The sequence below is a fragment of the Nocardioides sp. NPDC004968 genome, assembly GCF_040608935.1.
Lineage (GTDB): Bacteria > Actinomycetota > Actinomycetes > Propionibacteriales > Nocardioidaceae > Nocardioides.
The window spans coordinates 1-56,718 of the sequence record NZ_JBEXJF010000026.1; the positions used below are offsets into that span (position 1 = coordinate 1).

Sequence of the window (56,718 nt, forward strand, 5' to 3'; positions counted from 1 at the left end):
AGTTCTCGGTGTGGGGGGGGCCAGGCGGCGCCCCACACCCCCCCCCCCCGACCTGAGTGACGTCTCGGCAGGCGGGGCTGACGTCTCGGCGGGGGCGGGGCTAGACGGTCGTCGTGCTCGGCGGGGTCACGAGCGTCCGCAGGACCTTGCGGCGGTGGTGGATGGCCTCGGCGCTGAAGATGACCAGGGCGATCCAGACGATCGCGAAGCCGGCCCAGCGGCCGGGAGGCATCGCCTCGTGGGCGATGAAGACGCCGACGGCGAACTGCAGGATCGGCGCGAGGTACTGGAGCAGCCCGATCGTGACCATCGGCACCCGGATGGCGGCCGCACCGAAGCAGGCCAGCGGCACGACGGTGATGACGCCGAGGCTGATCAGGAGGAGTACGTGGAGGGCACCGTGACCGAAGAGCGTGCCGTTCCCGGTTGCCTGGAGAGCGACGATCAGGGCCAGCGCGAACGGCGCTGTCACGGCAGTCTCGACGGCCAGCGACTCGAACGGCCCGACCCCCGCGCTCTTCTTGAGCAGCCCGTAGGTGCCGAAGGAGAAGGCCAGGATCAGCGCGACCCACGGCAGCCGGCCGTAGTCGACAGTGAGCACGATGGTGGCCAGGAAGGCGATCCCGAGCGCCACCCACTGCAGCTTCCGCATCCGCTCACGCAGGATGATCACGCCCATCAACATCGTGACCAGCGGGTTGGTGAAGTAACCCAGGCTCGTCTCCACGATCCGCCCGTTGTTGACGCCCCAGATGTACGTCACCCAGTTGATCGAGATCACCGCCGCAGCCGCAGTCAGCAGCACGAGCTTGCGCCGGTCGCGGAGGATCGCGGCCACCTGCTGGCGGCGGCCCACGATCAGCACCAGCGCTCCGGCCACGACCAGCGACCACACGATCCGGTGTCCCAGGATCTCCCAGGCCCCGGCGGGCTCCATCAGCGGGAAGTAGAGCGGGAACGCTCCCCACATGATGTAGGCAGCGGCGCCGAACATCACTCCACGCCGTTGCTCATTCACGTCGCAACGGTACTGCCAGGGCGTGGATACCCTTTACCGAATATCGCGCCTCGGCTCAGACGGAGCGGACGGCGACGATGTCGGCGAAGGCCTCGAGGGCCTTGCGGACGGGCCCCTCGGGCAGTGGCGCGAGGGCGGCCTTGGCCTCCTCGGCGCGGGACTGGACGTAGGCGCGGGCCTCGGTCAGCGCCGGGTGGGCGCGGAGGAGGCCGACACACTCGGCCAGAGCCGCGTCGTCGGTGAGGTCGCTGTCGAGCAACTCCAGCAGCCTTGCGTCGCCGGCGTCGGTGGAGCGGCGGGCCAGCAGCACCGGGAGCGTCGGGACGCCCTCACGGAGATCGGTCCCCGGCGTCTTGCCGGACTCGTCGGAGGCGATGTCGAGGATGTCGTCGGAGAGCTGGAAGGCGACGCCGACGATGTCGCCGTAGGCGAGCAGGGCCTCCTGGATCTCCTTGTCGGCGCCGGCGAAGAGAGCACCGTAGAGAGCCGAGGTGGCGATCAGGACGCCGGTCTTCCCGGCCAGCACCTCGAGGTGGTGGTCGACCGGGTCGACACCCTCGGGCGGCGCGACGCCTTCGAGGATCTGACCCTCGACGAGCTTGGCGAAGGTGGCCGCCTGGATGCGTACGGCCTCCGGACCCAGCTGGGCGGTCAGCTCCGAGGAGCGGGCGAAGAGGAAGTCGCCGGTCAGGATGGCGACGTGGTTGTCGAAGCGGGCGTTGGCGGTGTCCTCGCCGCGGCGCACGAGCGCCTCGTCCATGACGTCGTCGTGGTAGAGCGAGGCCTGGTGGGTGAGCTCGACGACGCAGGCGGCAGTGATGACCTCGTCGGCGAGCTTGTCCGGGCCGTACTCGGCGGCCAGCAGCACCAGCAACGGCCGGAACCGCTTGCCGCCGGCCTCCAGCAGATGGGAGGCCGCTTCCGTGACGAACGGGGAGCTGCTGCGGGCGTAGCCCGCCAGCTTCTCCTCCACGATCGCCAGCCGAGCGCGCAGCCGCTGCTCGAGCTCGGGATCGGTGATCGGGAGGGCGAGTTCAGGGGCTCGGTCGGTGGGTGCGCTAGTGCTCACCCGATGAATCCTCCCGCATCCACCAACAGGCTGAGCACAGGGCCCGGAATTACACCCAACAAGACGGTGGCGACAGCGCTCAGTGCGATCACGACGGTGGTGGCGTACGACGGGGTCACGACCGCGGCCGCGTCCTCGCGTGGGTCGGTGAAGAACATCAGCATCATCACCCGTACGTAGAAGAAGATCGCGATGATGCTCGAGCCGATCGCGACCGCGACGACGGGCCACTGACCGGCGCCCAGCGCGGCGGCGAAGACGCCCCACTTGCCGATGAACCCTGCGGTCAGCGGCAGCCCGGCCATGGAGAGCAGGAAGACGGCGAAGGTCGCCGCGACCCACGGGTTGGACCGGCCCAGGCCGGCCCAGCGCTCCAGCGAGTTGACCTCACCGTTGGGGCCCCGCACCAGAGAGACGATCGCGAAGGCGCCGAGGGTCGCGAACCCGTACGCGGTCAGGTAGAAGAGCACCGCCTGGGTCGAGCCGAAGGCGTCGGTCTGTACGCCGAGGAGCCCGGTCAGCAGGAAGCCGGTGTGGGCCACGGCGGAGTAGCCGAGCATCCGCTTCACATCGGTCTGGACCACCGCGAAGGAGGCGCCCAGCAACATCGTCAGCACCGCGATGACGCCGATCGCCGGGCGCCAGATGTCGCCCTCAGCACCGAAGGCGACATAGAAGAGCCGGAGCATCGCGGCGAAGGCGGCGATCTTGGTGGCAGCGCTCATCCACGCGGTGACCGGCGTCGGGGCGCCCTGGTAGACGTCGGGGGTCCAGGAGTGGAAGGGCACAGCACCGGTCTTGAAGAGCAGGCCGACGGCCATCAGGCCGATGCCGAGGAGCAGGAGCGGGCTGGAGCCGTCCTCGGCCGCCACCTCACCGATCTCGGCCAGCGACATCGACCCGGCGAAGCCGTAGACCAGCGCGAGGCCGTAGAGGAAGATGCCGGAGGAGAACGCGCCGAGCAGGAAGTACTTCAGCGCCGCTTCCTGGGAGAGCAGCCGGCGACGGCGCGCCAGTCCGGTCAGCAGGTAGAGCGGCAGCGACAGCACCTCGAGCGCGACAAAGAGCATCAGCAGGTCGCCGGAGATGCAGAAGAGCATCATCCCGCCGACCGCGAACATCATCAGCGGGTAGACCTCGGTGTGCTCCAGCCCCCGCTGGGAGGCGGTGCGCTCGGCCGGTGTGCCCGGCAGGGCCGCGGCCTGACCGGCGAAGGCGCTCACGCCGTTGTCGAGACGCCGCTCGGCGAAGAGCGCGACACCGCCGAGCGAGACCAGCAGCACCAGGCCCTGGGAGAAGACCCCCGGGCCGTCGACGATCAGGGCACCCTCACCCGTCGAGGCGCCGAGGCTGGACCCGGCGCCGACGGCGACGGTCCCGGCGAGCGCGGCGACCAGGCCCGCCAACGCCAGCGACACCTGGGTGTTGAAACGCGCGGCACGCGGCGCGAAGGCCTCCACCACGACACCGGCGCACGCGACGCCCAGCACCAGCAGGACGGGCCAGAGGGTGGCGTACGAAATTCCGGGGGACTCGAACATCGCGTCACTCACCTGCCTGGATGACATCAACTAGAGGAGCCACGACCGGTTGGGCCGCCGAGATCAGCGGTCCGGGGACGAAGCCGAAGAAGAGAAGGGCGACCAGCAGCGGAGCGAGTACGCCGACCTCTCGCCGGTTGAGATCGGGGACCGGTTTGGAGAGCTGAGCGGGTCCGGTGAAGATCCGCTGGTAGGCCCACAGCACATAGATGGCGGCGAGCACGATCGCGGTGACCGCGATGACACCGACCAGCCAGTTGTAGTCGAAGGCGCTGATCAGGACCAGGATCTCGGAGACGAACTGGCTCAGACCCGGCAGACCGGCGGTCGCCAGTCCGGCGATGAGGAACGTGCCGGCGAGCACCGGCGTCGCCTTCTCCATCCCCCGCATCGACGAGATCGAGGCGGTGCCCTTGCGGGCGATCAGGAACCCGGCGATCAGGAACATCGCCGCAGTCGCGACACCGTGGTTGACCATGTAGAGGATCGCCCCGACCAGGCCCTCGCGGGTGGCCGCGAAGATGCCGAGGGTGATCAGCCCGAAGTGCGACAGGGAGGTCAGACCGATCAGGCGGAGCAGGTCGTCCTGCCCGATAGCCAGCACAGCGCCGTAGACGATCGAGATCAGCGCCAGCACCACGACGACGGGCGTCGCCCAGGCGGACGCCTCCGGCACCAGGCCCAGGCAGAGCCGGATCATGCCGAAGGTGCCGATCTTGTCGAGGACGCAGACCAGGAGCACCGAGGTCGGCGTGGTGGCCTGCTCTGTGGTGTCGGCCAGCCAGGTGTGCACCGGGAACAGCGGCGCCTTGACCGCGAACGCGATGAACATCGCCACGAAGATCCAGCGCTCCGCGTTGGTGCCGATGTCGAGCTGCGCGAGGTCGCTGATCAGGTACGACGGCGCACCGGCCTCCGAGGAGACCACGAAGAAGCCGATTAGCGCACCGAGCAGCACCAGTCCGCCGCCGAGCTGGAACATCAGGAACTTGAGCGCGGCTCGGGCCCGGTTGGGGCCGCCGTGCTGGCCGATCATGAAGTACGCCGGGATCAGCGTCGCCTCGAAGGCGATGTAGAAGAGGAAGAGATCGCCGGCGGTGAAGGTGAGCAGCGCGAAGGCCTCCAGGGCCAGCGCCCAGGCGTACCACCGCTTGTCGTGGTCCTTGACCGCCGCGACCATCACGAGCGGGACCAGGACGACGGTCAGCATCACCATCAGCTTCCCGAAGCCGTCCATCTCGAGCGCCCAGTGGACGCCGAGCGGCTCGATCCAGACGAGATCGGTGTCGGGGGCCGTGAACATCGTGACGATGCCGGCGATCAGGGTGGCGATCGCGAAGCCGAAGGCCCACGCCTTGGGCCGCGCCGGCATCACCGCGGTGATCAGCGCGCCCGCGAACGGGACGAGGACGAGGATTGTCAGCATCAGTTGACCACCAGGATCACGAGGGTCACCAGCACAGTGCCGCCGAGGACGGAGAGAGCGTAGGAACGTACGTAGCCGGTCTGCGTCTTGCGGAGCTCACCGGCGATCGCCGCGAGGGCGATCGGGCCACCGCTCATCAGGCCGTCGACGCCGTACTTGTCGGTCGCGAGGGCGCCGCGGGTGATCGCCATCCCGGGCGGCACCACGACGTCCTCGACGTGCGGGACGTGCAGGTAGGGAGTCGGCTCGGTCGTGATCGGACGGCGCCCGAAGACGAACCCGGCAGCCGCGACCCCGATCGCGACGACCAGCACCGCGAGGACTGAGGTCGCCCAGACCGGGAGCGGGCCGTGGTGCTCGGCGTGGCCGATCGCGACCACCGGCTCGAGCCAGTGCTCGATCCAGCCGCCGAGCGCGAAGACGCCACCGAGGACCGACAGTGCGGCGAGGACGACGAGCGGACCGGTCATGATCCGCGGCGACTCGTGCGGATGTACGCCCTCGGGCCACCGCTTGCGGCCGAAGAAGGCGAGCATCATCAGGCGGGTCATGTAGAACGCGGTCACACCGGCGGCCAAGAGGGCGATGATGCCGACCAGCCAGCTCTCGGCGAACGCGACCTCGAGGATCTTGTCCTTGGACCAGAAGCCGGCGAACCCGGGGAAGCCGATGATGGCCAGGTAGCCCATCGAGAAGGTGAGGAACGTGACCGGGAGCGCCCGGCTCAGCGCGCCGTAGTGCTTGAGGTTCACGTCGTCGTTCATGCCGTGCATCAGGGAGCCGGCGCCGAGGAACATGTTGGCCTTGAAGAAGCCGTGGGTGAGCAGGTGGAAGATCGCGAACGCGTAGCCCGGTCCACCCAGCCCGGCGGCCAGCATCATGTAGCCGATCTGGCTCATCGTCGAACCGGCCAGGACCTTCTTGATGTCGTCCTTCACGCAGCTCACCGCGGCGCCCCAGATGATCGTCACCAGGGCGACGACCACGACGGCGGTCGAGGCGGCCTCGGCGGCGTCGAAGATCGCGCTCGACCTGACGATCAGATAGACGCCGGCGGTCACCATCGTGGCCGCGTGGATCAGCGCCGAGACCGGGGTCGGGCCCTCCATCGCGTCGAGCAGCCAGCCCTGCAGCGGGACCTGGGCGGACTTACCGCAGGCACCGACGAGCAGCAGGATGCCGAGCCAGTTGAGGGTGGTCGTGGTGGTGTCGCTGATGTCGATCGCCGAGAACGACGTCGACCCGAAGGTGACGAAGCAGAGCGCGATCGCCAGCGAGAGGCCCATGTCGCCGACCCGGTTCATCACGAACGCCTTCTTGGCGGCCGCCGCTGCCGACGGCTTGTGCTGCCAGAAGCCGATCAGCAGGTAGGACGCCAGACCGACGCCCTCCCAGCCGAGGAAGAGGCCGACGTAGTTCTCCGCCAGCACCAGCATCAGCATCGCGGCCAGGAAGAGGTTGAGGTAGCCGAAGAACCGGGTGCGCCGCTCGTCGTCGGCCATGTAGCCGACCGAGTAGACGTGGATCAGTGTGCCGACGCCGGTGATGAGCAGCAGGAACAGGCTGGAGAGCTGGTCGTAGAGCAGGTCGAAGCCCACCGACAGGTCGCCGGTGTCGAACCAGGTGTAGAGGTGCTGGACGACCTGCCTGCTCTCCTCGTCGCGACCGAGGGCCGCGATGAAGAGGACGAGCGACAGCACGAAGGACGCACCCGCGAGCCCGACCGCGAGCCAGTGCCCGATCCGATCGAAGAGGGCCGGAGCAAACGGCCGGCCGATCAGGATCAGAGCAGCGCCGGCCAGGGGCAGCGCGATGACCAGCCAGATCAGCGAGAAGACGCCGCTGGCCTCGACAGGATTCACCACTTGAGCATCCTTGGCTCGTCGACCGAAGCCGTGTTTCTGGTGCGGAAGATGGTCATGATGATCGCCAGTCCGACGACCACCTCAGCGGCCGCGACGACCATCACGAAGAACGCGGTCACCTGCCCGTCGAGGTTGCCGTGCATCCGGCTGAACGCCACCAGGGCCAGGTTGGCCGCGTTGAGCATCAGCTCGACGCACATGAAGACGACGATGGCGTTTCGCCTGGTCAGCACGCCGATCGTGCCGATCGTGAAGAGGATGGCGGACAGGATGACGTACGCCGTGGTGTTGTCTGTCATGCCGCCGCCTCCGTAGCGCAAGCGCCATCATACGAACGCGGCGGCATGTTGATCCCATGACTCGCTCGCTGACGCTCGCTCATGCGTCCTCTCCTTCGTCCGCACGACCGCCGGCGAGGATGGCCGGGACCGACTTCGTGCTCTGCGACCCGTCCGGCAGCAGCGCCGGGGTGTCGTTGCTGTTGTGCCGCGCGAAGGTGCCCGGTGGGGGCAGCGGGCCGAGGTGCTTGCCGCTCTTCGCGTAGTCGGCGACCCGCTTCTGGGCCAGGTCTGTCTGGGTCTGCTTCGGGTCGATCCGCTCGCGGTGGGCCAGCACCATCGCGCCGATCGCGGCGGTGATCAGCAACGCGCTGGTCGCCTCGAAGGCGATCACGTAGCGGGAGAAGAGAAGGTCCGCGAGGCGTTGTACATTGCCGCCCTCGTTGGCGCTGGCCAGCCCGCGCATCGTGGCGATGCTGGCCTGGCCGACGCCCGCGATCAGCGTCGCGCCCAGCCCGACCCCGAGCATGACGGCGAGCACCTTCTGCCCCGCGATCGTCTCCTTGAGCCTGTCGGAGGTGTCGACGCCGACCAGCATGATCACGAACAGGAACAGCATCAGGATCGCGCCGGTGTAGACGACGATCTGCACCGCGAACAGGAACGGCGCCTCCAGCATCGCGTAGATCATCGCCAGCCCGATCATCACGACCGCCAGCGACAGCGCGGCGTGGACCGGCTTGCGCGCGAACAGGAGGCCCATCGCCGCGATCACCATGATCGAGGCGAGGATCACGAAGCTCATCGCGTGGGCTCCTTGGGCTCCGGGGCGTAGTAGGAGGTGTCGTCGTTGCCGAGGAACATCGGGTGCGGAGGCGCCTCCATCCCGTCCTCGAGCGGTGCGAGCAGGTCCTGCTTCTCGTAGATCAGGCTCTCGCGCGAGGTGTCGGCGAGCTCGTACTCGTTGGTCATCGTCAGGGCCCGCGTCGGGCAGGCCTCGATGCACAGCCCGCACAGGATGCAGCGCAGGTAGTTGATCTGGTAGACGCGGCCGTAGCGCTCACCGGGCGAGTAGCGCTCCTCCTCGGTGTTCTCCGCACCCTCGACGTAGATCGCGTCGGCGGGGCAGGCCCAGGCGCACAGTTCGCACCCGATGCACTTCTCCAGGCCGTCGGCGTGCCGGTTGAGCTGGTGCCGGCCGTGGAATCGCTCCTCGGTCGGCTCCTTCTGCTGCGGATACTGCTCGGTGACCGGCTTCTTGAACTGTGTCCCGAACGTCACCGCGAACCCGCTGACCGGGTCCCAGAAACGCTCCTTGAACGAGCGGTCGTCGTTGCTCACTTGGCCTCCTCAGGAGAGGGAAGAATGCGTACGCCGTTGGTGGCTGTCGGCACAGCCGGCGGTCCGAACACCAGCGGCTGGGCGGCCCCGCGCACGGCGCCGCCGAGCGGCAGGGCGGGTGTGGGGAAGCCGCCGGTCGCCTTGGTGACCTGGGCCTCCTTCTCCGGAAGCCGGTTGAGGAAGCCGAGCACGACGACCACAGTGACGGCCAGACCGAAGCCGAAGAGGATCCAGTCGGGGCTGAAGCCGCCCTGGATCGCGGCCATCTTGATCACGGCGACGACGACGATCCAGGCGAGGCTCGCCGGCAGCAGGACCTTCCAGCCGAGCGACATGAACTGGTCGTAACGCAGCCGCGGCAGCGTGCCGCGCAGCCAGATGAAGACCCAGATGAAGAAGAACATCTTCAGGAAGAACCACAGCACCGGCCAGTAGCCCTCGTTGGCGCCGGCCCAGAGGGTGCCGAGACCGAGCGGGGCCCGCCAGCCGCCGAGGAACAGCGTCGTGGCGAGCGCGCTGACGGTGGCCATGTTGATGTATTCGGCCAGGAAGAAGAGCGCGAACTTCAGGCTGGAGTATTCGGTGTGGAAACCACCGACCAGCTCACCCTCGGCCTCGGGGAGGTCGAACGGCGCGCGGTTGGTCTCGCCGACCATCGAGATGCAGTAGATCAGGAAGGACGGCAGCAGCAGGGCTCCGAACCACCAGTCCGTCTGGGCAGCCACGATCTGGCTCGTCGACAGGCTGCCGGCCATCAGGAAGACGGTGACGAGCGCCAGGCCCATCGAGACCTCGTAGGAGATCATCTGGGCGCTGCTTCGCAGGCCACCGAGCAGGGAGTACGTCGAGCCCGATGCCCAGCCGCCCAGCACGATCCCGTAGATGCCGATGCTGGCGATCGCCATCACGAACAGCACCGCGACCGGCATGTCGGTCAGCTGCAGCGGAGTCTGCACTCCGAAGAAGTTGACCTCGGGCCCGAACGGGATCACCGAGAACGTCACGAACGCCGGCACCGTGGCCAGGATCGGGGCGGTGATGAAGACGATCTTGTCGGCCTTCTCCGGTGTCAGGTCCTCCTTCAGCGCCAGCTTCACGCCGTCGGCGAGCGACTGGAGCAGACCGAACGGTCCGTGCCGGTTGGGCCCGATGCGGTGCTGCATCCGGGCCACGACCTTGCGCTCCCACCAGATATTGAACAGCGTCAGGACGACGCAGACGACGAAGACCAGCAGAACCTTGATCGCGATGATCCACCAGGGGTCCTGGCCGAACTGCTCCAACCCGTTCACTTGGCCCCCTCCACAATCACCGTCGAGCCCGGCGAGGCGAGATCCGCCCAGACGCCTCGACCGAAGCTGTTCGTCGGCACCCACACGGTGTTGTCGGCCAGCTCGGCCGCCAACGCCGGAAGCGTCCAACTCCCCCGGTCCCCGGTGATCGTCACGACGTCACCGACCTCTTCGTGGAGCGCTGCCGGGATGCGTACGAACGCCGGTCGTGCGGTCGCGGCCAGCGCTTTGTCGCCGCTCTGCAGCGTCCCGTTGTCGAGCATGAGATGCCAGGTCGCCAGACGAAGCCCCGCCGAATCGGCAGTTGTGGCGGCCGAGTCGGTAGTTGTGGGCGACGATTCGACACTTTCGTCCGCAACTTCTGCGGACTCGGCGCCCATTTGTGCGAACTCGGCGGTGATGTGGCCGAGGACCTCGGCGTCGGAGTAAGCGGCGGGCTTGTCGAAGACCTTCGGGAACGGGCGGCGGCGACCTTCCCAGGTGACGAAGGTGCCGGCCTTCTCCGAGGCGGTGGCGACAGGAAGTACGACGTCGGCGCGCTCGGTCACGGCGGTGACCCGCTGCTCGAGGCTGACCACGAAGCCGGCCTGGTCGAGGGCGGCCAGGAAGGCGGCGGGGTCGGCGGTGTCGTCGGGGTCGACGCCGGCGACCACGAGGGCGTCGAGGCCGGCGCGGACGATGGCTTCGGCGTCGAGACCGCCCTCACCGGGCAGCAGGTCTGCCTCGACCGCACCCCGGTCGCCGGCACGACGCGGCACCCAGGCGAGCCTGGCGCCGGTGCGATCGGCGAGCTCGGCAGCGGCGGAGTAGGCGCCGGGGCTGGTCGCCAGCCGCTCGCCGACCAAGATCACCGAAGCCTCGGTGACCCCGCTGACCTGCGAAAACGCGTCCTTCTCGGCACCGGGAGCAGTCAGGACGACCTCGGCTCCGAGCTTGCGCGAGCCCTCCGAGCCGTACGGACTAAGGGTGGTGATCCGCAGACCGTTCTTGTTGGCCTTGCGCAGCCGGAGGAAGAGCGTTCCGGCCTCGTCCTCGGGCTCGAGGCCGGCCAGCACGACGTGGTCGGCGGCGTCGAGGTCGGCGTAGGTGAGGCTGGTCCCCGCGACGCGTGAGCGCAGGAAGCCGGTCTCCTCCTCCGACAGCGGCCGCGCGCGGAAGTCGATGTGGGGAGTGCGCAGGGTGTCGCGGGCGAAGGCGGCGTACGCCTTCGCGTCCTCCAAGGTCAGTCGCCCACCGGGCAGCACGCCCACCGAACCGGCACCGGCCAAGCCCTGGGCGGCGACGGCGACGGCCTCCAGCCAGGACGCCGGCCGGAGCTCGCCGTCCTCACGGACCATCGGCGAGGTGAGCCGGTCGCGGACGGCGTAGCGGAAGCCGAAGCGGTCCTTGTCGGAGATCCACTCCTCGTTGACCTCGGGGTCGTTGCCGGCGAGACGGCGCATGACCTTGCCGCGGCGGTGGTCGATCCGGATCGCGGCGCCGCAGGCGTCGTGCTCGGCGACGCTCGGGGTCGAGACCAGGTCGAAGGGCCGAGCCCGGAACCGGTAGTCGTCCGAGGTCAGCGCGCCAACCGGGCAGATCTGGATGACGTTGCCGGAGAAGTAGGACGAGAACGGCTTGTCCTCGGCGATGCCGATCTGCTGCTGGGCACCCCGCTGGATCAGCGCGATCCCCGGGTCGCCCGGGATCTCGGCGGCGAAGCGGGTGCAGCGCTGGCAGACGATGCACCGCTCACGGTCGAGCAGCACGTTGGGCGAGAGGTTGATCGGCTTCGGGAAGGTCCGCTTGGTCCCCTCGAAGCGGGTCTCACCCTGGCCGTGGGACATCGCCTGGTTCTGCAGCGGGCACTCGCCGCCCTTGTCGCACACCGGGCAGTCCAACGGGTGGTTGACCAGGAGAAACTCCATGATCCCGTGCTGGGCCTTCACGGCCGTGGAGTTCTGCGTCTCCACCACCATGCCCTCGGCGACCGGGATCGTGCAGGAGGCCTGCGGCTTCGGGAATCCGCGGCCGTTGCCCGCGTCGGGGATGTCGACCAGGCACTGCCGGCAGGCGCCGACGGGCGCGAGGAGCGGGTGGTCGCAGAAGCGCGGGATCTCGATCCCGGCCTCCTCGGCCGCCCGGATCACCAGCGTGCCCTCGGGCACGGTCACGTCATGTCCGTCGATCTTGACGGTCACATCGGTCACTGCACTGCCTCCGCTCGGTGGCCGGTCCACCCGTGTAACACGTCGTTCGTAGGACTATCCGGTCGTTCTGATAGGGCGAGTAGTCCTACGAACAGCGTGTTACAGCTCGCGCAGCTCATCGCGGCCCCTCCGCCCATGCAGTCGAGTCGGCCGCGTTGAAGGGGCAGCCGCCCTGCTCCAAGTGGGCCAGGTACTCGTCCCGGAAATACTTGATCGAGCTCGTGATCGGGCTCGTCGCACCATCACCGAGCGCGCAGAACGAGCGGCCCAGGATGTTGTCGCACTGGTCGAGCAGCAGGTCGAGGTCCTCGGGCTTCCCGTCACCCTTCTCCAGCCGCTCCAGCACCTGCACCAGCCACCACGTGCCCTCACGGCACGGCGTGCACTTGCCACACGACTCGTGCTTGTAGAACTCCGTCCACCGCAGCACCGCGCGCACCACGCAGACGGAGTCGTCGAAGATCTGCAGCGCGCGGGTGCCGAGCATCGAGCCGGCCGCCTGCACGCCTTCGAAGTCCAGCGTCACGTCCAGGTGCTCCTGGGTGAACAGCGGGGTCGAGGAGCCGCCCGGGGTCCAGAACTTCAGCTCATGCCCTTCGCGTACGCCGCCGGCCAACTCGATCAGCTTGCGGAGCGTGATGCCGAGCGGCGCCTCGTACTGACCCGGCTTCTTGACGTGACCGGAGAGCGAGAAGATGCCGACGCCGGCCGACTTCTCGGTGCCCATGCCGGCGAACCAGTCGGCGCCGTTCTTCACGATGGCCGGCACCGAGGCGATCGACTCGGCGTTGTTGATCACGGTCGGGCTCGCGTAGAGACCGGCGACGGCGGGGAACGGCGGCCGCAGCCGCGGCTGACCGCGGCGCCCCTCGAGCGAGTCGAGCAGGGCGGTCTCCTCACCACAGATGTAGGCCCCGGCACCGGCGTGCACGACCAGCTCGAGGTCGTAGCCGGAGCCGTGGATGTCCTTGCCGAGGTGGCCGGCGGCGTAGGCCTCACGGACGGCGGCCTGCAGCCGCCGGATCACGTGCAGCACCTCGCCGCGTACGTAGATGAAGGCACGCTCCGCGCGGATGGCGTAGGAGGAGATGATCACGCCCTCGACGAGGGTGTGCGGACTCGCCATCATGAGCGGAATGTCCTTGCAGGTGCCCGGCTCGGACTCGTCGGCGTTGACCACCAGGTAACGCGGCTTGGGCTTCTCGGGGTCGGGCGGCGGCAGGAAGCCCCACTTCACCCCGGTCGGGAACCCGGCGCCACCGCGACCGCGCAGCCCGGAGTCCTTGACCATCGTCTGTACGTCCTCGGACGCCATCCCGAGCGCGACGTCGAGTGCGTCGTAGCCGCCCTGCTCGGCGTAGGCGGGCAGGGTCCAGGCCTGCTCGTCGGCCCAGTTGGCGGTCAGCACCGGGGTCAGAGTGTCAGTCATCGGACGCCTCCTCGGCGATCGTCTCCGACTCGGCGCGACGGGTGTCGGCCACCTCGACGGCCTCGGGCAGCTCCTCCGGCAGATCGGCAGAGCCATGGGTATCCCCGGGCGCGGCCCAGCCGCGCTCGCGGGCGATCTCCAGCCCGACAAGTGACGCCGGTCCGGCCGCAGGACCCTCGTCGACGAGCCCGTCCTCGAAGCCGGCGAGGACCCGCTCCGCCTCGCGCCAGCTCGTGATCCGCGCGCCGCGGGAGGCCACGACCTCGCGGCCCTCACGGAGGTCGTCGACCAGCTGCGAGGCCGACTCCGGGGTCTGGTTGTCGAAGAACTCCCAGTTGACCATCACCACCGGCGCGTAGTCGCAGGCCGCGTTGCACTCGATGTGCTCGAGCGTGATCGCGCCATCGGCGGTGGTCTCGTCATTGCCCACCTCGAGCTTCTCGCGCAGGCAGGCGAAGATCTCGTCACCGCCCATGACCGCGCACAGCGTGTTGGTGCAGACGCCGACGTGGTGGGTGCCGACGGGATGACGCTTGTACATCGTGTAGAACGTCGCCACCCCGCTCACCTCGGCCGGGGTCAGGCCCAGGACCTCGGCGCAGGCGTGGATCCCTTCGGGCGTGACCCGCCCCTCGACCGACTGCACCAGGTGGAGCATCGGCAACAGCCCGGAGCGGGCCTGGGGGTAGCGAGCGGCGATCTCGCGCAGCTCGTCGTAGGTCTCAGCAGCAAGCGTCATCGGTCGACGCCTCCCATCACCGGGTCGATGGACGCGATCGCCACGATCACGTCGGCAACCATGCCGCCCTCGGACATCACGCTCGTGGCTTGAAGGTTGGTGAACGACGGGTCCCGGAAGTGGACCCGGTAGGGCTTGGTGCCGCCGTCGCTGACCACGTGGGCGCCGAGCTCTCCGCGCGGCGACTCGATCGCGACGTACGCCTGGCCTGCCGGCACCCGGAAGCCTTCGGTCACCAGCTTGAAGTGGTGGATCAGGGCCTCCATCGACTCGCCCATGATGTGGCGGATGTGGTCGAGGGAGTTGCCCTGGCCGTCGGGACCGACGGAGAGCTGCGAGGGCCAGGCGATCTTCTTGTCGGCCACCATGACGGGGGCGCCGTCGAGATCCGCAAGCCTCTTCAGAGCCTGCTCCATGATCCGCAGCGACTCCCACATCTCGGCCAGCCGGATCCGGAACCGGCCGTAGGAGTCGCAGGTGTCCCAGGTGATGACCTCGAACTCGTAGTCCTCATAGCCGCAGTAGGGCTGGGTCTTGCGCAGGTCCCACGGGTAGCCGGTCGCACGCAGGATCGGGCCGGTCAGACCGAGCGCGAGGCAGCCCTCCAGGTCGAGGTAGCCGACCTGCTCCAGGCGGCCCTTGAAGATCGGGTTGGCGTTGCACAGCGCCGCGTACTCCTCCAGGCGCTTCTTCATCAGCTCGATGAACTCGGTCACCCGCGCGACGGTGCCCTCCGGCACGTCCTGGGCGATGCCGCCCGGCCGGATGTAGGCGTGGTTCATCCGCAGGCCGGTGATGAACTCGAACAGGTCCAGGCACAGCTCACGCTCGCGGAACCCGATCGTCATCACGGTCAGCGCGCCGAGCTCCATGCCACCGGTCGCGATCGCCACCAGGTGGGAGGAGATCCGGTTGAGCTCCATCAGCAGGACCCGGATGACGTCGGCCTTCTCCGGCACCTCGGCGCCGATGCCGAGCAGCTTCTCCACCCCGAGGACGTACGCCGTCTCGTTGAAGATCGGGGACAGGTAGTCCATCCGGGTGACGAACGTGGTCCCCTGCGTCCAGGACCGATATTCCATGTTCTTCTCGATGCCCGTGTGCAGGTAGCCGATCCCGGCACGCGCCTCGGTGACCGTCTCGCCCTCGAGCTCGAGGATCAGCCGGAGCACCCCGTGCGTCGAGGGATGCTGCGGGCCCATGTTGACGACGATCCGCTCGTCCTTGACGTCCTTGAGGGCGTCGGTCAGCTCGTCCCAGTCCTGGCCGGTGACGGTGAACGTACGTCCCTCGTCTTCTGTGGTCGTCATGAGTAGCTCCTCCGGGTGTCCGGCGGCGGGATCGTCGCGCCCTTGTATTCCACCGGGATCCCGCCCAGCGGGTAGTCCTTGCGCTGCGGGTGGCCCGGCCAGTCGTCGGGCATCAGGATCCGGGTCAGTCCGGGGTGGCCGTCGAAGACGATCCCGAACATGTCGTAGGTCTCGCGCTCGTGCCAGTCGAGCGTCGGGTAGATGCCCACCGCGCTCGGCACGTGCGGGTCCTCGTCGGGAGCCGAGGTCTCCACCCGCACCCGGCGGTTGTACGTCATCGAGAGCAGGTGGTAGACCGCGTGCAGCTCGCTGCCCCTATTTTCTTGGCCTTGGTCAGCGGGGTAGTGCACGCCGGAGACGCCGGAGCAGAGCTCGAAGCGCAGCTCGTCGCGGAGCACCTGCAGGGCCTCGAGCAGCCGCTCGCGGCGCACGTGGAAGGTCAGCTCGCCGCGGTGGATGACCGCCTCTGCCTCGGTGAAGGCGAGGGCGTCGGCGATCTCCTTGAACCAGCCGCCGTAGGGCTGCACCCCGACGTCGCTGGTGCGGCTCGGCATCGCGTGCTGGCGGGTGAGACCGCCGTAGCCGCTGGTGTCGCCGGTGTCCTCGACGCCGAACATGCCACTGTTCTGGCCACTGTTCTGGTCGTTCACCTCAGGAGTCCCGTCTGGTCGATCAGCGGCAGCTGGCGCAGCGCCGCGGTCTCGTTGGCGACCTCCTCGCGCTCGGCGTTGACGCCCAGCGAGCCGCCCTGGATCTTGTCGTGGAGCTTGAGGATCGCGTCGATCAGCATCTCGGGACGCGGCGGGCAGCCGGGGAGATACATGTCGACGGGCACGATGTGGTCGACACCCTGGACGATCGCGTAGTTGTTGAACATCCCGCCGCTGCTGGCGCAGACGCCCATCGCGAGCACCCACTTCGGCTCGGGCATCTGGTCGTAGATCTGGCGCAGCACCGGCGCCATCTTCTGGCTCACCCGGCCCGCCACGATCATCAGGTCGGCCTGCCGCGGCGAGGCCCGGAAGACCTCCATGCCGTATCTGGCCAGGTCGTACTTCGGCCCGCCCGACGTCATCATCTCGATGGCACAGCAGGCCAGTCCGAACGTCGCGGGCCACAGGCTCGCCTTGCGGAAGTAGCCGGCTAGGCCTTCGACCGTGGTCAGAAGTACGCCGGAGGGGAGCTTTTCTTCGAGACCCATGTCAGTCCCAGTCCAATCCGCCGCGGCGCCACACATAGGCGTACGCCACGAACACCGTCAGCAGGAACAGGCCCATCTCCGCGAGGCCGAACCATCCCATCGCGTCGAACCTGACGGCCCACGGGTAGAGAAAGATGATCTCGATGTCGAAGATGATGAAGAGCATCGCGGTGATGTAGTACTTCACCGGGAAGCGACCGCCCAACGCCTGTGGCGTGGCCTCGATCCCACACTCGTAGGGATCCGCCTTGGCCTGGTTGGCGCGGCTCGGTCCGACGACCGAGCTCATGATCACCGAACCGACCGCGAAGAGCGTCGCCAGTCCCGCCAACGCGAGCACCGGCACGTAGAGCTCCATCTCGCCTCCTACCCTGAGCGGCCCACCCCTTCTTGAGACTTTGTGAATAGAATCACAATGTGGGCCAACTCACATCCTGCCACTCCTGCGACGGAATGCAAGTGGGTTGCCGAAATGGCGCGCGGCACTTTCCCGCCATGGCAGGAAAGTGCGCCAACATCCGGTGGCAAACGCCCGCACAATCACGCCATGGCGGGGTTGTGGCGGCTCAGACTTGGGCGCTGACAGCCGGCACCGGCGTGTCGAGAAAGGCTCGGGGGATCACGATGATCCGCTTCTCGACATCGGTCAGCGACGCCGGCCTGCCATCGGGACCGACCTGCACCATCTCGTACGTCACGGTGTGCTTGGTTATCCGGCGCAGTTTCAGCCATCCCGGGGGCCAGGCAACGCTTCCCCACGGTCCCTGGACCTCGAGCCACTCGCCCACCGAGCCGGTGACGGTGGCACCGACCGGATACATCCCCGACATCCGCCCCTCGCCGGTGAGCAACCAGGAGAGTGGGCCGAGCGCCATCATCACCGTGATGAAGATCGCCATCGTGTTGGAGCCGCTGGCGAACTGGATTGGGATGTTGATCCCGACCGCGGCCGGGAACAGCCATGCTGCGATGCCGAACTGCGCCCGCAACCATGCCCGGACTAGCCGCCACCGCAAGACCCGATCGACGACGACCGGCACCCCGGCCATCGGGGTCTCCGCAGGCTCCCGACTCGACCCCTTCGCCAACTCACGGCTGATCTCCGACCCGATGAGTTGGGCCGGGAAGTCGACCGACCGCGCCTGCTCATCCGGACCCCCCGGAAGATACATCGGTACGGCCAACGCGCTCCGGCCTCTCTGCCGACACCGCACGAACACCGGTCCCACCTCGACCTGCGTCAGCCGGGACCACGGGTAGAAGGTGAGTCGGCGGAACGTACGCACGCCCAGCCCCGCCTCCGTCGCCCATGCCGTCAGCGTGGCGCCGACAGGGTAATCGCGCTTCACCCGACGCGGCATCGTCGACAACGGCAGCGTCAGCATCAACGCCAGGAAGGCGGTCCCGATGGTGAGCGTGATCCCCAGCTCGATGGCCTGGCCGACAGGTCCCAGAGCCGGATCATGCATGCCGAACCAGAACGAACCGGTCACCAGAATCGGCAGGACCAACCCCAGGATCCAGTACGCCCTGCTCCGCAGCCGCAGCCTCACCATGGCCCACTTGAGGCGCCGCTGATCGTCGAGCGTGACGGTCCAGACCGTCACCGAGCCCGGCACCACGTCTGCGTCCACGAACGGCCCTCCTCAGCATCCCGCAGTCCAAAGTCGCCGCAGCGTACTGGATACCCAGGAGGGAATATCCACGTTTGCCGATGACTCGATGGGACCGCCGGAGCCCAAGCGCGCAGAAACCTGCCGAGTCGGCCCGTCCTCACCCGAAATCTCGCCGAGTCGGCTCGTTGTAACGAGCCGACTCGGCCGATGGTCAGTCGGGATCAGGGCGAATCCAGCCCTTGGCGAGACCCGCACGCACGAGGGCGTCGGTGGCGGCGCCGAGGGTGGTCGAGGCGGCGACGACGCCGGCCTCCCGGGCACGTACGCGGGACTCGGTGGCGCCGGGCATGCTCCAGGTGCCGCCGCGGTTGAGCCAGTTGAGGAGCATCGGCTCGAGGCGGTCCATCGCCTTGCAGAAGCGTGCCTCCGGGGTCTGGGCGGCCTCGAACTCGTCCCACAGGGCACGGATCTCACCCGCCTGATCCGACGGCAGCATCGTGAAGAGCCGCTCGGCGGCAGCGATCTCGCGCTCGACCTGGTCGACGACCGCGGCGGCGTCGAAGACCGGGCTGTCGCCGGCGTAGATCTCGACCATGTCGTGGATGATCACGAGCTTGATCGCGTGCCCGACATCGATCGGCTCGTCGGCGTACTCCGCGAGCAGCAGCACCATCAGCGCCAGGTGCCAGGAGTGCTCGGCGTCGTTCTCACGCCGGTCGGCCGCGGCCAGCGGCGAGGCGCGCAGGATCGTCTTGAGCTTGTCGGCCTCGGCGATGAACTCCAGCTGAGCCCGCAGCCGGCCGCCTATCTCGTCCGGGAGCGGGTTCAGGTCGATGATAAGTTCGGCAGTCGAGTCGTCCATGGGACGACCTTCGCATGCCGCTCAGCGTCAGCGGGCGGGGAGGGCGGGAACGGCGCGCTTGGAACGGCTCACGTAGGCCGAGCCCTCCGGGCCGACGACGGCGTAGGAGTCGCCCATGCGGGAGTTGTACTCCAGGTGAGCACGACCCCAGAACATGCCGATCCGGATGCCGCCGTACATCCCCGGGGCGGTGAACCAGGCCTCGTCGGGGCCGCCCTCCTCGGAGATGAGCCGTACGTCGAACGTACGCAGCTGGTTCTCGCCGCGGAACTCGGCGGTCAGCTCCGCGAGCGTCGTGTTCACGTGGAGGTTGACGTTCTCTAGGTTGTCCCCGAGCGGGGTGCCGGGGCGGAAGTAGGGGTCGAGCATGTCGAGCAGGTGGTCGTGACCGCGTCGCTTGGCGAGCTGGTAGGGCGTCTCACCGTGAGCGGTGGGCAAGGACCTGACCCCACCCAGCGAAAGGAGCTCCTGGACGGTCTCGCGCGGGGCACCGAGGTAGGCGGCGTGGTGGAGCGGCGTGAACATCGACTCACCGCCGATCTTCCAGGTGTTGACGCCGACGGTGTAGTCGTTGCGCACCTGCGAGAGCGCGCGGCGCCAGTCGCCCTGTGCGGCCGCGTCGGTGAGTGAGTCCCTGGCCTTGACCGCTGCGGGCCCGTAGGCCTCGCGAGGCATCAAGATGCCGTCCCATGGCAACGTCGTGGTCATAGTTGAACTTTCGCAGAGATCAAGCGGTTGCGTGATGAAGTGCGACGATTCCACCCGAGAGGTTCGTCCAGGTCGGAGCCTGCCAACCCGCCGCGGAGAGCATGGCGGCAAGGCCTGCCTGGTCGGGCCATGCGCGGATGGACTCGGCGAGGTAGACGTAGGCGTCCGGGGAGGACGATACCGCCCGAGCGACCGGCGGCAACGCCTTCATCAGGTATTCCACGTAGATCGTCCGGAACGGCTTCCAGGTCGGGTGCGAGAACTCGCAGACCACGATCCGGCCGCCGGGGCGGGTGACCCGGCGCAGCTCGCGCAGGCCGGCCGCCGGGTCGACGATGTTGCGCAGGCCGAACGAGATCGTCACTGCGTCGAAGGTCGCGTCGCGGTAGGGCAGCTTGGTGCCGTCGCCGGCCGTGAACGGCAGGTGGGGCTTCGCTTCCTTGCCGACCTGGAGCATCCCGATCGAGAAGTCGGTCGGGACCACCTCGGCACCCGCGTCCAGGAACGGCTGGGACGAGGTGCCGGTGCCGGCGGCGAGGTCGAGCACGAGCTCGCCCGGCTTCGGGTCGACAGCCTTGATGACCTCGCGTCGCCAGCGTCGGTCCTGGCCGAGCGAGAGTACGTCGTTGGTCACGTCGTAGCGCTTGGCCACGGCGTCGAACATCCGACGGACCTCGCCGGGCTGCTTGTCCAGATCTGCTCGGGTCACGGGCTGATTCTGTCTCGGGTCGGTGTCCGGAACCGAACTCAGGCGAGCTTCTCGAAGATCTCGTCGGCGTACTTCGCCGCGTCTTCCTTCGAGGCAGCGGTCGCCTGGACGGTCAAGTCGTTGGACGCGTGAGAGCAGGTCGCCTGGGTCTGACCGGTCGACTGGTCGGCGCTGGAGTAGCAGACGTTGTCGCGCACCTTGGAGACCTCGCCACCGCCGTAGTAGGCGCTTCCGTCACCGGCGAAGGCGCGGATCATCACGGACTTCTTCATGTCCTCGGTGATGTAGGTGCGCGAGGCCATCGAGAACCCGAGGGCGTCGGACACGTTGCGGTCCTCCGTCTTCGAGCTGGCGGCGTTCTGCTTGATGAACAGGTCCAGCTGCTCCTCGGACGCGCCCTGCTTCTTGATCACGTCGAGGTCGTAGGAGGACTTCTCGTCCGCCGGCTTGTAGCCGCCCGACAGAGTCTCCGGAAGCGTGATCTTCACGCCCGAGTGTGATTCGGAGTCGCCAACCCACCGTGGCAGGCCAACGCCCAGCACGACGAAGAGGGCCAAGGCGATGATGCCGAGGGTGATGCCGTTCTCTGCGATGAACGACTGCTCTTTGTTGGTACTCACGCCAGCGCACGCTACAACCCACATGGTCATATATGGCAACCCGGGGCGGATGCCATACATCACTTCGACTCGTCCTGGCCGACACCACGCCGATACCCTGGGGGTGTGAGTGAGTCTGAGCAGCCGTCCCTGGTAGCCACCACCGTGGCACTCGATGCCGGGTCGGAGACGCTCGACGACCTGCTCGCGCTGCTGCCCGCCCGCCGACGCGTTCTGTCCTGGGTCCGCCACGGCGAGGGCCTGGTCGGATGGGGCACCGCCGCCGAGATCCGTACGTCCGGACCGGAGCGGTTCGCGCACGCGGCCAAGTGGTTCGAGGAGCTGGCGGCGGTCTCCACGGTCTCCGATCCCGTGCGTGAGCCCGGCACCGGCCTGGTGAGCTTCGGCTCCTTCGCCTTCTCGGACCTGCCGGGATTCTCCGTGCTCAAGGTGCCCGCGGTCGTCGTCGGGAAGCGCGGCGACGTCGCCTGGGTGACCACCGTCGGTCCGGCCGCCACGCCCCCTCCTCCCCTGACTCCGATGCCGGAGCCGGAGGCGCCGCGCGACGTCGTCTTCGCCGATGCCTACGTCGATGGCGAGCACTGGATGCGGATCGTCGCCGACGCCGTCGCCCGGCTCCAGGACGGAGAACTCGACAAGGTCGTCCTGGCCCGCGACCTGCTGGCCGCGGCCAGCGCCCCGATCGACATCCGCGCGGTGCTGCGGCGGTTGGCCGCTGCGTACCCGACCTGCTGGACGTTCCACGTCGATGACCTCTTCGGCGCGACCCCTGAGCTGCTCGTACGCCGCGAGCGCGGCCTGGTCACCTCCCGCGTGCTCGCGGGCACGATCTGGCCCACCGGCGAGGAGAACCTCGACCACGCCCTCGCCGCGTCGCTGGCGGAGTCCTCGAAGAACCTCGAGGAGCACGAGTACGCCGCCAGGTCGGTCGCAGACGCGCTGGAGCCGCACTGCTCCTCGATGAACGTTCCCGACGCACCTTTCGTCCTGAAGCTCCCCAACGTGATGCACCTGGCCACCGACATCACCGGCGTGGCCAGCGACGGGGTCAGCTCGCTCGATCTGGCCGCCGCGCTGCACCCCTCGGCCGCAGTTGGCGGCACCCCGCGCGAGGACGCCGTCGCGCTCATCGCCGAGATCGAGTCGATGGAGCGCGCCCGCTACGCCGGCCCGGTCGGCTGGATGGACGCCACCGGCGATGGCGAGTGGGGCATCGCACTGCGTACGGCCGAGATGATCGACGACCGCACCGCCCGCCTCTTCGCCGGCTGCGGCATCGTGGCGAGCTCCGACCCGGAGACCGAGCTGGCCGAGACCCAGGCCAAGTTCGTCCCCATTCGGGACGCCCTGTCTTAATCTCCGTTCATGGAGAACTCGGACGGCCTCATCCGCACAGCCCTGCGCGAGGGAGAGGAGAACGCCGACCGGCTGGCGCGGACGCAGCTGCTCACGATTCCGTTCCTGATCGTCGCGATGATCTCGGTGCCGGCGTACCGGATCGTCCACGACGACGGTGAGGACGGCGACAGCTACGGCTTCTGGTCGGCGATCGCGTGGTTGGGCGACCGGCCCGACGACGCCCCGGGCGCCTACAAGCTGCTGATCGTCGCCGCGGTGCTGACGATCCTCTTCGCCGTGACGGCCGCGGCGATGGGCCTCTACTTCGCCTACTCCCGCAGCAACCATCCCGCCGTCGAGATCGGGATCGCGATCGTGTCGGGGACGCTGCCGAGCGCCATCGCCGTGATCGGCGTGGTCGCGCTGCCCGAGGACTCCGCGGTGCAGATGGGCTGGGGCGTACTCCTTCCGGTCTTCCTCGGCCTCTGGCTCGCCAACATGGTCCGCTCCGACGTCTAGAGGCCGCGCGATAGATTCGGCGGCATGAGGATCACGAAGTTCGGCCATGCCTGTGTCCGGATCGAGCACGACGGGGCGGTGGTGGTCGTCGATCCGGGCGTGTTCACCCAGCCCGAGGCGCTGGACGGCGCGACGGCGGTGCTGATCACCCACGAGCACCCCGACCACTACAGCCCGGCCCTCCTGGAGGGCAGCGACGCGCCGATCTACACCATCGGCGCGGTCGCGGCGCAGATCCAGAAGGGCGCACCCGCGGTGCACGAGCGGACCACGGTGGTGAAGCCGGGTGAGTCGTTCGACGCCGGGCTCCCGGTCACCGCGATCAACGAGAAGCACGCGGTCATCCACGCCGACATGCCCCACTTCGACAACTCGGGCTACCTGATCCAGGCCGGGGACACGAAGATCTTCCACCCGGGCGACGCGCTCGACGGCCCTGGCCAGGCCGTGGACGTACTCTTCCTGCCGGTCTCCGCGCCGTGGGCGCGCTCGGCCGAGCTGATCGACTTCGCCCGCTCCGTCGGCGCCTCCAAGACCGTCGCGATCCACGACCGGGTCTACTCCGAGTTCGGCTCCGGGGTGTTCGACACGCAGGCGGCCAACCTGATCCCGGCCGAGCGCGGCTACGTACGTCTCGCGGACGGGGCTGACCTCTGATGGCCATCGTCGTGGTTCTGTACGCCTACAACGACCTCCCCGACGTACGCGCCGAGCACCTCGGCGCCCACCGGGAGTTCCTGGCGAGCCAGCCGGGGCTGCGGCTCTCCGGCCCCACCTCCGACGGCTCCGGCCTGCTCGTCTTCGAGGGCGAGGTCGACGCGGTCGAGAAGGCCCTGGACGACGACCCGTTCCTCGCGGTCGGGCTGATCAAGGAGCGTCGCGTCTTCGAGTGGACCCCGGGCCTCGGCTCCTGGAAGACCCAGCTGGGTCTGTGAGGACCGGGGGTCCACCCCGGATCGGCGCCCGGAGGATCAGCCTCGGGCGAGCGCCTGCAGGCGGTCGTACGCGCCGTTGAACGTGTTCTGGTCCAAGGGTGACGAGGTGTACTGCCAGAAGGTGTAGTAGCCCCAGCCTGCGGGCAGGGTGCCCGGCGAGCTGGCGTAGCGCGCGATCCACAGCGGGTGGGCGCTCGCGAACTGCGAGGTGTTGCCGGTGCAGGTCGTCCACCAGTCGGTGGTCGTGTAGATGACCGCGTCGCGGCCGGTGCGGGCGCGGTAGCGGTCCAGGAACGCCGCGATCCACGAGCGCATCGAGGCCTGGGAGAGGCCGTAGCAGGTGCCGCCGCTGTAGGGGTTGTACTCGATGTCGAGCACCCCGGGAAGGGTCTTCCCGTCGGCCGACCAGCCGCCGCCGTTGTTGACGAAGTAGTCGGCCTGCGCCGCGCCGCCCGAGTCGGACGGGTTGGCGAAGTGGTAGGCGCCGCGGATGAAGCCCTGGTTGTAGGAGCCGTTGTACTGCTGCGGGAAGTAGGTGCTGTTCCGGTAGTAGGTGCCCTCGGTCGCCTTGATGTAGGCGAACCGCTTCCCCTGTCCCCACCAGTAGGCCCAGTCGACGTTGCCCTGGTGGCCGGAGACGTCGATGCCGCTCACGGTCGCCTGAGCGGTGATCGGGGTGTCGTTGGCGGTGCCGCCCGTGGCCTTCGAGCCGGGCGTCGACCAGCCGACGTACGCGCCGTGCTCCGACGTGACGCCATGGGACCTCGCCTTCTGAGTGAGACGGCGGTCGTCCTTCTCGGCGGCGCCGGCGGACTGGGTCGGGGAGAGGGAGATGGCGAGGAGGAGACCGGCGGCTATTGCGGTCACTCTCATGGATCTGCGGCGCGAAGGACTCATGGGGCTAGGCCTTTCCTGTCGAAGCGGAGCCCGAGACAAACAGGCCCGAGGAGGAGACTTGCACTGGGAAACATCGTGCCGCAACCGATGTCCCCCGGGGAATGTTTTCTGGTAAGCAAGTTACTCAACCAAATGGTTGACAATGGCGTAAGCGGGAGCCTAGCCTCGTTATCAACCGATTGGTTGAGGAGTACGAGATGAGCGAGGACAGACTCTCCCGAGTCTTTGCGGCCCTGGCAGACCCGACCCGGCGCGACCTGGTCGCCCGGCTCTCGTCGGCCGATGCGACGGTCGGCGAGCTGGCGGCGCCTTACGACGTCAGCCTTCAGGCGGTCTCCAAGCACCTCAAGGTGCTCGAGGACGCCGGCCTGGTGAGCCGGGAGTCGCGCCGCGCGCCCGTACGTCTCGAAGCGGAGGTGTTCGACCTCATGACCAAGTGGATCGAGAGATATCAGCAGCAGGCCGAGGAGCGCTACCAGCGCTTGGACGCACTCCTCGCCGAGATGCAGGAAAGCACGCCACCACAACAATCACGAGCAGAGGACGCATCATGACCACCACGAAGCACGAGACCACGATCGAGGCCTCCAAGGAGACCCCGACGATCACCATCGTCCGCGAGTTCGACGCTCCCCCGGAGCTCGTCTTCCGCGCCCACGCCGAGAAGGAGCTGTACGCCAAGTGGCTCGGCCCGCGCGACGTCGACATGTTCATCACCGAGTGGGACTTCCGCACCGGCGGCTCGTGGGCCTACTCCGCCGAGCGCGACGGTGACGAGTTCAGCCAGTTCTTCGGCAGCTTCCACGAGGTGCGCGAGAACGAGCGCATCGTGCAAACCTTCACCTGGCGCGGCGCACCCGACGGGGCCTCGCTGGAGTTCCTCACCCTCGAGCCGCTCCCCGGCGGCCGCACCCGCCTGACCGGCCTCAGCGTCGTGGAGTCCTTCGAGACCCAGGCCGCGATCATGGCCAGCGGCATGGAGAAGGGCGTCCTCCAGGGCTACGAGCAGCTCGACGAGCTCCTGGCGGAGCTCTCGTGAACACCGGTCTGAGCATGAGCGAACAGCACGCGTACGACGCGGCCCAGTTCGCCGAGATCGTCGGCTCCGCCGCCACCGAGGACTGGGCTCGCCCCAGCCCGGTGGCGGCCTGGACCGCCCTCGACGTCGTCACTCACCTGGTCGAATGGTCGCGAGGATTCCTGATGGGATCCTCCGGTGTGGACCTGGCGCCGCTCGACGTCGCCGCGGATCCGGTCGCCGCCTGGAAGACCCACACCGCCGACATCCAGGGGCTCTTCGACGACCCCGCCGGCCGGATGATCTCCAACCCGCACATGGGCGACAAGCCGCTCGACGTGACGCTCTCCGAGATCTACACGCCCGACATCTGGATGCACTCCTGGGACCTGTCCCGCGCCCTGGGGCGCGACTTCGACCTCGGTACCGAGCGTGCCGCGGCGATGCTCGCCGGCGCGGCCGCGATGGAGGACGCCATGCGCGCCTCCGGCCAGTTCGGCCCCAGGGTCGAGGTCCCCGCCGACGCCACCCCGCAGGAGCAGCTCCTCGGCTTCATCGGCCGAGACCCGTACTGGAAGCCGTGACCACCCCCTGTCGAGTCGGCTCGTCATGACGAGCCGACTCGAGCTCTGTTTCGGTCAGGATGCGCCGACCCGGCACGTCCGAGGCTCTGCTCCGGGTCGCCGAACGCTGATCAGGACATGATGATCGATCCGACACCGGAAGCGAAGTGGCACAGGTACTGCATCCGCACCGGCTCCGCGCCGGGTGGGAGCAGTGCTGAGGCGACGCGGAATCCGAGGTCCTGCGAATACTGCCCGCCGCTCTGCCCGCCCTCGCAGCGGACGCTGACATGGCAAGCCCGCTCCGCGGGGATCTCGAAGCTGACCTGGCCCCAGTAGACCCAATAGTCACGCCCGTCGATCGCCACGATCGGCGGCATCGTGGCGATGAACTTCTCCTTCGCCGTGGACGCCATCTCCAGTGTCATCACCCGCGTCGCTCCCGCGTAGGACTCCACGTACGGCACCACGGTCGGCCATTGCGGCTGCGCCTGTTCGCTCACGCGCTCACTGTGCCACGTCGCGCTCGGTCCAGAACTCAGGAACGGGCGAGCGCGCGGATGGCCAGGTCGAGCTCGCGGCGGCCGTCTCGGGAGACCACTGCCTCGACGACCTCGATGCCGCCGTTCGGGGAGGCGAGGGCGGCCTCGAGCTCGGGCACGGAGGTGACCGCGAGGTGTGGGATGCGGTGGGCGGCGCAGAGCGCTTCGAGGGAGGTGCCGTGCGGGGTGCCGAAGAGGCGCTCGAAGCTGTCGGCGTAGTCGTCGGCGCCCTGCTCGAGGGAGGCGAAGATCGAGCCGCCGTCGTCGTTGGCGACGACGATGGTGAGGTCCGGGCGGACCTCCTCGGGACCGAGCAGGAGGCCGCCGGCGTCGTGCAGGAAGGTCACGTCGCCCATCAGCGCGAGCGCGCGCGTCGAGGACTCGCGCCCTGCGGCGGCACCGATCGCGGTGGAGACGATGCCGTCGATGCCGGCCAGGCCGCGGTTGGCCAACACCTTCCGGCGCCCGCCGACGCGGTTGGGCCGCATCATCAGGTCCAGGTCGCGTACGGGATTGGAGGGGCCGAGCATCAGCAGCCCGCCGTCGGGCAGGGCGCGGGCGACACAGCCGGCGACGTCGTACGCCGTCATCTCCTGCTGCTCATGGAGCAGTCGATCCAGCTGGCGGCTGACCTCGCGATCCGCTGAACGCCACTCCTCCAACCACGCCGGATCGGGCTCGCCCTCAACGTGGAGCCGGGTGCGGATCGTGCGGTCGACCCGGAACGGGCGCGCAGGCCAGACCCCCGCGACCGGGGCCGCGATGACCTCGATGTCGGCGCGGGCGAGCAGGTTGGTGACCGGCCGGGAGAGGGTCGGGTGGCCGTAGACGACGACCCGTTCGATCCGGTCGGCGAGCGGTGACTCGAGCAGCAGCCGGTAGGAGCGCAGCGCGTTGTCGCCGGTGCGCGCACCCGAGGACGGCTCGGCGAACAGCGGCCAGCCGCCGTCCTGGGCAAGGATCCGAGAGGGCGGGCCGGCGTCGTCACCGGCGACGACGACCGTGCGCGGCGTGCCGGGGCCGGTCGGGATCGACTCGTGGATCATCAGCTCCGGACGTACCGGCGCCGGACGGGCCTCGATCTTTGTCGGCTGCCACCGGTCGGGCGGGGTCAGCGGGTCGTCGAGCTGGAGGTTCCAGTGGACGGGGCCGCGTGCGGAGTCGAGCGCCGCGATGAGGTTCTCGTCGGGCGCCTCGGCCAGGTCGAGGGTCTCCACCAGCCGGCCGAAGATGCCGACCTGGTCGGTGACCTGGTTGGCGCCGGTCTCGCGGAGCCGCGCCGGCCGGTCGGCCGTGACGACGGCCAGCGGCACTCCGGCGTGAGCGGCCTCGAGCACCGACGGGTGCAGGTTGGCGACCGCGGTGCCGGACGTGCACATCACCGCCGCGCGCGAGCCGACCTTGGTCAGGCCGAGTGCGAAGAAGCCGGCGGAGCGCTCGTCGATCCGGGTGTGCACGCGTACCAGCCCCGCTCGCGACGCGTCGAGGACGGCGAACGACAGCGGTGCGTTGCGCGATCCGGGCGCGATGACGATGTCGGTGACCCGCGCCTCGAGGAGCGCGGTGACGACCGCCCGGGCAAGCTCAGTTGCGGTGGCCATGTGTGCTCTCTTCATCGGAGGGTGTCCCGGTAGGCGAGGACATCGGCCAGGCGCCGGCGCCAGAATTCCGTACGCTCCGGGGAGGCGCTCAGCGCCGGCTCGGCAAGCAGGCGCGTCGGCGCCGGTGAAGTCGAGAGCACGGGGAGCAGCCCGCCGTCCGGGAGGAGCGGGCTGGCGGCGATGTCCTCGGTGAACATCGAGATCGTGCCGAGCCCACAGGCGTAGGGCAGCTCAGGCAGCGCCGCCGCGAGCGCGATCCCGGCGGCCATCCCGACCGAGGTCTCCAGCGCCGAGGAGACCACGCACGGCAGCCCGATGTCCTCGGCGATCCGCAGGCAGGCGCGCACGCCGCCCAGCGGCTGCACCTTCAGCACCGCCACGTCGGCAGCCTCGAGGTCGCGTACGCGATAGGGGTCTGCGGCCCGCCGGATCGACTCGTCTGCGGCGATCGGGACCTCCACCTTGCGGCGTACGTCGGCGAGCTCCTCGACCGTGAGGCAGGGCTGCTCGACGTACTCGAGCCCGCCTGCGGCCCGGTCCAGAACCCCGATCGCAGCGAGGGCTTCGTCGACGGTCCAGAGCCCGTTGACGTCGATCCGCACCTTGCCGGCGGGACCGAGGGCGTCTCGGACGGCTTCGACGCGGGCGATGTCGTCGGCCAGACTCTGGCCCGGATCGGCGACCTTGACCTTGGCGGTCGCGCACCCGGAGCGAGCGACGATCTCGTGGGCGCGCTCCGGACCGACCGCCGGCACGGTGGCGTTGACGGGCACCGTCTCGCGTACGGGGGTCGGCCAGTCCCCCGCGGCCGCCTCCTCGGCGCAGCGCAGCCACGGCTCGATCTCGGGGGTGTCGTAGTCGAGGAACGGCGACCACTCGCCCCACCCGCCGGCGCCCTCGAAGACGAGGCCCTCGCGCTCGGTGATCCCTCGGAAGCGAGTCGTCATCGGAAGGGCGAAGACGTGCGGCTCGTCGGTCATCGTGCCTCCGCGTCGTCGGTCGTGGCCAGCGCGAGCAAGGCCTGCCGGTCGGGCTTGCCATTGCCGAGGAGCGGGATCTCGTCGAGCGCGACGACCTGTCGTGGCGCCCAGGAGCGAGGGTGCTCCGCGGCGACCCAGTCGCGGGCGTCGGCAGCGTCGATGTCGCCGACGACGAAGGCGACCAGCCTCTGGCCCCACTCCGCGTCAGGGGTGCCGAGGGCCTCCGCGGCCTCGACGGCCGGGTGTTCGCGGAGCCGTCTGGCGACGAGCGCCGCCGGGACCTTCACACCGCCGGTGATCACCATGTCGTCGATCCGACCGAGGATCCGGAGCCGGCCGTCCTCGTCGAGGGTGCCGGCGTCGGAGGTGAGGAACCAGCCGTCCACCAGGGATTTCGCGGTCTGCTCGGGGTCGTCCTGATAGCCGTCGAAGAGCATCGGGCCGCTGATCCGGACCCGGCCGTCGGTGCCGATCGCGATCCCGACCCCCTCCAGCGGCATCGCGTCGTAGACACACCCGCCACAGGTCTCGGCCGAGCCATAGGTGGCGACGACGTCGACCCCGGCGTTCTCGGCGCGGGCACGCAGCGACGGGTCGATCGGGCCGCCGCCGAGCAGCAGCGTGTGGAACCCGGCCAGCGCGGCGAGGTCGTCACCGCCCGACTCGATGATCCGGTGCAGCTGGGTCGGCACCATCGAGACGAACCGAGGCCCGTCGTCCATCGCCGCCGCGGCCTCGGCGAAGGAGCCGTGGGCGGCGGCGATCACCGGCTCGTGGCCTGCCAGCAGCGAGCGGGCGATCACGTTGGTCCCGGCGACGTACGACTCCGGCAGCGTCAGCAGCCACTGCCCGCTCGCACCGACGCGTCGCGCCGATGCCGCTGCCGACGCCTTCACGGCCTCCCGCGAGAGCATCACCCGCTTGGGCTTGCCTGTGGACCCCGAGGTCTCCACGACCCAGTGCTCCGGCCCGCCTCCGGCGAGCCACTCGGCCATCGCGGCGACGGTGCTCTCAGCCCGTTCCACCGCGTCGTTCATGGAGCCAACGCTATCGCCTGGGATAGGTGGCTTCGCGGTGGGCTGGTGGGCTTCGTGCGGTGTAACACGCTGTTCGTAGGACTGTCCGGTCGTTCCAATAGGGCGAGTAGTCCTACGAACGACGTGTTACACGTGGCGCAGGCCCTACTGACCACGGATGTTGAAGTCCCCCACCAGGCCGTGGTGGTCGGAGTCCAGCTTGAACGAGGCATGGCGGGTGGGGGTGGCGGTGGAGCTCGAGCCGAGGAGCCAGTCGATCGTGCCGCCACCGTCGTGGGTGGCCCAGCCCTGCGGGGGCGCGCCGAGGGTCTCGAAGGAGGAGGTCATCCCGGCCTTGGTCATCAACGGCTTCGGGCCCCACGGATCCCCGTCGCCGCCGTTGCGCGGGTAGGGCGAGTTGAGGTCTCCGGCGACGAGGACCGGGCCGTACTTCTGCAGACCCTGCGCCAGTCCGGCGAGCTTCGCGAAGCCGCGCTGGGCCTCGTTCTTACGCGCCTGCGGGCTGTTGGCGGGCGAGGTCATCGTGTGGGTCGAGATCACCGAGATGCGCCCGGAGCCGTCGCTGCTGGCGAGGACCACCCAGGTGGCGTACCTGTTGTCGTTCTTGACGCCGGTGACCGGCTTGGTGAGCTGGACGGTGCCCTTGTCGACCGCCACCCAGCGGTCGGTACGCCACATGACGACCGGACTGAGGGCCTGGCTACGGGTGCCGTACTCGTCCGACGAGGCGCGGTAGGTGCCGTAGCCGCGTACCGAGAGGTCGGAGACCGACCGTGACTGGGCCTCGTTGAGGGAGACGAAGTCAGGTCCGTGCTTCATGACCTTGGCCAGGTCGGAGCGGTACCTCGAGCTGGACATGGAGACCTTGATGTTGGCCTGCGCCAGGCGCACCTGCGGGCCGGAGACGGCGGCCGGGGAGGCGCCGACCTGCCCCGCGCCGGGCAGCCCGCCGACCTGCTTGGTCGTCTCGAGGGTCTTGCCGATGTTCTTGTCCAGCCAGGCCGCCGGGTCCACCTGGTCTTGCAGGTAGCCGCCGCCGTGCGGGTGCACCTCGAAGTGGAGGTGGCAGCCGGTCGAATTGCCCTCGCTGCCGACCTGCCCGATGACCTGCCCGGCCTTCACCGTCTGTCCCGCGGCCACCGAGAGCGACTGCATGTGGCCGTACCACGTGGTCAGGTTCCCGGGCGCCGTCTGCACCTTCACCAGCCAGCGTCCTGCCCAGCCCCAGCTGCCGCCCGACTCCAGCACGATGGTGCCGCCGTGGGCCGCCTGCACGGGCGTGCCGCATGGCGAGGAGTAGTCGTTGCCGGTGTGCATGTTGGCCCAGTTGGAGCCGGAGTTGCCGTAGTTGTCGTTGTCGACCGCGAGGCCGGCCTGGATCGGGCGTACGACGCTGGTGCTGATCCCGGCCATGCCGATCGTGCAGGCCACGTCGGTCGCAGTGGCCGTCAGGTCGGCGGCCGAGACCCCGTCGGCGAGCGCGGCGACGAGGGCTCGCGCCTCGTCCTCGTGCTGGGCGTACGCCAGCGGGAATGCCGACCGCTGCACCGCCTGCGCCGCCGCGGTGACCTGCATCTTGCGCCAGCCCGGGATGTCCAGGAGACCGGTGTTGCCGGTGTGGGCAGCCACGCCGTAGAACGCCTGGGCCGACTTGACCGGGTTCGTGATGTCGGCGACCGAACCCCAGCCGGAGACCGGGCGCTGCTGGAAGAGACCCTGCGAGTCGCGGTCGCCGTAGTCGAGGTTGCGAAGGGTGCTCTCCTGCATCGCGGTCGCGAGCGCGATCACCCACCCGTAGGCGGGCACGCCGGACTGCTTGCCGACCGCCACGATGGTCCGGGCGTTCTGGATCTGCTCGGTGTCGAACCCGGCGATGCTGCCCTCGGGGATCTCACCGTCCGGCCCCAGGTTGCCTGCCTGGATCGCGTTGGTCCCGCCGACACAGCCCGACTCGGCCTGGTCCTGGTTGCTCTGCTCGGTGCTCGCCAGGCCACCGATGAGGATCACCAAGGCACCCGTGACCACCAGGACGAGCGTGGCCGCCCCGGCCACGATCCCCCAGATCAGACGCGCCTTGAAGATCCACATGTCAGCCTCCGGGGAGGATGTTCGCGACGTACCAGACGTTGTCGACCAGCGTCAGGTAGACGACGACCTTGGGACCATCCGTGGTGACCTCGACGCGTGCCTCCCCGTCGGTCTGCTCGAGCACCTTCGCCGGGCCGACCACCTTGGTCGCCGGCACGGTCGCCGGGTCTGTGGAGCCCAGGGCTTGGGCCAGTGACTCGTCGGGGCGGGCGGCGTTGATCCCGGCCCACCATTCGTCGGTGGTCAGGTCGGGGCGGGCCCAAGCGGTGACGAACTTGACCGCCAAGGGCGTCGGGTCCGGGACGGGTGCAGGCGACCCGCTCGCCGAGGCGCTCTGCTGCGCAGACGCGGAGCCTCGCTCGGGCTGCGCGGCCGGCTCGGCGTCGGGGGCGTCGCTCCACTGGGCGATGAGCCAGATGACGAAGACGATGCCGACAACCACCGAGAAGAACCGGAACGGCGACCTCATGGGCCACCTCAGCACCGGCGCGATGACCTCCCACAGCACACCACGCGTCGTTGTCGACCGCACTACCGGGCTCCTCCTTCAGACCAGCTCGGACCGTTGTCGACGGGCACCGAGCGGTTCCCGTTCGGTGAGTAGATGACGAAGACCGCGTTGCCGTCGGCGTCGTAGTCCACGTTGGCCTCCGCCACCGGAGACTGTCGCGGCGGCTCAGGCTCGCGGTCTGCGTATGCGGTGTAGTCGACCGGGTTCGGCGCCTCGGGGCGGTCGTTGTTGTAGACCTGTCCGGCGCCGAACCCTGGGCGGGCCTCGTCGCGGGAGGACGGTTCGTCGCGCTCGACGGAGCGCGAGTCGAACCATTGGCCGGCCACCCGCTCGCCTTCCTCGCCGCTCATCGAGGACCCCAGGGCGTACGTCGGTGTGCTGCTCGCGCTCGCTCCGGCACCCAGCGCTCCGGCAGCCGTCACCGGAGCCTGGTTGGGCACCTGCTCGGCGACCATCGTCGGTCGGCTGCCGGTCAGCTCGTGGCCGGGCATGTAGACGCCGCCGGGGCTCGAGACCGATCCGGTGCCCGCCGGGCCACCGCCCGGAACGGGCGGCCGGTCGGCGTTCGCGTCGCGGACCCCGGCCTCAGCGCCCGTCCGGGTGCCGACGTACGAGGAGAGCATCGACGTGAGCCGGCCCATGCCCGGCAGCGGGATCCCGTAGGCGGCGGGTCGGGTGAGCCGCCAGGCCAGCACGGTCAGCACCGCGATCAGCCCGAGCTTCAGCACGAACCACATCGTCGAGGTCAAGATCGCCGAGTCGAGCCGCAGCAGCAACAACGCGACCAGGAAGTAGATCGGGCCCATCACCAACGGACCCACCACCCGCTTCAGCATCGCCACCGCCGCGTCCCGGGTGTGGTCCAACATGAACAACACCCCCGCAGCCGGCGCGAACGGCACGATCAACCGGATCAACGCGAACGACAACAAGATCGCCAGCCCCGCCACCAGCAAGAACCCACACACCACCACGACCACCGCAAGGTTCACCAACGCCGTGGTCGCCCGCTGGGACCAGTGCTCACCCTTGAAGTACTCATACGCCACCGGATCGGACTTCTTGACCGCCTCGGCATGCTCCTTGAACGCGTCCTGCTTGGCCTCCAGGACCTTCTTGCCCTCGCCGTTGGGGTCCTTGCGGTAGGTGTCGTACTCCTGCCAGGAGAAGTGCGTGGACCGGAACACCCGCGGCCCGTACGTCTTCGCCGTGGCCGAGTCCGGGTCACCGAACGCGCCGGCCAGCCAGGTGCGGTACTGCGTCGACCGCACCACCTCATCCATCTGTCCATCCACGGCCTTGACCGCATCGGTCTCACCGAACTTGTCGTCATTGACCCCGGGCACCGTCCGGCCGTCGTTGAACCCGGTCGCGATCATCCCGGTCGCCGACCGAACGCCGTCATCGACCAGCTTGGTCGACTCCACCGGATACTGGATCAGCCACGAGGTCACCACCAACACACCCAGCGCCCAACCCGCCGCCGTGACCGCCCGCGCGAACCGGCCATCACGCGCCCGGATCATCACCGTCGCCGCCACCAGCAACAACACCACGCTCACCCACGGCGCCCACACCCCATCGGTGACCGCCTCCGAGGCCGCCACGATCGGGTCGTCCAACGCCTTGAGGAAGGAGTTCTCCCCGATCACCGCGTTCAACAACGCATGCGACCAGTTCGGCAGGATCCCCGAGATCTCCAACATGATGTTGCCGATCGAGGTCCCCGCCCCCGCGACGAACTGCCCCGTGCACCCGTTGTCATAGGTCCACCACTGCGGCGTGGTCCCATACGCCGACTCCAGCGAGACCTCGTCCTTGTTGCGGAACGGATCCAGCTCGTCGTTGATCTCCTCCGGGTCGTTCAGCTGCGTACCCGCCTTCGACGCCGCACCCAACGCCGTCATCCGCACGATGAAGGACCCATCCCCATACGGAGAAGCCGGCATCGGCGCATCCAGGTTGTTGCACGCATCGCTCACACCCGAGAGCCCACCCGTCGGATCGAACGGGATCGGGATGTCGATCCCCCTCGGCCCCGCTGCCGCCGCCGGTCCGGCGACGGACAGAAGCGCGACTACGAGTACGACCAGGGCAGCAGCCCTACGGCGCAGGGGTGTCCTGTGGTGAGCGGGGCGCGGCGGCATCAGCCGTTCCCATCCCCGGAAATCTCGGTCTTGGGAAGATCGGTCGGGTCGCCGCCGATGGCTCGGCTGACCCGGCGGGTGGGGTCGGCGGTCGTGTTGAGCGCCTCCTGCAGACCCGGGTGGTGGTTGAGGGTGACCTTGATGATCTCCATGCCGCCGTGACCGGTGTCGCCACCGAGGCCGTCGCGGTAGATGAACTCGCGGTAGCCGAGCTGCTCGTCGCCGCGCCTGGTGCGCGGCGAGAGCCGCGCCAGGATCGACTCGTAGCCGAGTCCCTCGGGCTTGCCGAGCAGCTTGAGCGCGTCGCGCTGGGCGCTCTCGTCCTGCGTACGTCCCACGAACGCCGCCCCGACGAAGTTGTTGATGTCGGAGCCCAGGATCGCGGAGGCGTTCTGGGTCGAGACCAGCGCGGCACAGTTGTTCTTACGGGAGTCGCTGGAGAGCTTGTGGACTAGGGCGCGACCCGTGCCGCCGGAGGCCTGGGTGATCTCGTGGGCCTCGTCGAGCGCGAACAGCTTTCGATCGTTGGGGTCGCTGCGGTAGATCAGGTGCAGCGCGGACCAGGCCGCGAGGGTCATGATCGGGCGCGCCATCTGCTCCTCGGCGCTCCACTCCTCGCGCGGTACGTGCTCGGGCGGAGTGGTGAGTCCCTTGAGGTTGTAGAAGGTGAACGGCGTGCCCTTCAGCTCCTCGTCGGACTGGAGGAAGTCGTTGCCGAAGAAGAGGCGGCCGAGCTCGCGCTCTCGGGCGGCGGCGAGCTCGCGGCCGATCTCGTGGTCACCGCCGTCGCCCTCGAAGAGCATCTTCACGATCGTCGAGGTGTCGGCGCCGCGGTCGGCCTGCGCCTCCATCACGCGGGCGCGGATGCGCTTGAGCACCTCCTCGTTGTTGGCCAGTCCGACCGGGAGGCAGGCACGGAGCACCGAGACGGTCAGGTCGCGGCGCTGCTGCACGGCGGCCGACCGCTCCCGGTGGAGCCGCTCGGCGAACTCGTGGTCCGACATCGCCTCGGCCCGGATCAGCTCCGGGTTGGGGTCGGGGACGACTGCGTACGGCGACAGGCTTCCCGGGCGGCCGCCCAGGACGTCCACGCTGCGGGCGCGGGCGGGCGCCTGCTGGCCATTGAAGACGCCGCCGCCGATCTCGGGCAGCGTCATCAGCCGCTGCAGTCGTCCGGCCGGGTCCATGGCGACGCCGTGGATGCCGGACAGGATCGACATGTAGATGACGACGCCCATCAGGGTCGACTTTCCGGAACCGGGCGTGCCGACGAGCGGGATCAGGCCGGCCTGCTCCATGACCTCGGTGAGGTACCACGGGTCCATCAGCACGGCTCGGGACGCCATCGCCGAGGTCTCGCCGAGGTAGAAGCCGCGCTTGTCGCCGACCTCGGCGGTGACCGCCGGGAGTCCGGCGGCAACCTTGAGCACCGGGAACTTCCGGGCATGCGCGGTCGACGCGAGCGGCTCGCCCGGGACGAACTCGCGAGCCAGGTGATACTGCCCCAGCTGGCGGGTGATCTTGATCTGCGGCCGGTAGAGGTCGACGACCTTCTGCGCCTTGTCGAGCGCCTCCGCCTCGCTGCGGCCGGTGACGGCGATCCGGTACCAGCCCCTGGTCCGGGTGGAGAGGCCGGTGAACTCCGAGCGCATCTCGTCCTCGACGTCGGCGGCTCGGCCGGCCTGACGGGAGAGCTGCTTGGGAGGCCGCTTGCCGTGGTCGTCGGACCAGTGGCTGACCTGGCCGTCGATTCGGCGGGTCAGGGACGCCATCTCGCGGGAGACGTCCTCCGGCGAGCGGGGCTCGACCCGGAACGACCACTCCACCGGGAAGCCGAGCGCGTCGGTCTTCGCCATCCACGGCGCATGGGTCTCCGGGACCTCGATGTCGCCGATCCGGGAGACCGTCAGCACGCACACGTGGCTGGTCTCCTGGCGGCCGCCGATGCTGCTGGTGACCTGCACGGTCGGGGCCAGTGGCTCGGCCGACCATGCGACCGACTCGAACCACTCGGCCATGTCGTCGGTGTCGAGGAAGTTCTGCTGGGCCTCGCCCGGCTCGGGCACCGGGATCTTGGCACCCAGGGAGAGCGAACGGGCGATCATCCACTCCATGTCGTGACCGACCGCAGGCCGCGCGGAGAAGCCCGGACGCGACATCACCCGGTTGACCGTGTCGAGGCGCTCGCTGATCGCGGCCATCTCACGCTCGGCGGCGCCGGCCGAGAACTTCGCCAGCGTCCTCACCGTCGCGTCACGCCGGCCGAGGTCGACGCCGTAGTAGACGAGCTTGTCGGCCTGGCTGTGGGCGGCCATGTGGGCCTGGTTGCGCGCCATCATCTCCTCGAACCCCGGCTGAGGGTCGGGAGCGTTGGCGAACGCGGCATGCGCCCAGTGACGTACGGGATAGGGGCGGGTGGTGACCCGGCCGTGGACCGTGTTGCCGACCAGGTCGGCCAGCTGGCTCGCCTGGTCGGTGATCAGGGCCTCGAGGTCGGAGTGGGCGCGGAACGACCAGGTCTGGGGCTCGGCGAGGTACCAGGCGATGATGCGGTCACTGGTGAAGGTCAGGTGACCGCGCACCTCCTCCAGCGCCCACTGGTCGCCTCTGGGCTCACGGGCGCCCTTCGAGTCGTCGCCGCCCCGGCCGAAGACGCTCTTGCGTCCCGGCTTGGGCTTCTCGAAGCCAGGCCCGTAGGCCCGCTCCGTTCGCGGCCGCCTCATGCGGTTCCTCCGTCGTTGGGTGCGTGGTCGCCGTCGAGGCGCTTGCGGTAGTCGTCCACACTCTGCGGGCGCCCGTCAGGCACCGCCCGCTCGTCCTGATTGTCCCTGGGACGCGTACGTCCCGAGGGCGCATCCTCGAAGTCGTCCCATCCCTCGGCGTCGTCCCATTCGTCGACGTCGTCGTCGAACTTTGGCTCCGGTGCGATCACCACTGCCGGCCTCACCGCATGCGAGAGCGGCAGCCGGGCGGCCTTGGGCGCGGGCTGCGGCGCAGGCTTCGGTTCGGCCTTCGGTTCGGTCTTCGGGGCAGGCTGCTGGGCCGCTGGGGCCGTCGCAGGCGGTGGCGGAGGAGGTGGCGGGGGTGGCGCAGTGGGCGGTGCCGGCTGGGCTGGGGGCGGAGGCGGCGGGGCAGCGGATGCGGCGGTCTCGGCAGCCGGAGCCGGGGGCGCAGGCGGATTGGGCTGCTCCGGCTCCTGCCGGGCCTGCCACGGCGCGCCGCCCTTCCACGGAACGTCACGGGGCTCACGCGGCGATGAGGACGGCCGACTCGACCAGCCACCCTTCGCCGGACGTACGCCGGTGGCGGGCTGCTGCCTCGCAGGCTGGGCCTCGGGCTGAACCGAGAGGTGGGCCGGGAGCGGCTCCTCGACGACCTTCGCCTCGATCACGGGCCGCACGGGCGCGGCCTTGCCTCGCACCGGCTGGCTCGGGGCGCTCGGCGTCGAGGTGACGACCGTCGCCTGCAGCACCCTCGGCGAGGGGGTGGCACCCGGCTGCTGAGCGAACCGCCGGCCAGGTCGTCGCATGGCCTTCGCCCAGCCGCCGCGCGGGCTCGTGGCGTGCCGGAAGGCGACAGCCGCGCCGCCTGCGTACTGGACGCTGGTCTCCACGCGCGGCGTGGTCAGTTCGTGCCAGAAGGTCATCAGCCAGGCACCGGCCGAGCTCTCCGAGCTGATGTAGTCGGAGGCCTTCATCGAAAGGTAGGAGGCGCCGATGAGCCACAGGCCCATGCTGAGCAGCGTCACCGGCATGCCGAGCTTGCGCAGCAGCACAAGCGTCAATGGTGCGATCACCAGAAAGAGGAAGATGGTGCGATAACGCATCTCCCCGATGTAGCGACGAGGGGGGCCGAGATAGGTCTGGTCGACCTCGTACAGCTCGTCGTCGTCAGGCAGCCTCATCCCCGAGATCCCTCCCTGGGTTAGCTAACGGGACCGGGTTCACCCCTTGAAGAGACCAGCCATCCACTGACCGAGGTCCGTGGCGTTGTTGCCCACGGCCAGGCCGAGGACGCCGAGACCGATGATCAGACCACCGACGATCGTGACGGCCTTCGAGATGTTGCCGCTGCGGGCAGCCCACAGGACCGTGACGCCCAAGATCAGGACGACCAGCGTGATGATGTTGTCGGTGATCCACTCGGCCAGGCCGCCGGTGCCATACTCGGCGGCTTGCGTCGTACTTTGAATCAACTGATGCGGTGCCATTGTTCTGCTCCCTTTCCCGAGGTGAGGTGTGGTTGCCGGATCCGTCCGGAAGTATTCGGTTGTCCCGCCCGGCGCAGCCCCATGCGGCACCGGTGGGTGGAGGCGCCTTGCCCCTCCCGCGGGCTGACGCAAACTCCCGGGCATCGGCATTTCTGGACAAACGCCACCGCCATGTGAGACGAGCGTAGTCGCCAGACCGCCGTAGCGCACCTCGTTCCACCTGACGACACGGGCACACCGCGCGCGTACCAGCGCTCGGCGGACCGCGTCACCGGGGCGTCATGCCGCACACCGGACCGCTGGATGCGACACTGTCCCGCTCAGCGGTCTCCTTCGCCGTATTCTTGCGAGTGGAGGCTAACTTCGGGGAATCTATATCCCGGAGCAACCTCGCGAGTTTCGCGCGCTTGCGTCCGGATTCGCGAATTCACTCCACATTCAATCGGATTTCTCGGGAGGACGAGCTCACATGGACAAGAAGAAGATCTTCATCGTCATCGGCGCCCTGTTCGTCGGGTTCTGGCTGTTCACCGATCCGCAGGGACTGACCAACACGGTCTCGGCTATCGCCGGCGGCATCTGGGGCGTCACCACCGACGTCTTCGGTGGCGTCATCGGCACGATCGAGGGCTCCACCCGCTGACCTCGGCCGCAACCTACGCCGACGCACGGGCGTCGGCGCGATGGACTCCTTTTTTCTCGCTGCCCGGTTTGGGGACCGATCAGCACAGATAACTGTTTGACGTCGGACACCGCGATGACAAGACTGCGCCTGTCTCGATGTCAAGATAGTTTGGAGTCGTCTTGTCCCCTCACTTCATTCGGTTGAGGGACAAGGTCCTCTCAGACGACCCGCTCATCCGGGCGATGTCGTACCAGTCGGTGTTGTCGGCCTTCGCCGAAGGCACCTTTCTCACCGGCTCGGCGGTCTTCTTCACTCAGATCGTCGGCCTCTCCGCCGCACAGGTCGGCCTCGGTCTCACGATCGCGGGCGCTGCAACCTTCTTGTTCGCCGTCCCCCTGGGCCGACTCGCGGACCGTCTCGGCACCCGATTCAGCTGGATCGCCGGTGCCGTTCTCCAGGCGCTGCTGTTCGGTGCCTGGGTCCTGGTCGGCAACTTCGCCGCGTACGTCGCCGTCGAGGTGCTCCTCGCACTCGCCTCCTCCTGGCAGAAGTCGGGTCGCGACGCCTACCGGATCTCGGTCTTCCCCGCGGCGACCCGAGTGCGCTCGTTCGCCTACATGCGTGCCGCCCGCAACGTCGGCTACACGCTCGGCGCCCTGGCCAGTGGTCTCGCCCTGGCCGCCGACTCCAACACCCTGATCAAGGCCGTCCCGGTGCTGACCGCCGTGGTGCTGCTGGTCAACGCCTACTGGATCTCGCGCCTCCCCCGCCTCGCCACCGCTGCCTCGCCCGGCGACATGAAGCCAGACGTACGCGATCGCCTCGGCGCCCTGCGCAACCGCGCGTTCCTCGCGACGACCTTCTTCGACGGCGTGCTCGGCACCCATCAGGTCCTGCTCAACGTCGTCATCCCGCTGTGGCTGGTCCAGGAGACCGACGCCCCGCGGGTGCTGCTGGCGTGGCTGTTCGGCACCAACACCGTCATGGCCGTCGGGCTGCAGGTCATCGCCGCCCGCGGGGTCACCGACGTGACGACCTCCCTCAAGGCCCAGCGCCGCGGCGCGCTCTGCTTCCTGGCCTCCTGCGCGATCATCGCGATCACCCACGACACCGTCGGCCTGATCACGATCGCCCTCGTCTGGATCGGCCATGTGACCGTCACCGGCGCCGAGCTCTTCCAGTCCGCCGGCGAGTGGGGCCTGGTCGCCGACCTCTCCGATCCGGAGCACCGTGGCGACTACCAGGGTGCCGCCCAGGTCGGCTACACGCTCGGCACCGTCTGGGCCCCCGCGGCGTACACCTTCCTCGCCATGGAGCTCGGCCACCTCGGCTGGGCCATCATCGCCGGGATCATCGTCATCGCCGCGATCGGCGTCCACCCCTCCGCCCGCGCCGCCGAGCGCTACCTCGCCCGCCGTACCCAACCCGTCCCCACGCCGGCGTAGCCGCTCCGGAGGTAGCTGCTGCGGCGGCCGCTTCGGTGTGTAACACGTCGTTCGTAGGACTACTCGCCCTATTAGAACGACCGGATAGTCCTACGAACAGCGTGTTACACGCGACCGTGCCGCCACCTCGGGCCACTCGCTCTCCACAGGCTCACCTCGTGTGCGGGTTATCCACAGCGCGCCGCTGAGCGCCGGCGAGTGTCGGCGCCGGGCCACAGGCTGGGGGCTATGAACCCGCGTACCCAAGCGATCATGGCGGCCAACCATGGCCTCATCACTCGCCGCCAGGCTCTCTCATCCGGCCTGGATCTCGACACGCTCTATCGCCTCGTCGAGAGCGGCACGTGGACGGCCGTTCGCCGCGGCGTATACGCCGAACGCACCTATGTCGAGAGCATCACCTTGCCCACGGACAGGCGGCGCCTTCTCGATCGGGCAGCCTGCGCGGCCATCACGGTTCCGTTCGTACGAAGTCATGAAACGGCGGCCCTCGAGCTCGAGATGGGCATCCTCCTGCCCGTGAAGGCCCAGACCCATGTCACTCGCCAGCCCGTGGTCGGCACCCATAACAAGTGGGGTGTGAAGCACCACCTTGCGCCCTACTCCGAGGATCAGGTCGTGCAGGCGAACGGGTTCAACGTGCTCGGTCTCGCCCGGACGGCGATCGACATCGCTCGCGAGCACGGGCGGCCGTACGGGGTCGTCGCCGTCGACTCCGCCCGGCGGATGGGCGTATCCGTCGATGACCTCTGGAAGGTCCTGGAACACATGAAGCATTGGCCCAACCGCCGCTTGGCCAGGGAGGCCATCGATCTCTCGGACGCGGGGGCCGAGTCGGTTGGTGAGTCACTCACCCGGGACGTACTCGAAGAGCTCGGGCTGGCAGGCATCGAGACCCAGTTCGAGATCACCGACGGAGTGCGTACTGCTCGATTCGATCTCCGGGTGGGCCGCCACATCTTCGAGTTCGACGGCCGGAGCAAGTACGTGCCCACCGCAGACGGAGGCCTGGCGCTCCGGTCGGTCGACGACATCCTCGCCGAGGAGAAGACCCGGCAAGACTGGGCCCACGGCTTTCATCTCGGCATGTCACGAGTCGAATGGGCCGATCTCTTCGGCCGGCAGCGCGACTACCTCAAGGACCGTTTGGACCGGGAGTACGTAGCCACCTGCCGAGCCTTCGGCACCGACATCTCAGACCTGGAACGGTTCCGCGTACGTCGTTCGAGAGCCGCCTGAGGGCGCTATGACTCAGACGAACAGCAGAGGTACGCCGACGAGCAGGCCCCACACCAGCGTGGCCAGCCCGGTCTGCTGGAGGACGGGGATCAGGCGCGGGCCGAGGTTGGCGCGGTCGAGAACGGTGCGTACGCCCTGGGCGGCGACGGCGAGGAACCCGAGGCCGAGCAGCGCCCACCAGGACGTCGTCAGGGCCACGAGCACGACGGAGACGGCGGCGACGGCCACGAGGGCGACGTAGAGCCAGCGGGTGCGCGCGTCGCCGAGGCGTACGGCGAGGGTGATCTTCCCCGACTCGGTGTCGCCGGGGATGTCGCGGAGGTTGTTGGCGACGAGGAGAGCGGAGGTGATCGCGCCGATCCCGACACCGGCCCACAACGCGCCCCACTCCCACGACTGCGTCTGGACGAAGGTCGTGCCGATCACCGCGACGAGTCCGAAGAAGACGAAGACCATGACCTCGCCGAGGCCGGCGTAGCCGTAGGGGCGCGAGCCGCCGGTGTAGTACCAGGCCGCGATCATGCAGACCAGGCCCACGAGGATCAGCCACCAAGCGGAGGTCAGCGCGAGCACCAGGCCGGCGACCGCGGCGATCCCAAAGGCGATGAACGCGGCGCGCTTGACCGCGGACGGCGACGCGAGGCCGGAGCCGGTCAGCCGCAGCGGGCCCACCCGGTCGTCGTCGGTCCCCCGGATCCCGTCGGAGTAGTCGTTGGCGTAGTTGACCGCGACCTGCAGCGCCAGCGCCACCACGAGGGCGAGCAGCGCCTTCCACCAGACCAACCCACCGGCGTACGCAGCCACCCCGGTGCCGGCGATGACCGGCGCGAGCGCCGCGGGGAGGGTGCGAGGACGGGCTCCCTGGAGCCACTGAGCGGAGTTTGCCACCCCGCTATTCAACACCGACGGCTCGATGCAGGTGCCGCGGGGATGTAACACGTCGTTCGTAGGACTACTCGCCCTATTAGAACGACCGGATAGTCCTACGAACAGCGTGTTACACGACCCCACACCACCCCGGAAACCCCAGCGACCCCTGCCCGGGGGGAGGCAGGGGTCGAGGGGTGGGGGTGTGGGGGATGGATCAGGTCTTCGGAGGATCGTTGGAGTCGACGCTCAGCTCGGCCTCCATGGCCTCGATCTCCTCGGCCAGCTTGTCGGGCGGCGGAGCGCTGGGCTCGGCTGCCTCGGCACCGGCACCACCGGACCCGGCGGTGCGGCGCTTGTTCCACACGTCGAAGGCGACGGCGAGCAGGAGCACGAGGCCCTTGATGGCCTGCTGCCAGTCGATGGAGACACCGAGCAGCGACATGCCGTTGTTGAGGACACCCATGACGAGACCACCGATGATCGCGCCGACGACGGTGCCGACACCACCGGTGACGGCCGCGCCACCGATGAAGGCGGCGGCGATCGCGTCGAGCTCGAAGTTGACGCCGGCCTTGGGGTTGGCCGCGGTCAGGCGGGCGGTCGTGACCAGGCCCGCGAGGCCGGACAGGAGCCCCATGTTCACCATGACCAGGAAGTCGACACGCTTGGTGTTGACGCCGGACATCGTGGCGGCGTCGACGTTGCCGCCGATCGCGTAGACGTGCCGGCCGAAGACGGTCTTGTTCATGATGAACGTGTAGACCACGATCAGCCCGGCCAGGATCAGCCCGACGATCGGCAGCCCGCGCGCGTCGGCGAGCAGGTAGGCGAAGTACATGATCACGATCGTCAGCAGCGCCAGCTTCACCACGAAGAGCGGGAAGGGCAGGACGTCGAAGTTGTAGGCCGTCTGGGCGTTGCGGCGACGCACCTCGAGGAAGATCAGCACACCGACGGCGGCCACCGCGATGAGAAGCGTCAGGTTGTGGAACCCGGTGTCCGGCCCGATCTCGGGCAGGAAGCCGTTTCCGATGGCCTTGAACTCCTCGGGCAGACCACCGACGGTCGCGCCCTTGAGCACGACCAGCGTCAGACCGCGGAAGAGCAGCATCGAGGCCAGCGTGACGATGAACGCCGGGATCCCGACGTACGCCACCCAGAAGCCGTGCCAGGCGCCGATCGCGGTGCCGATCAGCAGGCCGAGGAAGACGGCGACCCACCACGGGAAGTCGTACTGGGTCATCATGATCGCCGACGCGGCTCCCACGAAGGCGGCCACGGAGCCGACCGAGAGGTCGATGTGACGCGCCACGATCACGATCACCATGCCGATGGCCAGGATCAGGATCTGGGCGTTCTGGACCACCAGGTTGGAGACGTTGAGCGGCTTGAGCAGCACGCCCTCGGTCGAGATCTGGAAGAGGATGACGATCGCCGCCAGAGCGATGATCATCCCGTACTGGCGGACGTTCCCGCGCAGCGTGTTGAGCAGGGCATTCATCGGGGGTTACTTCCTCGCGTCCGCGGTCATGTAGCGCATCAGGGACTCCTGGGTGGCCTCTGAGCGGTCGAACTCATGGGTGATCACGCCCTCGGCGAGCGTGTAGATGCGATCACACAGGCCGAGCAGCTCGGGCAGCTCGGAGGAGATCACCAGTACGCCGCGACCGCTGCGGGCGAGCTCCTGGATGATCCCGTAGATCTCGTACTTGGCGCCGACGTCGATGCCTCGGGTCGGCTCGTCGAGGATCAGCAGCTTCGGGTCGGTGTACATCCACTTGGACAGCACCACCTTCTGCTGGTTGCCGCCGGAGAGCTTGCCGACCCCGGCGGTGATCGAGGGCGCCTTGATGTTGAGGTTCTTGCGGTAGCCCTCGGCGACCACGACCTCCTTGTGCTCGTCGACGACGAGCCCGTTGCGCAGCTTCTTCAGCGCCGCCGCGGTGATCGAGGTCTTGATGTCGTCGATCAGGTTGAGCCCCAGGCCCTTGCGGTCCTCACTGACGTACGCGATGCCGGCATCGATCGCCTGGGTGACCGTGTTGAGCTGCAGCTCGTCGCCGTCCAGCACCAGCGAGCCGGAGGTCCGGGAGCCGTAGGAGCGTCCGAAGATCGACCGCGCGAGCTCCGTACGTCCGGCGCCCATCATCCCCGCGATGCCGACGATCTCGCCGGCTCGCACGGACAGGTTGGCTTGGCGGATGACCTCACGGTGGCTGTCCTGCGGGTGCATGACGGTCCAGTCGCGCACCTGGAAGAGGATGTCGCCGATGGACGGGGTGTGGTCGGGGAAGCGGTTCTCGAGGTCGCGGCCGACCATCCCGCGGATGATCCGGTCCTCGTCCACGCCACCGCCGGCGACGGACAGGGTCTCGATGCTCTGGCCGTCACGGATGATCGTGATCTCGTCGGCGATCTGCTCGATCTCGTTCAGCTTGTGGCTGATCATGATCGAGGTGATCCCCTTCTCCTTCAGCCCCTCCAGGAGCGCGAGGAGATGCTGGGAGTCGTCGTCGTTGAGGGCGGCGGTCGGCTCGTCGAGGATGAGGAGCTTGACCTCCTTCGAGAGCGCCTTGGCGATCTCGACCAGCTGCTGCTTGCCGATGCCGAGGTTCTTCACCGGCGTCAGCGGGTTCTCCCGCAGGCCGACCCGGGCGAGCAGATCGATCGCCTCGCGGTTGGCGCGGCCCCAGTCGATGATGCCGCGCTTGGCGGTCTCGTTGCCGAGGAAGATGTTCTCCGCGATCGAGAGCTCGGGGATGAGGGCGAGCTCCTGGTGGATGATCACGATGCCGGCGGCTTCGCTCTGCCGGATGTTGGCGAACTTCGCGGTCTCGCCCTCGAAGACGATGTCGCCGCTGTAGGTGCCGTGGGGGTAGACCCCGCTGAGCACCTTCATCAGGGTGCTCTTGCCGGCGCCGTTCTCTCCGCAGATCGCGTGGATGTCACCGCGGTTGACGACGAGGTTGACGTCGGCGAGCGCCTTGACGCCGGGGAACTCCTTGGTGATGCCGCGCATCTCCAGGATCGGTGGGGTCATGTCGTTCCTGCTATCTGGCCAGGGGCCGGCGTGGGCCCGGTCCGGAGGGACCCGGGCCCACGCCGCGTACGGGGTGCTACTTGATCTCGTCGGCGGTGTAGTAGTCGGAGTCGACGAGCACCTTGGTGACGTCGTCCTTGGTGACCACTACCGGGTCGAGGAGGTAGGACGGAACGACCTTCTCGCCGTTGTCGTAGGTCTCGGTGTCGTTGACCTCGGGCTCCTCGCCCGCACCGACGGCGACGATCATGTCGACGGTGACCTTCGCGAGCTCGCGGGTGTCCTTGAAGATCGTGGAGTACTGCTCACCGGCGTTGATCGACTTCACCGACTGCACCTCGGCGTCCTGACCGGTCACGACCGGGAGGTCGGCGGTGGTGTAGCCGTTGCCCTTGAGGGCGGCGATGATGCCGAGCGAGAGGCCGTCGTAGGGCGAGAGCACGCCCTGGACCTTCGTGGAGGCGTACGTCTTGGTGAGGATGTCCTCCATGCGCTTCTGCGCGGTGGCGGGGTCCCAGCGCAGGATCGCGGCCTGCTTGAAGTCCGTCTGACCGGAGGGGATGACGATCTCGCCGGACTTGATCAGCGGCTCGAGCACCGACATGGCGCCGTCCCAGAAGAAGGTGGCGTTGTTGTCGTCCGGCGAACCACCGAAGAGCTCGACGTTGTAGGGGCCCTCGCCCTTGGCCTTGAGACCCTCGACGAGCGATGTCGCCTGCTGCACGCCGACCTGGAAGTTGTCGAAGGTCGAGTAGTAGTCGACGGCCTCGGTGTCGCGGATGAGGCGGTCGTAGCTGATCACCGGGATCTCCTGCGAGTCGGCGGTCTCGAGGACCTCGCCGAGCGCGGTGCCGTCGATGGCCGCGACCACCAGGACGTCGACGCCCTTGGTGACCATGTTCTCGACCTGGGAGACCTGGGTGGGGATGTCGTCCTCGGCGTACTGCAGGTCGACCTTGTAGCCCTCGGCCTCGAGCTGCTTCTTGATGTTGTTGCCGTCTGCGATCCAGCGCTCCGAGGACTTGGTCGGCATGGCTACACCGACGGTGCCCTTGTCGCCGCCCTCGCCGCCGTCGCCGCCGCCGCATGCCGCGAGGCCGAGCGCAAGCGCTGCCGCGGTGATCGTGGTGAGTACCTTGCGCACTTACCTGCTCCATTTCATCTACGGCCGCGTCGGTAGGCCTACGCGCCGCTGTCGGGGGGTGCCGGGAGTTCGGCGCACGGGCCGGCTCCCAGGTGAGTCACATCACAGATGTGAACGCTCACATCGAGACAATGTGCCTCTTCATGTCCGAATGCGTCAAGTGCAGGACGACGATGTTTCCGACTCGTGACTTACGGGAGGCTCCGTTGATCATCTGGGCTACACAGCGGACTCACAGACAAGCCCGGAGGCGTCCCGTCACAGATGACGTACGCCGACCAGCGCCCCGGCGCCGTCCGGCCAGGTGACCTGGATCGACTCCGTGCCGTCGGCGTCGGAGCCGTCCACGACCCGCTTCACGACGATCGCGTAGCTGCCCGCGTCCACCCGGGTGTCGGCACCGTGGGAACGGATGGTGACGCCGTCGAAGTGCGGCACCGCATTGCGCGGCCACGAGCCGGTGCCGGTCGCGGTGACGACGCTCTCGCGGCGATCCACCAGGCGGCCCCGGTCGTAGACGTCCATCGGCTCCTGGGTCGCGCCGGTGAGCGCGGCCGTCAGCAGGGCCCGGACCGCCACCGCGTCGGCGGTGGCGTCGTAGACGTAGCGCGTGCCCAACGCCGAGTGTTCGGTGGTCGCCATCAGGAAGTCCTCGGCACCGTCGAGAGGCGCCTCACGGTAGGAGACCGGGAGGTGGACGACGGACCCGCCGACCTCGAGGAGCACGCACTCGATACCGACCCGTCCGGCCGGGTCGTCGAACCGGTAGGAGCCGATCGTGCCGGTCAGGTCACCCTCACACCACGTCCGGGTGGCGAGCCAGGCGCCGAAGATCTCTTTCTTCGACGGGGTGAGAGTGGCCTTGTGAACGATCGACATGACCGTTATCTACCACTCATCACACCTTGTGGCTATCGCCTTCGCCGTTCGAGGGGGTGTCGGCCTCGGAGTCGATCTCGGAGTCGATCTCGGCGTCCTCCTTGGCACGGGCCGCTTCGACCGCCTTGGCGGCCCGCGTCTCGACCTTCTCGGCGAAGGCCCGCCGCTGCGGGTCGAGCACGAAGAACGAGAGCACGCCGCTGATCACGAACGCCAGGATCACCGCGAAGAAGATGTCCACCTCGCCCGCGACGAGCGACCAGATGCCCGCCACGATGCCGAAGGTGGCGACCAGCGACAGCAGCCGCAGTCCGGTGTAGATCCAGAACTCTTTCATCGTGAGGCTCCCTCGGTGAGCTCGACGACCGCCGGGGCTGCGGGCGCAGCGTACGAGTGCTGCGAGGTCGAGGAGAAGTAGTTGATGCCGATGAAGTTGAACCACAGCGTGGCCAGCCCGATCAGCGCGACGATCGCGGCCTTCTTGCCCTTCCACCCGGCGGTCGCGCGGGCGTGCAGGTAGCCGGCGTAGACGACCCAGGTGATGAACGCCCAGACCTCCTTGGGGTCCCAGTTCCAGTAGGAGCCCCAGGCCTCGTGGGCCCAGATCGGACCGGAGATCAGCACCCCGAAGGTCCACACCGGGAACGCGAAGGCGTGGATCCGGTAGGAGACCCGGTCGAGGTTGTCGAGGTCGGGCACCCGCGCCAGCAGAGCGGCGTCGGGGAAGCGGCTCTTGAGGAGGTACGCCGCCGAGGCGATGCCGCCCAGCGTGAACCCGCCGGTGGCGATGATGGCCGCGATGACGTGGATGACGAGCCAGTAGGAGTTGAGCGCCTCGGTCAGCGGCGCGACAGGCTCGTAGAGCCCGACCACGGCCAGCATCAGCACCACGACGGTGAAGCCGAGCACCCACGGCGCCATCCAGGACAGCTTGAGCCGCCGATAGAGAACGACGTACGCAGCGGCCACCACGAACGAGCCGGAGATCGTGAACTCGTACATGTTGCCCCACGGCACCCGGTTGGGATCTGCGGCCATCCCACGGCCGACCAGCGCAATCAGGTGGCACGCCACCGCGATGGCGGTCAGGAGCAGGCTGAGGCGTCCGAAGAGGGCGGCGCGCTGCTCGCGTACGGCAGCGGCGGGGTTCGCCGCGGCGTCGGTCTCGTCGGCCGGGGCACCGGCGCCGACTAGCTCCTTCTCCGCGACCGCGGCCCTGGCGCGCGACTGCCAGGCCGACCACTCGACCAGCGCGCAGAGCAGCGCCAGGAAGTAGACGACGCCGGCGGCCGTGATGGCCTGGTTGCTGAGAACGCCCCAGGTGTGGTCAGTCATCGGTTCTCCTCCTGTGTTCGCGCGCCTCGTAAGGTCTCCGCAAGGCCGGCGACGACGGCAGCGGTGTCTCCACCGCCGGAGCGGTCGAGGGCGGCGATCTCGACCAGTGTGCGCCCATCGACTCGGCGGGCGCGAACCCACACCCGTCGCGAGCGGATGAAGAGGGACCCGAGGAGCCCCACGAGGGCGAGGGAGACGCCGAGAAGCGCCCACTCCTTGCCGGGCGACTTCGAGATCTGCACCCGGTTCCACTGCTGGACGTCGTCGAAGGAGATCGACCCCAGTCCGTCGGGGAGCTCGGCCGTCTCCCCGAGGCGCAGGTTGAACGCCTTGCCGGTCTCGTCGGGCGACATCATGTTGGCCTTGGAGGTGTCGAGCGCGTAGACCGACTGGGGCCCGGCGTCGAGGTTGAGGTCGCCCCGGAAGCCCTGCAGCGAGAGCATCGCGTGCGACCCGTCCCCGATGTCGCCCATCAGGTTGACCGGCTCACCGTCGACCGTGCCCTCGAACGGGTAGAACAGCCCCTGGAAGCCGAGCTCCTCGGGCGAGGCGTACGGCGCCTTCACGACCCCGAAGGAGAGCAGGTTCTGGCTCTGCGGGAGGAAGATCGTCGGGCCGGAGTAGGCCACGTCGCCCTTGCCGTCGCGCACCGTGATCACCGGCGCGTAGCCGTGGGCGAGCAGGAAGACGTCGGTGCTGCCGATGGTCAGCGGGTGGTTGACCCTGAGGTCATAGCTCTTCTCCTCGTTCGAACCCGCGGTGTAGCGGATCTTCGAGTTGAACCCGCGCGCGGTCCCGGCACCCGCGCCGGTGCTGAGCCACTCGGCCTTGAAGTCGTCGATCTTGAAACTGAAGTCGTCGAGGTCCTCGGGGGCGAAGAGCGAGCCGGACTTGAAGTCGTCGTACTGCGACAGCTCGTTGGCGAAGCCGTACTCCTCCCCCACCAGCACGATCACGCCGCCCTTGTAGCCGAACAGGCTCCCGGTCGCGAACGCGACCAGCACGATGATCAGCGACATGTGGAAGATCAGATTGCCGGCCTCGCGCAGATAGCCCTTCTCGGCCGAGACGGACTCGCCGTCCTCGTCCTTGCGGATCCGGTAGCCGCGCAGCTGCTTCCGCGCCGCGGCGAGCACCTCGGCGGGCTCCTCGTCGGTGACGTACGTCGTGGATTCGGGCAGCCGGGTCAGCTTGGCCGGCGTCGCCGGCGGCTCGGCCCGCATGGCCCGCGCGTAGACGAGGCACCGCGGGATGATGCAGCCGACCAGCGAGACCATCAGCAGCAGGTAGATCGCCGCGAACCACGGCGTCGAGTAGACGTTGAAGAGCCCGAGCTTCTCGTAGATCGGCGTCAGCGTCGTGTGCGCCTCGCGCCACTGGTCAGCCTTGAGCGAGTCGACCCCGTCCTGCGGGATCAGCGATCCCGGGACGGCCGCGAGCGCGAGCAGCAGCAGCAGGATCAGTGCCGTACGCATCGAGGTCAGCTGGCGCCAGCCCCAGCGTGCCAGCTCGCGGGCGTTCAGCTCACCCGGTCGGCGTACGGCTTCGTTCTTCTCCTGGTCGGGAGCGGACGTGGTGCTCACAGTGCGATGCCCTCCCAACGCTGGACGAGCTGGACCTGCAGCCACTGGACGCCGTTGTCCCACCAGCCGGTGAGCATGGCGACGCCGATCAGGATCATCAGCACGCCACCGATGATCGTGATCGCGCGGGTGTGCCGGCGAAACCAGGTGAGCGCGACGGTGGCCTTGCGCCACATCACCGCCACGAGGATGAACGGGATGCCGAGGCCGAGCGCGTAGACCGCGAGCAGCAGGCCACCGCGGGCGGCGGTGCCCTGGTCCCAGGCGAGCCCGGCGATGACGCCCAGCGTCGGCCCGGTGCACGGGGTCCAGGCGAGCCCGAAGAGGAAGCCGAGCAGCGGCGCCGCGGCCAGGCCGACCGCCGGCACTTTATGGAACTTCAGGTCGCGCTGCAGCAGCGGGATGAAGCCCATGAACGCGATCCCCATGATGATCGAGAGCACGCCGAGAACCTTGGTGCCGGTCTGCTGGAACTCGAGCAGCTTGTAGGCGATCCCGCCGACGGTGATGCCCATCAGGACGAAGACCACCGAGAAGCCGGCGACGAAGAGCAGGGCCCCTGCGAGCATGCGGCCGCGGCGTACGTCACCGGAGGCGAGGTCGGCGCCGGACAGGCCGGTGGCGTAGGAGAGGTAGCCCGGGAGCATCGGCAGCGTGCACGGCGAGACGAACGAGAGGAACCCGGCCAGCAGCGCGACCGGGATGGCCAGCATCAGCGACCCGCTCCCGGCGGTGCTCGCGAACCAGTCCGTCATGCGCTCTCCCCTGCCGTGGAGATGAGCTCGTCGAGCGTACGTGCCGAGGGGATCTCGCCGCGGATCAGCGCCGCCACGCGCCCATCGGTGTCGAGGATCGCGGTGGCCGGGATGGCGCGCGGCGCCAGCGAGCCCTTCAGCGCGAGGACGGCGGCGCCGTCGGGCGAGTAGACCGACGGGTACTCCACGCCGTAGTGCCGCTCGAAGGCCAGCCCCTGCGCGGCCGAGGCGTCGCGGGTGTTGAGACCCACGAAGGCGACCTCGTCGCCCAGCTCCTCGTAGGCGGCCTGGAGCATCGGCATCTCCTTGCGGCACGGCGCGCAGCCGGTCCACCACACGTTGAGCACCGTGACCTTGCCCCGGGTGTCGGCCAGGTCGAAGGGCTTGCCCTCGAGGGTCTCGCCGGTGAGCTCGACCGGCTCCCCGCGGTCGGCGACCGGGATCTCCTGGGTGCGGCCGTCACCAGAGATGTAGCCGGCTTCGTTCGTGCCGGTCTGCCCACACGCGGCCAGCAGCCCCACCATCACCACTGTGAGGAGGCCACCCAACTTCTTACGCACGCGCAGGACTCTTCCTGACAAACCTGAGAGACCCGTTAATCTTCCGAGTCGCCGGCCGAGAACGGCGCGTACTTGTCCTTCGCCGGCAGCATGTCGCCGGCCGGCTCGCCGTAGGAGAGCGCGACGAACTCGTCGTCGACGAAGTGCAGCGAGGTCAGCGAGCACAGCGCGCACTGGCGGCGGCGCGGGTCGTGCAGGAAGCTGCGGCCCTCGATGTGGAGCCGGGTGGTCCAGATCGGCAGCTGGTGGGAGACGATGACCGCCTCGTGGCCCTTCGCCTGGTCTCGGGCGTCGTGGATCGCGGCCATCATCCTGGCCACGATCTCCAGGTAGGGCTCGCCCCACGACGGCTTGAGCGGGTTGATCAGCTTCGGCCAGACCTTGGGGTCCTTCAGCGGCCCCATGCCGTCCTTGAAGCTCTTGCCGACGAAGAGGTTCTCCGACTCGAGCACCCGCTCGTCGAGCGAGATGTCGACGCCGAGCGCCTTCGCCAGCGGCCCGGCGGTCTGCTGGGCGCGCTCGAGCGGGCTGGAGATGACGTGGGTGATGTCTTGCCCGCCGATCCGGTCGGCGACCCGCTCGGCCATCCGCAGACCGAGCTCGGAGAGGTTGAACCCGGGCCGGCGCCCGTAGAGGATCCCCTCCGGGTTGTGCACCTCACCGTGGCGCAGCAGGTGGACCGTGGTCTCGATACTCATGACTTCACCTTTACAGCAGCCTCGGCGGCGTACGGAAGCGCCTCCGTGATCTGGGAGATCGCCCGCTCGTCGTGAGCGGAGGAGAGGAACCACGCCTCGTAGGCGCTCGGCGGCAGGTAGACGCCCTGGTCGAGCATGGCGTGGAAGAAGGCCTTGTACGCCGCCTCGTCGGTGGTCTTGGCCTCGTCGAAGTTGCGCACCGGCCCGTCGGTGAAGAAGACCGAGAACATCGTGCCGGTGGACTGGATGACGTACGGGAGACCGACCTTGGTGAAGCTCTCCTCGATCGCGGCCTTCACGACGTCGGCGGCCCTGGTGATGTGGTCGTAGACCTCATCGGTCGCCAGCTCGAGGGTCATGAGGCCGGCGGTGGTCGCGACCGGGTTCCCGGAGAGCGTGCCGGCCTGGTAGACCGGACCGTCGGGGCTGAGCGAGCCCATCACGTCGGCGCGGCCGCCGAAGGCCGCCGCCGGGAAGCCGCCGCCCATCACCTTGCCGAAGGTGACCAGGTCGGGCGTCCAGCCCTCGTTCTTGCCGTCCAGGCCCCACTGCCCCTGCTTGCTGGCCCGGAACCCGGTCATCACCTCGTCGGAGATGAACAGAGCGCCGTTCTTCGTGCAGGTCTCGCTCAGGAACTCGTTGAACCCAGGCTCCGGCGGCACGACGCCCATGTTGCCCGGCGAGGCCTCGGTGATCAGGCAGGCCACCCGGCCGGCGTACTCCTCGAACGCCGCCGTAACCGCGGCTCGGTCGTTGTACGGCAGTACGACGGTGAGCTCGGTGCTGCTCTCCGGGACGCCCGGAGTGCCGGGGATCGCGTGAGTGACCAGCCCGGAGCCGGCGCTGGCGAGCAGCGAGTCCACGTGGCCGTGGTAGTTGCCGGCGAACTTCAGGATCACGTCGCGCCCGGTGAACCCTCGTGCCAGCCGAATGGCCGACATCGTCGCCTCGGTGCCGCTGCTGACGAACCGCACCTTCTCGACCGGCGCCCGCTCGACGATCGCCTCGGCGAGCTCGACCTCGGGCGTGGTCGGCGTCCCGTAGGACGTGCCACGCGTGACGGCCTCCAGGACTGCGGCCTGGACCTCCGGATGGGCGTGGCCCAGCAGCATCGGGCCCCAGGAGCAGATCAGGTCGACGTACTCGTTCCCGTCGACGTCGGTCAGCCACGCCCCCTTCGCCTCCCGGATGAAGCGCGGCGTCCCGCCCACCGCGTTGAAGGCGCGCACGGGCGAGTTCACGCCGCCCGGCGTCACGGCCTTCGCGCGGGCGAAGAGCGCTTCGGATGCCGCTGCGGACAGGGGTGCGATGTCGTGAGGCACCCGGTCATTCTCTCCGAGGCGTCGCCGAATCCCCATTTCGGCCTCAGCCGACGGCAGTTGCAGCCCCCGGGGGCAGGCCCGGATCGGCGTTGAAGATGTCGTTGGCGCCGAGCGCGCCGGCGTACTGCCACACCCCGACGAGGTCGCCGGCAAGCGGCGCAGTCGGCCCGGCGAGATCAGCTGTCGTGGAACCGTTGCCGACCTCGAACCCGCCCCGAGCAGTCCACGGAGCGCTGAACGACGCTTCCGGCATCTCACCTCGGTGCTGCCGTCGCCCGGGGCCGGCGGGAACCCGTTGAGGTAGATCTCGATCTGCCGACGTTCGGCGTTGTAGACGCCGATCACGACATTGACCTCGTCCGGCGTCCAGACGTCCGCACGCACCTCGGCGAACTCGGCGTCGGTGCTGTCGCCCGCGGCCATGCGGAAGTAGAACTGCCCACCCGTACCGTCGCTCTTGACGCGATAGCCGAGGGTCCAGGCAGCCACGTTCTCGCCCGCTTGCTGGGCGATCACTCCCGGTCGCGTCGGATCGGTGAGGCGTACGGATGAGGCGACCGAGAACGACACGGCCGAGTCCGTCACCGGATGACTCAGTGCGATGCGCTGCTCGGGCGCGCCCGGCAGCGCCAGGACCCCACCGGGGAGGTACTGGTCGCCGGCGCCGTCGACCTGAAGCTGGGCATCGAAGGAGCGATCGGTCAGCACGCCCGACTCGACGGTGTCGTCGCTCACGCCGAGATTCCATTCGGCGGCCATGCTGGTCGCGTACCCCGTGTTCGTCTCCAGGGCCACACGGTCGGCGATCACGGAACCGGAGGCCGCGTTGTCCCAGATCCCGACCTCGTCCACCATCGCCGTCGCGCAATCTGCCCCGGTGGTCGACGCGCTACCGCAGCCCAGCGTCCAACTGACGCTGCCCCAGGCTTCCGAGGCGTACGTCACGCTGGACCGCGCCACCCCGTCGACCCAGAGTGTGAGCTCGTCGATCGAGGCCCGATACGTGGCCGCGAGGTGCGTCCAGGTGCCCTGGCTACCCGCGGCCGATGCGAGCTCGGCGCTCGTGGCTGAGCGCCGTCCGGCGACCCAGCTGCGGGCGATCGCGTCGTACCCGATCTCGAGCGCGTTGCCCTCCGGAGAGGTCGCCGAGACCAGGGTCATCGACTCGGCGGCATCGACGTGCGCCCACAGCGCAACGGTGAAGTCTGCGGCGGTCGAGATCCCTGATGTCGCAGTCGCAGGCTCTCCCGCGTCGAACCGCAGGCCGATGTCGTTGCGACCGAGCGGCGATGTCGCCGCGCCTCCGAGGCTGAGGTCAGCGACGGCGGGATCCTGGCCAGTGTTGGCGCCGGGGGCGTTCGGGTCGTCGAAGGACCAGTCCACCTGGGGAGCGTTGCGGGGCACATAGAAGGTATAGGTCGCCACGGTGCCCCACAGATCTGCCTTGTCGTGGGCCTGGACGCTCACGCTCCGAGGTCCGGACGCGGTCGGCGTGAACGAGATCGAACGAGGCTTGCCGGCCTTGGTCGCGACGGGCTCGCTCCACCCCGACGGCTCACCTTCGGCGGCGCCGACGACGGACCATCGGTACGCATCCACATCGACGTCGCCCTTGGCGGCTTCG

The 56,718-nt window shown here is 68.7% G+C and carries 54 protein-coding genes and 1 pseudogene (1 of these 55 only partly in view); 10 read left to right on the forward strand and 45 right to left on the reverse strand.

All coding sequences use genetic code 11. The features are described 5' to 3' along the window. Positions 1–100: 100 nt before the first annotated feature. The 21 genes from rarD to ABZU72_RS20585 all read right to left on the reverse strand — a co-directional run bounded on the left by rarD (position 101) and on the right by ABZU72_RS20585 (position 21,213). On the reverse strand, positions 101–1,018 hold the full coding sequence (gene rarD, locus ABZU72_RS20485; RefSeq protein WP_355020659.1) for an EamA family transporter RarD: 918 nt from the start codon (positions 1,016–1,018) through the stop codon (positions 101–103). A gap of 55 nt (positions 1,019–1,073) precedes the next feature. After that, positions 1,074–2,087: a polyprenyl synthetase family protein gene (locus tag ABZU72_RS20490; RefSeq protein ID WP_355020660.1), complete on the reverse strand. Its 1,014-nt coding sequence runs from the start codon at positions 2,085–2,087 to the stop codon at positions 1,074–1,076. Next, entirely contained in the window at positions 2,084–3,628 is a 1,545-nt protein-coding gene (gene nuoN, locus ABZU72_RS20495; protein ID WP_355020721.1) for an NADH-quinone oxidoreductase subunit NuoN, read from the reverse strand. Before nuoN ends, ABZU72_RS20490 begins: the two co-directional genes overlap by 4 nt. 4 nt (positions 3,629–3,632) lie before the next feature. Continuing rightward, on the reverse strand, positions 3,633–5,054 hold the full coding sequence (locus ABZU72_RS20500; protein ID WP_355020661.1) for an NADH-quinone oxidoreductase subunit M: 1,422 nt from the start codon (positions 5,052–5,054) through the stop codon (positions 3,633–3,635). Continuing rightward, on the reverse strand, positions 5,054–6,919 hold the full coding sequence (nuoL, locus tag ABZU72_RS20505; RefSeq protein ID WP_355020662.1) for an NADH-quinone oxidoreductase subunit L: 1,866 nt from the start codon (positions 6,917–6,919) through the stop codon (positions 5,054–5,056). Before nuoL ends, ABZU72_RS20500 begins: the two co-directional genes overlap by 1 nt. After that, a complete protein-coding gene (gene nuoK, locus ABZU72_RS20510) occupies positions 6,913–7,218 on the reverse strand; it encodes an NADH-quinone oxidoreductase subunit NuoK (RefSeq protein WP_008356449.1) in 306 nt (101 codons plus the stop codon). The genes nuoL and nuoK overlap by 7 nt, the downstream gene beginning before the upstream one ends. A gap of 79 nt (positions 7,219–7,297) precedes the next feature. After that, positions 7,298–8,002 (reverse strand): NADH-quinone oxidoreductase subunit J, encoded by a 705-nt coding sequence (locus ABZU72_RS20515; RefSeq protein WP_355020663.1) that lies wholly within the window; start codon positions 8,000–8,002, stop codon positions 7,298–7,300. After that, complete coding sequence (gene nuoI, locus ABZU72_RS20520) at positions 7,999–8,538, reverse strand: NADH-quinone oxidoreductase subunit NuoI (protein ID WP_355020664.1); 540 nt, start codon at positions 8,536–8,538, stop codon at positions 7,999–8,001. Before nuoI ends, ABZU72_RS20515 begins: the two co-directional genes overlap by 4 nt. Beyond that, positions 8,535–9,830, reverse strand: coding sequence for an NADH-quinone oxidoreductase subunit NuoH (gene nuoH, locus ABZU72_RS20525; protein WP_355020665.1), 1,296 nt, complete (start codon positions 9,828–9,830; stop codon positions 8,535–8,537). Before nuoH ends, nuoI begins: the two co-directional genes overlap by 4 nt. Continuing rightward, positions 9,827–12,019 (reverse strand): NADH-quinone oxidoreductase subunit G, encoded by a 2,193-nt coding sequence (locus ABZU72_RS20530; protein ID WP_355020666.1) that lies wholly within the window; start codon positions 12,017–12,019, stop codon positions 9,827–9,829. Before ABZU72_RS20530 ends, nuoH begins: the two co-directional genes overlap by 4 nt. 115 nt (positions 12,020–12,134) lie before the next feature. Next, positions 12,135–13,448 carry an NADH-quinone oxidoreductase subunit NuoF gene (gene nuoF / locus ABZU72_RS20535; protein ID WP_355020667.1) on the reverse strand — a complete coding sequence of 438 codons (1,314 nt, stop codon included), beginning with the start codon at positions 13,446–13,448 and terminating at the stop codon, positions 12,135–12,137. Then, positions 13,441–14,187 (reverse strand): NADH-quinone oxidoreductase subunit NuoE, encoded by a 747-nt coding sequence (nuoE, locus tag ABZU72_RS20540; protein WP_355020668.1) that lies wholly within the window; start codon positions 14,185–14,187, stop codon positions 13,441–13,443. Before nuoE ends, nuoF begins: the two co-directional genes overlap by 8 nt. After that, complete coding sequence (locus tag ABZU72_RS20545) at positions 14,184–15,497, reverse strand: NADH-quinone oxidoreductase subunit D (protein ID WP_355020669.1); 1,314 nt, start codon at positions 15,495–15,497, stop codon at positions 14,184–14,186. Before ABZU72_RS20545 ends, nuoE begins: the two co-directional genes overlap by 4 nt. After that, positions 15,494–16,114: an NADH-quinone oxidoreductase subunit C gene (locus ABZU72_RS20550; RefSeq protein WP_355020722.1), complete on the reverse strand. Its 621-nt coding sequence runs from the start codon at positions 16,112–16,114 to the stop codon at positions 15,494–15,496. Before ABZU72_RS20550 ends, ABZU72_RS20545 begins: the two co-directional genes overlap by 4 nt. A gap of 29 nt (positions 16,115–16,143) precedes the next feature. Continuing rightward, complete coding sequence (locus ABZU72_RS20555) at positions 16,144–16,698, reverse strand: NADH-quinone oxidoreductase subunit B (protein ID WP_160025681.1); 555 nt, start codon at positions 16,696–16,698, stop codon at positions 16,144–16,146. A gap of 1 nt (position 16,699) precedes the next feature. Then, positions 16,700–17,056: an NADH-quinone oxidoreductase subunit A gene (locus ABZU72_RS20560; RefSeq protein WP_008356428.1), complete on the reverse strand. Its 357-nt coding sequence runs from the start codon at positions 17,054–17,056 to the stop codon at positions 16,700–16,702. 208 nt (positions 17,057–17,264) lie between these two features. Continuing rightward, entirely contained in the window at positions 17,265–18,332 is a 1,068-nt protein-coding gene (locus ABZU72_RS20565) for a hypothetical protein (protein ID WP_355020670.1), read from the reverse strand. Positions 18,333–18,525: 193 nt separating this feature from the next. After that, positions 18,526–19,176 carry an HD domain-containing protein gene (locus ABZU72_RS20570; protein ID WP_355020671.1) on the reverse strand — a complete coding sequence of 217 codons (651 nt, stop codon included), beginning with the start codon at positions 19,174–19,176 and terminating at the stop codon, positions 18,526–18,528. A 27-nt stretch (positions 19,177–19,203) separates the two neighbouring features. Further along, positions 19,204–19,884 carry an ankyrin repeat domain-containing protein gene (locus ABZU72_RS20575; RefSeq protein ID WP_355020672.1) on the reverse strand — a complete coding sequence of 227 codons (681 nt, stop codon included), beginning with the start codon at positions 19,882–19,884 and terminating at the stop codon, positions 19,204–19,206. A gap of 19 nt (positions 19,885–19,903) precedes the next feature. Next, complete coding sequence (locus ABZU72_RS20580; RefSeq protein ID WP_355020673.1) at positions 19,904–20,593, reverse strand: demethylmenaquinone methyltransferase; 690 nt, start codon at positions 20,591–20,593, stop codon at positions 19,904–19,906. A gap of 38 nt (positions 20,594–20,631) precedes the next feature. After that, positions 20,632–21,213, reverse strand: a complete 582-nt coding sequence (locus tag ABZU72_RS20585; RefSeq protein WP_355020674.1) for a hypothetical protein — start codon at positions 21,211–21,213, stop codon at positions 20,632–20,634. 105 nt (positions 21,214–21,318) lie between these two features. Here ABZU72_RS20585 and ABZU72_RS20590 point away from each other — a divergent pair, with 105 nt between their 5' ends. From ABZU72_RS20590 to ABZU72_RS20605, 4 genes are read left to right on the forward strand one after another with little or no spacing between them, the layout of a single operon-like run. Next, the gene (locus tag ABZU72_RS20590; RefSeq protein WP_355020675.1) at positions 21,319–22,569 is read left to right on the forward strand and encodes an isochorismate synthase; all 1,251 of its coding nucleotides are present in this window, start codon (positions 21,319–21,321) and stop codon (positions 22,567–22,569) included. Positions 22,570–22,578: 9 nt separating this feature from the next. Further along, positions 22,579–23,070, forward strand: a complete 492-nt coding sequence (locus tag ABZU72_RS20595; RefSeq protein WP_355020676.1) for a hypothetical protein — start codon at positions 22,579–22,581, stop codon at positions 23,068–23,070. A gap of 24 nt (positions 23,071–23,094) precedes the next feature. Further along, positions 23,095–23,727 (forward strand): MBL fold metallo-hydrolase, encoded by a 633-nt coding sequence (locus ABZU72_RS20600; protein ID WP_355020677.1) that lies wholly within the window; start codon positions 23,095–23,097, stop codon positions 23,725–23,727. Next, complete coding sequence (locus tag ABZU72_RS20605; RefSeq protein ID WP_355020678.1) at positions 23,727–24,005, forward strand: YciI family protein; 279 nt, start codon at positions 23,727–23,729, stop codon at positions 24,003–24,005. Before ABZU72_RS20600 ends, ABZU72_RS20605 begins: the two co-directional genes overlap by 1 nt. A 36-nt stretch (positions 24,006–24,041) precedes the next feature. Here the strand turns inward: ABZU72_RS20605 and ABZU72_RS20610 are convergent, their stop codons facing one another. Further along, positions 24,042–24,872, reverse strand: a complete 831-nt coding sequence (locus tag ABZU72_RS20610; RefSeq protein WP_355020679.1) for a GH25 family lysozyme — start codon at positions 24,870–24,872, stop codon at positions 24,042–24,044. A gap of 227 nt (positions 24,873–25,099) precedes the next feature. Between ABZU72_RS20610 and ABZU72_RS20615 the strand changes: the two genes are divergently transcribed. From ABZU72_RS20615 to ABZU72_RS20625, 3 genes are read left to right on the forward strand one after another with little or no spacing between them, the layout of a single operon-like run. Beyond that, positions 25,100–25,456 (forward strand): metalloregulator ArsR/SmtB family transcription factor, encoded by a 357-nt coding sequence (locus ABZU72_RS20615; RefSeq protein ID WP_355020680.1) that lies wholly within the window; start codon positions 25,100–25,102, stop codon positions 25,454–25,456. Beyond that, positions 25,453–25,941 (forward strand): SRPBCC family protein, encoded by a 489-nt coding sequence (locus ABZU72_RS20620; RefSeq protein WP_355020681.1) that lies wholly within the window; start codon positions 25,453–25,455, stop codon positions 25,939–25,941. Before ABZU72_RS20615 ends, ABZU72_RS20620 begins: the two co-directional genes overlap by 4 nt. 14 nt (positions 25,942–25,955) lie before the next feature. Continuing rightward, complete coding sequence (locus ABZU72_RS20625) at positions 25,956–26,504, forward strand: TIGR03086 family metal-binding protein (RefSeq protein WP_355020682.1); 549 nt, start codon at positions 25,956–25,958, stop codon at positions 26,502–26,504. 110 nt (positions 26,505–26,614) lie between these two features. Here ABZU72_RS20625 and ABZU72_RS20630 read toward each other — a convergent pair whose 3' ends face one another. From ABZU72_RS20630 to ABZU72_RS20675, 10 genes are all read right to left on the reverse strand, one after another. Then, positions 26,615–26,986 carry a hypothetical protein gene (locus tag ABZU72_RS20630; protein ID WP_355020683.1) on the reverse strand — a complete coding sequence of 124 codons (372 nt, stop codon included), beginning with the start codon at positions 26,984–26,986 and terminating at the stop codon, positions 26,615–26,617. Positions 26,987–27,021: 35 nt separating this feature from the next. Continuing rightward, positions 27,022–28,626, reverse strand: coding sequence for a 2-succinyl-5-enolpyruvyl-6-hydroxy-3-cyclohexene-1-carboxylic-acid synthase (gene menD / locus ABZU72_RS20635; RefSeq protein WP_355020684.1), 1,605 nt, complete (start codon positions 28,624–28,626; stop codon positions 27,022–27,024). An 11-nt stretch (positions 28,627–28,637) separates the two neighbouring features. Then, positions 28,638–29,606 (reverse strand): o-succinylbenzoate synthase, encoded by a 969-nt coding sequence (locus ABZU72_RS20640; RefSeq protein ID WP_355020685.1) that lies wholly within the window; start codon positions 29,604–29,606, stop codon positions 28,638–28,640. Further along, positions 29,603–30,643 carry an AMP-binding protein gene (locus tag ABZU72_RS20645; protein ID WP_355020686.1) on the reverse strand — a complete coding sequence of 347 codons (1,041 nt, stop codon included), beginning with the start codon at positions 30,641–30,643 and terminating at the stop codon, positions 29,603–29,605. Before ABZU72_RS20645 ends, ABZU72_RS20640 begins: the two co-directional genes overlap by 4 nt. A gap of 144 nt (positions 30,644–30,787) precedes the next feature. Continuing rightward, positions 30,788–32,731 (reverse strand): peptidoglycan DD-metalloendopeptidase family protein, encoded by a 1,944-nt coding sequence (locus ABZU72_RS20650; RefSeq protein WP_355020687.1) that lies wholly within the window; start codon positions 32,729–32,731, stop codon positions 30,788–30,790. Between the two features lies 1 nt (position 32,732). Then, a complete protein-coding gene (locus tag ABZU72_RS20655) occupies positions 32,733–33,200 on the reverse strand; it encodes a hypothetical protein (RefSeq protein WP_355020688.1) in 468 nt (155 codons plus the stop codon). 62 nt (positions 33,201–33,262) lie between these two features. Further along, positions 33,263–35,191: a hypothetical protein gene (locus tag ABZU72_RS20660; RefSeq protein ID WP_355020689.1), complete on the reverse strand. Its 1,929-nt coding sequence runs from the start codon at positions 35,189–35,191 to the stop codon at positions 33,263–33,265. Between the two features lie 197 nt (positions 35,192–35,388). Further along, complete coding sequence (locus ABZU72_RS20665; protein WP_355020690.1) at positions 35,389–38,112, reverse strand: ATP-binding protein; 2,724 nt, start codon at positions 38,110–38,112, stop codon at positions 35,389–35,391. After that, on the reverse strand, positions 38,109–39,293 hold the full coding sequence (locus tag ABZU72_RS20670) for a hypothetical protein (RefSeq protein WP_355020691.1): 1,185 nt from the start codon (positions 39,291–39,293) through the stop codon (positions 38,109–38,111). The genes ABZU72_RS20665 and ABZU72_RS20670 overlap by 4 nt, the downstream gene beginning before the upstream one ends. A gap of 39 nt (positions 39,294–39,332) precedes the next feature. Then, positions 39,333–39,599 (reverse strand): hypothetical protein, encoded by a 267-nt coding sequence (locus tag ABZU72_RS20675; RefSeq protein WP_091043078.1) that lies wholly within the window; start codon positions 39,597–39,599, stop codon positions 39,333–39,335. Positions 39,600–40,068: 469 nt separating this feature from the next. Here ABZU72_RS20675 and ABZU72_RS20680 point away from each other — a divergent pair, with 469 nt between their 5' ends. The 3 genes from ABZU72_RS20680 (at position 40,069) to ABZU72_RS20690 (ending at position 42,908) form a co-directional block, all read left to right on the forward strand. Beyond that, positions 40,069–40,242: a hypothetical protein gene (locus tag ABZU72_RS20680; protein WP_160158737.1), complete on the forward strand. Its 174-nt coding sequence runs from the start codon at positions 40,069–40,071 to the stop codon at positions 40,240–40,242. A 182-nt stretch (positions 40,243–40,424) separates the two neighbouring features. After that, a complete protein-coding gene (locus tag ABZU72_RS20685) occupies positions 40,425–41,669 on the forward strand; it encodes an MFS transporter (protein WP_355020692.1) in 1,245 nt (414 codons plus the stop codon). A gap of 228 nt (positions 41,670–41,897) precedes the next feature. Beyond that, positions 41,898–42,908, forward strand: a complete 1,011-nt coding sequence (locus ABZU72_RS20690; protein WP_355020693.1) for a type IV toxin-antitoxin system AbiEi family antitoxin domain-containing protein — start codon at positions 41,898–41,900, stop codon at positions 42,906–42,908. Between the two features lie 12 nt (positions 42,909–42,920). Here the strand turns inward: ABZU72_RS20690 and ABZU72_RS20695 are convergent, their stop codons facing one another. The 13 genes and pseudogenes from ABZU72_RS20695 to ABZU72_RS20755 all read right to left on the reverse strand — a co-directional run. Further along, positions 42,921–43,796, reverse strand: a complete 876-nt coding sequence (locus ABZU72_RS20695; protein ID WP_355020694.1) for a 1,4-dihydroxy-2-naphthoate polyprenyltransferase — start codon at positions 43,794–43,796, stop codon at positions 42,921–42,923. Positions 43,797–43,992: 196 nt separating this feature from the next. Next, positions 43,993–45,279 (reverse strand): multiple monosaccharide ABC transporter permease, encoded by a 1,287-nt coding sequence (mmsB, locus tag ABZU72_RS20700; RefSeq protein WP_355020695.1) that lies wholly within the window; start codon positions 45,277–45,279, stop codon positions 43,993–43,995. A gap of 6 nt (positions 45,280–45,285) precedes the next feature. Continuing rightward, entirely contained in the window at positions 45,286–46,818 is a 1,533-nt protein-coding gene (gene mmsA / locus ABZU72_RS20705) for a multiple monosaccharide ABC transporter ATP-binding protein (protein WP_355020696.1), read from the reverse strand. A gap of 76 nt (positions 46,819–46,894) precedes the next feature. Continuing rightward, entirely contained in the window at positions 46,895–47,962 is a 1,068-nt protein-coding gene (gene chvE / locus ABZU72_RS20710) for a multiple monosaccharide ABC transporter substrate-binding protein (protein WP_355020697.1), read from the reverse strand. A 258-nt stretch (positions 47,963–48,220) separates the two neighbouring features. Continuing rightward, positions 48,221–48,841, reverse strand: a complete 621-nt coding sequence (locus ABZU72_RS20715) for a hypothetical protein (RefSeq protein ID WP_355020698.1) — start codon at positions 48,839–48,841, stop codon at positions 48,221–48,223. A gap of 19 nt (positions 48,842–48,860) precedes the next feature. Next, entirely contained in the window at positions 48,861–49,178 is a 318-nt protein-coding gene (locus ABZU72_RS20720; RefSeq protein WP_355020699.1) for a DUF4229 domain-containing protein, read from the reverse strand. Beyond that, complete coding sequence (gene ccsB, locus ABZU72_RS20725) at positions 49,175–50,176, reverse strand: c-type cytochrome biogenesis protein CcsB (RefSeq protein WP_355020700.1); 1,002 nt, start codon at positions 50,174–50,176, stop codon at positions 49,175–49,177. The genes ABZU72_RS20720 and ccsB overlap by 4 nt, the downstream gene beginning before the upstream one ends. Continuing rightward, positions 50,173–51,759 carry a cytochrome c biogenesis protein ResB gene (locus tag ABZU72_RS20730; RefSeq protein ID WP_355020701.1) on the reverse strand — a complete coding sequence of 529 codons (1,587 nt, stop codon included), beginning with the start codon at positions 51,757–51,759 and terminating at the stop codon, positions 50,173–50,175. The genes ccsB and ABZU72_RS20730 overlap by 4 nt, the downstream gene beginning before the upstream one ends. Beyond that, positions 51,756–52,514: a cytochrome c biogenesis CcdA family protein gene (locus ABZU72_RS20735; protein WP_160025716.1), complete on the reverse strand. Its 759-nt coding sequence runs from the start codon at positions 52,512–52,514 to the stop codon at positions 51,756–51,758. The genes ABZU72_RS20730 and ABZU72_RS20735 overlap by 4 nt, the downstream gene beginning before the upstream one ends. Beyond that, positions 52,511–53,074, reverse strand: a complete 564-nt coding sequence (locus ABZU72_RS20740) for a TlpA disulfide reductase family protein (RefSeq protein WP_355020702.1) — start codon at positions 53,072–53,074, stop codon at positions 52,511–52,513. The genes ABZU72_RS20735 and ABZU72_RS20740 overlap by 4 nt, the downstream gene beginning before the upstream one ends. A 35-nt stretch (positions 53,075–53,109) precedes the next feature. Further along, positions 53,110–53,772 (reverse strand): histidine phosphatase family protein, encoded by a 663-nt coding sequence (locus ABZU72_RS20745; protein ID WP_355020703.1) that lies wholly within the window; start codon positions 53,770–53,772, stop codon positions 53,110–53,112. Continuing rightward, positions 53,769–55,094 carry a glutamate-1-semialdehyde 2,1-aminomutase gene (gene hemL / locus ABZU72_RS20750; protein WP_355020723.1) on the reverse strand — a complete coding sequence of 442 codons (1,326 nt, stop codon included), beginning with the start codon at positions 55,092–55,094 and terminating at the stop codon, positions 53,769–53,771. Before hemL ends, ABZU72_RS20745 begins: the two co-directional genes overlap by 4 nt. 816 nt (positions 55,095–55,910) lie before the next feature. Continuing rightward, positions 55,911–56,718, reverse strand: a pseudogene (locus ABZU72_RS20755) (LamG-like jellyroll fold domain-containing protein) (its annotated part continues 338 nt past the right edge of the window); the annotation flags it as partial.

Excerpts from the sequence above, each read along its gene's own strand:
- ccsB (WP_355020700.1), bottom strand. The coding sequence starts at position 50,176 with ATGACTGACCACACCTGGGGCGTTCTCAGCAACCAGGCCATCACGGCC.
- ABZU72_RS20640 (WP_355020685.1), bottom strand. The coding sequence starts at position 29,606 with ATGACCGACGAGCCGCACGTCTTCGCCCTTCCGATGACGACTCGCTTC.
- ABZU72_RS20670 (WP_355020691.1), bottom strand. The coding sequence starts at position 39,293 with ATGAGGCTGCCTGACGACGACGAGCTGTACGAGGTCGACCAGACCTAT.
- ABZU72_RS20500 (WP_355020661.1), bottom strand. The coding sequence starts at position 5,054 with ATGCTGACAATCCTCGTCCTCGTCCCGTTCGCGGGCGCGCTGATCACC.
- ABZU72_RS20660 (WP_355020689.1), bottom strand. The coding sequence starts at position 35,191 with ATGCCGGCTTCTCCGTATGGGGATGGGTCCTTCATCGTGCGGATGACG.
- ABZU72_RS20655 (WP_355020688.1), bottom strand. The coding sequence starts at position 33,200 with ATGAGGTCGCCGTTCCGGTTCTTCTCGGTGGTTGTCGGCATCGTCTTC.
- menD (WP_355020684.1), bottom strand. The coding sequence starts at position 28,626 with ATGGCCACCGCAACTGAGCTTGCCCGGGCGGTCGTCACCGCGCTCCTC.
- ABZU72_RS20625 (WP_355020682.1), top strand. The coding sequence starts at position 25,956 with ATGAGCGAACAGCACGCGTACGACGCGGCCCAGTTCGCCGAGATCGTC.
- ABZU72_RS20645 (WP_355020686.1), bottom strand. The coding sequence starts at position 30,643 with ATGAACGACGCGGTGGAACGGGCTGAGAGCACCGTCGCCGCGATGGCC.
- ABZU72_RS20715 (WP_355020698.1), bottom strand. The coding sequence starts at position 48,841 with ATGTCGATCGTTCACAAGGCCACTCTCACCCCGTCGAAGAAAGAGATC.
- ABZU72_RS20555 (WP_160025681.1), bottom strand. The coding sequence starts at position 16,698 with ATGGGTCTCGAAGAAAAGCTCCCCTCCGGCGTACTTCTGACCACGGTC.
- nuoF (WP_355020667.1), bottom strand. The coding sequence starts at position 13,448 with ATGACTGACACTCTGACCCCGGTGCTGACCGCCAACTGGGCCGACGAG.
- ABZU72_RS20575 (WP_355020672.1), bottom strand. The coding sequence starts at position 19,884 with ATGACCACGACGTTGCCATGGGACGGCATCTTGATGCCTCGCGAGGCC.
- ABZU72_RS20620 (WP_355020681.1), top strand. The coding sequence starts at position 25,453 with ATGACCACCACGAAGCACGAGACCACGATCGAGGCCTCCAAGGAGACC.
- ABZU72_RS20570 (WP_355020671.1), bottom strand. The coding sequence starts at position 19,176 with ATGGACGACTCGACTGCCGAACTTATCATCGACCTGAACCCGCTCCCG.
- ABZU72_RS20605 (WP_355020678.1), top strand. The coding sequence starts at position 23,727 with ATGGCCATCGTCGTGGTTCTGTACGCCTACAACGACCTCCCCGACGTA.
- nuoN (WP_355020721.1), bottom strand. The coding sequence starts at position 3,628 with ATGTTCGAGTCCCCCGGAATTTCGTACGCCACCCTCTGGCCCGTCCTG.
- ABZU72_RS20615 (WP_355020680.1), top strand. The coding sequence starts at position 25,100 with ATGAGCGAGGACAGACTCTCCCGAGTCTTTGCGGCCCTGGCAGACCCG.
- ABZU72_RS20600 (WP_355020677.1), top strand. The coding sequence starts at position 23,095 with ATGAGGATCACGAAGTTCGGCCATGCCTGTGTCCGGATCGAGCACGAC.
- ABZU72_RS20545 (WP_355020669.1), bottom strand. The coding sequence starts at position 15,497 with ATGACGACCACAGAAGACGAGGGACGTACGTTCACCGTCACCGGCCAG.
- ABZU72_RS20515 (WP_355020663.1), bottom strand. The coding sequence starts at position 8,002 with ATGAGCTTCGTGATCCTCGCCTCGATCATGGTGATCGCGGCGATGGGC.
- ABZU72_RS20680 (WP_160158737.1), top strand. The coding sequence starts at position 40,069 with ATGGACAAGAAGAAGATCTTCATCGTCATCGGCGCCCTGTTCGTCGGG.
- ABZU72_RS20650 (WP_355020687.1), bottom strand. The coding sequence starts at position 32,731 with ATGTGGATCTTCAAGGCGCGTCTGATCTGGGGGATCGTGGCCGGGGCG.
- ABZU72_RS20675 (WP_091043078.1), bottom strand. The coding sequence starts at position 39,599 with ATGGCACCGCATCAGTTGATTCAAAGTACGACGCAAGCCGCCGAGTAT.
- ABZU72_RS20550 (WP_355020722.1), bottom strand. The coding sequence starts at position 16,114 with ATGTTCGGCGTCGAGGACACCGGCGACACCAGCGGCTACGGCGGTCTC.
- ABZU72_RS20690 (WP_355020693.1), top strand. The coding sequence starts at position 41,898 with ATGAACCCGCGTACCCAAGCGATCATGGCGGCCAACCATGGCCTCATC.
- ABZU72_RS20720 (WP_355020699.1), bottom strand. The coding sequence starts at position 49,178 with ATGAAAGAGTTCTGGATCTACACCGGACTGCGGCTGCTGTCGCTGGTC.
- ABZU72_RS20595 (WP_355020676.1), top strand. The coding sequence starts at position 22,579 with ATGGAGAACTCGGACGGCCTCATCCGCACAGCCCTGCGCGAGGGAGAG.
- mmsB (WP_355020695.1), bottom strand. The coding sequence starts at position 45,279 with ATGAATGCCCTGCTCAACACGCTGCGCGGGAACGTCCGCCAGTACGGG.
- ABZU72_RS20745 (WP_355020703.1), bottom strand. The coding sequence starts at position 53,772 with ATGAGTATCGAGACCACGGTCCACCTGCTGCGCCACGGTGAGGTGCAC.
- nuoE (WP_355020668.1), bottom strand. The coding sequence starts at position 14,187 with ATGACGCTTGCTGCTGAGACCTACGACGAGCTGCGCGAGATCGCCGCT.
- ABZU72_RS20560 (WP_008356428.1), bottom strand. The coding sequence starts at position 17,056 with ATGGAGCTCTACGTGCCGGTGCTCGCGTTGGCGGGACTGGCGACGCTC.
- ABZU72_RS20735 (WP_160025716.1), bottom strand. The coding sequence starts at position 52,514 with ATGACGGACTGGTTCGCGAGCACCGCCGGGAGCGGGTCGCTGATGCTG.
- mmsA (WP_355020696.1), bottom strand. The coding sequence starts at position 46,818 with ATGACCCCACCGATCCTGGAGATGCGCGGCATCACCAAGGAGTTCCCC.
- nuoK (WP_008356449.1), bottom strand. The coding sequence starts at position 7,218 with ATGACAGACAACACCACGGCGTACGTCATCCTGTCCGCCATCCTCTTC.
- ABZU72_RS20665 (WP_355020690.1), bottom strand. The coding sequence starts at position 38,112 with ATGAGGCGGCCGCGAACGGAGCGGGCCTACGGGCCTGGCTTCGAGAAG.